The organism is Parasphingomonas puruogangriensis, assembly GCF_036663635.1.
Taxonomy (GTDB): domain Bacteria; phylum Pseudomonadota; class Alphaproteobacteria; order Sphingomonadales; family Sphingomonadaceae; genus Sphingomonas.
The window spans coordinates 227,692-282,653 of record NZ_JAXOJI010000006.1 but is presented as its reverse complement, the minus strand read 5'-3'; the positions used below and the strand labels follow the sequence as shown (position 1 = coordinate 282,653).

Annotated in this window: 44 protein-coding genes and 1 tRNA gene (1 of these 45 running past the window's edge); 19 read left to right on the top strand and 26 right to left on the bottom strand. The window is 65.4% G+C overall.

The window, feature by feature from the left end:
* Nucleotides 1-446: 446 nt before the first annotated feature.
* The 3 genes from U1739_RS15730 to U1739_RS15720 form a co-directional block, all read right to left on the bottom strand.
* Nucleotides 447-878: a GNAT family N-acetyltransferase gene (locus tag U1739_RS15730; RefSeq protein WP_332709515.1), complete on the bottom strand. Its 432-nt coding sequence runs from the start codon at nt 876-878 to the stop codon at nt 447-449.
* Nucleotides 879-1,138: 260 nt separating this feature from the next.
* Nucleotides 1,139-2,362: a tyrosine-type recombinase/integrase gene (locus U1739_RS15725; RefSeq protein WP_332709514.1), complete on the bottom strand. Its 1,224-nt coding sequence runs from the start codon at nt 2,360-2,362 to the stop codon at nt 1,139-1,141.
* 195 nt (nt 2,363-2,557) lie between these two features.
* Nucleotides 2,558-2,631, bottom strand: a tRNA-Gly gene (locus U1739_RS15720).
* Nucleotides 2,632-3,247: 616 nt separating this feature from the next.
* On the opposite strand from U1739_RS15720, the gene U1739_RS15715 reads away from it, so the two are divergent.
* Nucleotides 3,248-5,551 (top strand): TonB-dependent receptor domain-containing protein, encoded by a 2,304-nt coding sequence (locus U1739_RS15715; protein ID WP_332709513.1) that lies wholly within the window; start codon nt 3,248-3,250, stop codon nt 5,549-5,551.
* Between the two features lie 271 nt (nt 5,552-5,822).
* Here the strand turns inward: U1739_RS15715 and U1739_RS15710 are convergent, their stop codons facing one another.
* The 5 genes from U1739_RS15710 to U1739_RS15690 form a co-directional block, all read right to left on the bottom strand.
* Nucleotides 5,823-7,391 (bottom strand): ArnT family glycosyltransferase, encoded by a 1,569-nt coding sequence (locus U1739_RS15710; protein ID WP_332709512.1) that lies wholly within the window; start codon nt 7,389-7,391, stop codon nt 5,823-5,825.
* A complete protein-coding gene (locus U1739_RS15705) occupies nt 7,388-8,608 on the bottom strand; it encodes a glycosyltransferase (RefSeq protein ID WP_332709511.1) in 1,221 nt (406 codons plus the stop codon). The genes U1739_RS15710 and U1739_RS15705 overlap by 4 nt, the downstream gene beginning before the upstream one ends.
* A gap of 142 nt (nt 8,609-8,750) precedes the next feature.
* On the bottom strand, nt 8,751-11,153 hold the full coding sequence (locus U1739_RS15700) for a TonB-dependent receptor (RefSeq protein WP_332709510.1): 2,403 nt from the start codon (nt 11,151-11,153) through the stop codon (nt 8,751-8,753).
* Complete coding sequence (locus tag U1739_RS15695) at nt 11,150-12,097, bottom strand: FecR family protein (protein WP_332709509.1); 948 nt, start codon at nt 12,095-12,097, stop codon at nt 11,150-11,152. Before U1739_RS15695 ends, U1739_RS15700 begins: the two co-directional genes overlap by 4 nt.
* Nucleotides 12,078-12,647, bottom strand: a complete 570-nt coding sequence (locus tag U1739_RS15690) for an RNA polymerase sigma factor (protein ID WP_332709508.1) — start codon at nt 12,645-12,647, stop codon at nt 12,078-12,080. Before U1739_RS15690 ends, U1739_RS15695 begins: the two co-directional genes overlap by 20 nt.
* 263 nt (nt 12,648-12,910) lie before the next feature.
* Between U1739_RS15690 and U1739_RS15685 the strand changes: the two genes are divergently transcribed.
* Genes U1739_RS15685 through U1739_RS15675 form a run of 3 tightly spaced genes read left to right on the top strand, consistent with a single transcriptional unit; the run spans nt 12,911 to nt 15,322 of the window.
* Nucleotides 12,911-14,008 carry an acyl-CoA dehydrogenase family protein gene (locus U1739_RS15685; protein ID WP_332709529.1) on the top strand — a complete coding sequence of 366 codons (1,098 nt, stop codon included), beginning with the start codon at nt 12,911-12,913 and terminating at the stop codon, nt 14,006-14,008.
* Nucleotides 13,999-14,751 carry a PIG-L deacetylase family protein gene (locus U1739_RS15680; RefSeq protein WP_332709507.1) on the top strand — a complete coding sequence of 251 codons (753 nt, stop codon included), beginning with the start codon at nt 13,999-14,001 and terminating at the stop codon, nt 14,749-14,751. The genes U1739_RS15685 and U1739_RS15680 overlap by 10 nt, the downstream gene beginning before the upstream one ends.
* The gene (locus U1739_RS15675) at nt 14,741-15,322 is read left to right on the top strand and encodes an SAM-dependent methyltransferase (RefSeq protein WP_332709506.1); all 582 of its coding nucleotides are present in this window, start codon (nt 14,741-14,743) and stop codon (nt 15,320-15,322) included. The genes U1739_RS15680 and U1739_RS15675 overlap by 11 nt, the downstream gene beginning before the upstream one ends.
* Here the strand turns inward: U1739_RS15675 and U1739_RS15670 are convergent.
* Nucleotides 15,212-16,234 (bottom strand): glycosyltransferase family 2 protein, encoded by a 1,023-nt coding sequence (locus tag U1739_RS15670; RefSeq protein WP_332709505.1) that lies wholly within the window; start codon nt 16,232-16,234, stop codon nt 15,212-15,214. The genes U1739_RS15675 and U1739_RS15670 overlap by 111 nt on opposite strands.
* 141 nt (nt 16,235-16,375) lie before the next feature.
* Here U1739_RS15670 and U1739_RS15665 point away from each other — a divergent pair, with 141 nt between their 5' ends.
* A complete protein-coding gene (locus tag U1739_RS15665; RefSeq protein WP_332709504.1) occupies nt 16,376-17,497 on the top strand; it encodes a glycosyltransferase in 1,122 nt (373 codons plus the stop codon).
* Here the strand turns inward: U1739_RS15665 and U1739_RS15660 are convergent.
* Genes U1739_RS15660 through U1739_RS15650 form a run of 3 tightly spaced genes read right to left on the bottom strand, consistent with a single transcriptional unit; the run spans nt 17,434 to nt 21,463 of the window.
* Nucleotides 17,434-18,342 (bottom strand): galactosyltransferase-related protein, encoded by a 909-nt coding sequence (locus tag U1739_RS15660; protein WP_332709503.1) that lies wholly within the window; start codon nt 18,340-18,342, stop codon nt 17,434-17,436. The two genes, U1739_RS15665 and U1739_RS15660, sit on opposite strands and share 64 nt — an antisense overlap.
* Nucleotides 18,339-19,487, bottom strand: coding sequence for a glycosyltransferase (locus U1739_RS15655; protein WP_332709502.1), 1,149 nt, complete (start codon nt 19,485-19,487; stop codon nt 18,339-18,341). Before U1739_RS15655 ends, U1739_RS15660 begins: the two co-directional genes overlap by 4 nt.
* Nucleotides 19,484-21,463, bottom strand: coding sequence for an HAD-IIB family hydrolase (locus U1739_RS15650; protein WP_332709501.1), 1,980 nt, complete (start codon nt 21,461-21,463; stop codon nt 19,484-19,486). Before U1739_RS15650 ends, U1739_RS15655 begins: the two co-directional genes overlap by 4 nt.
* A 414-nt stretch (nt 21,464-21,877) precedes the next feature.
* Between U1739_RS15650 and U1739_RS15645 the strand changes: the two genes are divergently transcribed.
* Nucleotides 21,878-23,119, top strand: a complete 1,242-nt coding sequence (locus U1739_RS15645) for an esterase-like activity of phytase family protein (protein WP_332709500.1) — start codon at nt 21,878-21,880, stop codon at nt 23,117-23,119.
* A 70-nt stretch (nt 23,120-23,189) separates the two neighbouring features.
* Here U1739_RS15645 and U1739_RS15640 read toward each other — a convergent pair whose 3' ends face one another.
* A complete protein-coding gene (locus U1739_RS15640; protein WP_332709499.1) occupies nt 23,190-25,319 on the bottom strand; it encodes an alpha-galactosidase in 2,130 nt (709 codons plus the stop codon).
* A gap of 164 nt (nt 25,320-25,483) precedes the next feature.
* Here U1739_RS15640 and U1739_RS15635 point away from each other — a divergent pair, with 164 nt between their 5' ends.
* From U1739_RS15635 to U1739_RS15625, 3 genes are read left to right on the top strand one after another with little or no spacing between them, the layout of a single operon-like run.
* Nucleotides 25,484-27,448: a beta-galactosidase gene (locus U1739_RS15635; RefSeq protein ID WP_332709498.1), complete on the top strand. Its 1,965-nt coding sequence runs from the start codon at nt 25,484-25,486 to the stop codon at nt 27,446-27,448.
* Nucleotides 27,445-28,779 carry an alpha/beta hydrolase family protein gene (locus tag U1739_RS15630; RefSeq protein WP_332709497.1) on the top strand — a complete coding sequence of 445 codons (1,335 nt, stop codon included), beginning with the start codon at nt 27,445-27,447 and terminating at the stop codon, nt 28,777-28,779. The genes U1739_RS15635 and U1739_RS15630 overlap by 4 nt, the downstream gene beginning before the upstream one ends.
* Complete coding sequence (locus tag U1739_RS15625) at nt 28,776-30,230, top strand: SLC5 family protein (protein WP_332709496.1); 1,455 nt, start codon at nt 28,776-28,778, stop codon at nt 30,228-30,230. The genes U1739_RS15630 and U1739_RS15625 overlap by 4 nt, the downstream gene beginning before the upstream one ends.
* Nucleotides 30,231-30,321: 91 nt before the next feature.
* Here U1739_RS15625 and U1739_RS15620 read toward each other — a convergent pair whose 3' ends face one another.
* On the bottom strand, nt 30,322-33,135 hold the full coding sequence (locus U1739_RS15620) for a TonB-dependent receptor (RefSeq protein WP_332709495.1): 2,814 nt from the start codon (nt 33,133-33,135) through the stop codon (nt 30,322-30,324).
* A gap of 185 nt (nt 33,136-33,320) precedes the next feature.
* Here U1739_RS15620 and U1739_RS15615 point away from each other — a divergent pair, with 185 nt between their 5' ends.
* Complete coding sequence (locus tag U1739_RS15615) at nt 33,321-34,895, top strand: tryptophan halogenase family protein (protein ID WP_332709494.1); 1,575 nt, start codon at nt 33,321-33,323, stop codon at nt 34,893-34,895.
* The gene (locus U1739_RS15610; RefSeq protein ID WP_332709493.1) at nt 34,892-35,614 is read left to right on the top strand and encodes a SapC family protein; all 723 of its coding nucleotides are present in this window, start codon (nt 34,892-34,894) and stop codon (nt 35,612-35,614) included. The genes U1739_RS15615 and U1739_RS15610 overlap by 4 nt, the downstream gene beginning before the upstream one ends.
* A gap of 159 nt (nt 35,615-35,773) precedes the next feature.
* Here U1739_RS15610 and U1739_RS15605 read toward each other — a convergent pair whose 3' ends face one another.
* On the bottom strand, nt 35,774-38,995 hold the full coding sequence (locus tag U1739_RS15605; RefSeq protein ID WP_443025576.1) for a glycoside hydrolase family 2 TIM barrel-domain containing protein: 3,222 nt from the start codon (nt 38,993-38,995) through the stop codon (nt 35,774-35,776).
* A 141-nt stretch (nt 38,996-39,136) separates the two neighbouring features.
* On the opposite strand from U1739_RS15605, the gene U1739_RS15600 reads away from it, so the two are divergent.
* A complete protein-coding gene (locus U1739_RS15600) occupies nt 39,137-39,847 on the top strand; it encodes a FadR/GntR family transcriptional regulator (RefSeq protein ID WP_332709492.1) in 711 nt (236 codons plus the stop codon).
* Between the two features lie 129 nt (nt 39,848-39,976).
* On the opposite strand, the gene U1739_RS15595 is transcribed toward U1739_RS15600, so the two are convergent.
* The 3 genes from U1739_RS15595 to U1739_RS15585 all read right to left on the bottom strand — a co-directional run bounded on the left by U1739_RS15595 (nt 39,977) and on the right by U1739_RS15585 (nt 42,346).
* A complete protein-coding gene (locus U1739_RS15595; RefSeq protein WP_332709491.1) occupies nt 39,977-40,924 on the bottom strand; it encodes a manganese catalase family protein in 948 nt (315 codons plus the stop codon).
* Between the two features lie 316 nt (nt 40,925-41,240).
* The gene (locus U1739_RS15590; RefSeq protein ID WP_332709490.1) at nt 41,241-41,579 is read right to left on the bottom strand and encodes a hypothetical protein; all 339 of its coding nucleotides are present in this window, start codon (nt 41,577-41,579) and stop codon (nt 41,241-41,243) included.
* 11 nt (nt 41,580-41,590) lie between these two features.
* Complete coding sequence (locus U1739_RS15585) at nt 41,591-42,346, bottom strand: competence/damage-inducible protein A (protein WP_332709489.1); 756 nt, start codon at nt 42,344-42,346, stop codon at nt 41,591-41,593.
* Between the two features lie 64 nt (nt 42,347-42,410).
* On the opposite strand from U1739_RS15585, the gene map reads away from it, so the two are divergent.
* Entirely contained in the window at nt 42,411-43,235 is an 825-nt protein-coding gene (gene map, locus U1739_RS15580; RefSeq protein WP_332709527.1) for a type I methionyl aminopeptidase, read from the top strand.
* Nucleotides 43,236-43,240: 5 nt separating this feature from the next.
* Here map and U1739_RS15575 read toward each other — a convergent pair whose 3' ends face one another.
* Entirely contained in the window at nt 43,241-43,624 is a 384-nt protein-coding gene (locus U1739_RS15575) for a type II toxin-antitoxin system VapC family toxin (RefSeq protein WP_332709488.1), read from the bottom strand.
* Nucleotides 43,621-43,920, bottom strand: a complete 300-nt coding sequence (locus U1739_RS15570) for a type II toxin-antitoxin system Phd/YefM family antitoxin (RefSeq protein ID WP_332709487.1) — start codon at nt 43,918-43,920, stop codon at nt 43,621-43,623. The genes U1739_RS15575 and U1739_RS15570 overlap by 4 nt, the downstream gene beginning before the upstream one ends.
* Nucleotides 43,921-44,136: 216 nt before the next feature.
* Here U1739_RS15570 and U1739_RS15565 point away from each other — a divergent pair, with 216 nt between their 5' ends.
* Together U1739_RS15565 and glnA are read left to right on the top strand one after the other, a co-directional pair.
* Complete coding sequence (locus U1739_RS15565) at nt 44,137-44,475, top strand: P-II family nitrogen regulator (RefSeq protein WP_332709486.1); 339 nt, start codon at nt 44,137-44,139, stop codon at nt 44,473-44,475.
* A 112-nt stretch (nt 44,476-44,587) separates the two neighbouring features.
* Nucleotides 44,588-46,000 carry a type I glutamate--ammonia ligase gene (glnA, locus tag U1739_RS15560; RefSeq protein ID WP_332709485.1) on the top strand — a complete coding sequence of 471 codons (1,413 nt, stop codon included), beginning with the start codon at nt 44,588-44,590 and terminating at the stop codon, nt 45,998-46,000.
* A 174-nt stretch (nt 46,001-46,174) separates the two neighbouring features.
* Here the strand turns inward: glnA and U1739_RS15555 are convergent, their stop codons facing one another.
* From U1739_RS15555 to U1739_RS15540, 4 genes are all read right to left on the bottom strand, one after another.
* Nucleotides 46,175-46,963: a hypothetical protein gene (locus U1739_RS15555; RefSeq protein WP_332709484.1), complete on the bottom strand. Its 789-nt coding sequence runs from the start codon at nt 46,961-46,963 to the stop codon at nt 46,175-46,177.
* Nucleotides 46,964-47,121: 158 nt separating this feature from the next.
* On the bottom strand, nt 47,122-47,490 hold the full coding sequence (locus tag U1739_RS15550) for a VOC family protein (RefSeq protein WP_332709483.1): 369 nt from the start codon (nt 47,488-47,490) through the stop codon (nt 47,122-47,124).
* Nucleotides 47,491-47,574: 84 nt separating this feature from the next.
* Nucleotides 47,575-47,961: a helix-turn-helix transcriptional regulator gene (locus tag U1739_RS15545; protein WP_332709482.1), complete on the bottom strand. Its 387-nt coding sequence runs from the start codon at nt 47,959-47,961 to the stop codon at nt 47,575-47,577.
* Entirely contained in the window at nt 47,922-48,263 is a 342-nt protein-coding gene (locus U1739_RS15540; RefSeq protein ID WP_332709481.1) for a helix-turn-helix transcriptional regulator, read from the bottom strand. Before U1739_RS15540 ends, U1739_RS15545 begins: the two co-directional genes overlap by 40 nt.
* 292 nt (nt 48,264-48,555) lie before the next feature.
* On the opposite strand from U1739_RS15540, the gene U1739_RS15535 reads away from it, so the two are divergent.
* A complete protein-coding gene (locus tag U1739_RS15535) occupies nt 48,556-49,230 on the top strand; it encodes a carbonic anhydrase (protein WP_332709480.1) in 675 nt (224 codons plus the stop codon).
* Nucleotides 49,231-49,259: 29 nt separating this feature from the next.
* Here the strand turns inward: U1739_RS15535 and U1739_RS15530 are convergent, their stop codons facing one another.
* Complete coding sequence (locus U1739_RS15530) at nt 49,260-50,234, bottom strand: quinone oxidoreductase family protein (protein ID WP_332709479.1); 975 nt, start codon at nt 50,232-50,234, stop codon at nt 49,260-49,262.
* A gap of 123 nt (nt 50,235-50,357) precedes the next feature.
* Here U1739_RS15530 and U1739_RS15525 point away from each other — a divergent pair, with 123 nt between their 5' ends.
* Genes U1739_RS15525 through U1739_RS15515 form a run of 3 tightly spaced genes read left to right on the top strand, consistent with a single transcriptional unit; the run spans nt 50,358 to nt 53,304 of the window.
* Nucleotides 50,358-51,782 (top strand): aldehyde dehydrogenase family protein, encoded by a 1,425-nt coding sequence (locus U1739_RS15525; protein WP_332709478.1) that lies wholly within the window; start codon nt 50,358-50,360, stop codon nt 51,780-51,782.
* Between the two features lie 2 nt (nt 51,783-51,784).
* A complete protein-coding gene (locus U1739_RS15520) occupies nt 51,785-52,621 on the top strand; it encodes an ATP-grasp domain-containing protein (protein ID WP_332709477.1) in 837 nt (278 codons plus the stop codon).
* Between the two features lie 41 nt (nt 52,622-52,662).
* Nucleotides 52,663-53,304: a DedA family protein gene (locus U1739_RS15515; RefSeq protein ID WP_332709476.1), complete on the top strand. Its 642-nt coding sequence runs from the start codon at nt 52,663-52,665 to the stop codon at nt 53,302-53,304.
* Nucleotides 53,305-53,338: 34 nt separating this feature from the next.
* Here U1739_RS15515 and U1739_RS15510 read toward each other — a convergent pair whose 3' ends face one another.
* Nucleotides 53,339-54,962, bottom strand: the final stretch of a protein-coding gene (locus tag U1739_RS15510) for a translocation/assembly module TamB domain-containing protein (protein WP_332709475.1). It continues 2,513 nt past the right edge of the window; only the last 1,624 of its 4,137 coding nucleotides appear in the window; its start codon lies beyond the right edge, outside the window; its stop codon occupies nt 53,339-53,341.

Genomic DNA, 54,962 nt, shown 5'->3' with positions numbered 1-54,962 from the left:
TCAGGCAGGAAAAGCTGCTGCCGCCGATCGCAACCTTCGATGAAACGCCCCATCACCGGCCTCCCAAATCAGACCATGATCATAGCATATCAGCGCGTTTCCACACAGCCTCCACCATCTATCGCCGGTCCGTACGGCGCTACCTGGGTGGTTAGCTGCCGTTCCCGATCTGGAACCTGCAAGCGTCTAAATCGCCGTCCCAAGCCCCGCCGCGATCCAAGCAACGGTCACTCGAGACAAAGCCGCGAGTTGCCCAACCGGCAGAAAGGCCAACCAGCACAGCGACGACAACAGCGAAGAGGATGCGGCGCTTCATACCGTCACGCTGTCGATCTTTTGAAGGCCCGTCAATGTCCGCAACTGAGCGCCTTGGCCCATCGTGAACGGCGATAGATGGTGGATAGCTGCCAGGCGGCTCTCGGGAAATCGGGGGGCGTTCGCGGACGTCAAAGTAGCGCCTTCTGCATGAAGAAGCGGGGATAGTAGGGTGGAGGCCCGTTGAGCTGCCCAAAAACGTTGAATCCGTGCCGCTCGTAAAATGGCTTTGCTTGGAAAGCCTGCGTGTCGAGCAGCATATGGGAACACTCACGACGGCGAGCCTCCTCTTCGGCCAGCACCAGAAGTTTCGAACCGAGACCTCGCCCGCGCAAAATGGCAGGCAAGGCGATCATTTCTATGTGGAAGCCGCCCCAACGTGAGGACCCAACCAACCCGCCAACGATCCGGTTATCGGGATCAGCTACCAGCGCACCGAAATCCTGATTGTCGAGGGTGGGCACGCTTTCACGCGTAAACTGCCGAAGAACCTCTAGAACAGCCGCGCGATCTTCCGCGCTTGGCAGGTGCGTTAGACGGATCGCTATATTTTCCATGTCCATGGCCGATTATGATTGTCTGCTGCATGCGAGGCAACATCGTGAGTTGGACGGCAGCTTATGGGGGGCGGATCTACCGCCCTGCTATGACAAGATTTGGGCGCTTCCCGCCCGGCGGCTTTAAGCAAGGTCATGCGGATCGGTGATCACGCGATGGCAGCTATTGCCCGGTCAGCGCCCAAAACCCGTCGGTCGGCTGCCGGCCAGCACCAGCCGATCGCGGGCAAGCCCGTTGGTCGAGGTGCATAAAGGCGGTCAGCCCGTCATCGCTCGGGTAAAGGAAGAAGTGTGGCCCCACCGCGTAGGCTGTCGAGCAGGTTTGACCACCACTGCGCCATGGCTACGCGCTCCTTCCAATGGGTGCCGCGATGATAGGCCGCGCGTACCTTGTCGGTGTCCCCATGCGCCAGCGCGCGTTCAATCGCGTCGTAGGACCACTTGCCGGATTCATTGAGCAGGGTGCTCGCCATGGCCCGAAAGCCGTGGGCCGTCATTTCGTTGCTGGCATAGCCCAAACGGCGGAGCGCGGCGTTGAGAGTATTGTCCGACATCGGCCGCACGCGCGACCTCATCGACGGGAAGACATAGCCGTTGGCCCCGGTGATCGAACGGATCTCCAGCAGGATGTCGATAGACTGCGTCGTGAGCGGGACGTGATGCGGCTTGCGCATCTTCATCTTCTCGGCGGGGATCGTCCACACGGCGGCATCCATGTCGATCTCGTCCCATCGCGCGTGGCGTAATTCGCCCGGGCGCACGAACACGTGCGGGGCCAGTTGCAGCGCCCATTTGGTCATGCCCTGGCCCTCATAGTCGTCGATGGCCCTCAGCAGCTTGCCAACTTCCTCGGCCTCGGTGACTGCGCCATAGTGGGTGACAGTCGGCGTCATTAGCGCGCCGCGCAGGTCCCTGGTGGGATCGGACTTCAATCGGGCGGTGGCAACGGCATAGCGGAACACGGCGCCAGCAAGTTGCAAGGTTCGCCGCGCACTTTCCAGCTTGCCTCGCTTCTCGATCTTCCGGATCGCGGCAAGAGCATCTATCGGCTCGATCTCATGGATTGGCATTTTCCCGATGGAATTGTCGAGCAGGCTCAGGAGATGTTCGCAGCGCGCGGCGGTGGAGGGGGCCCAGGCACGGTCGCCATCGCGTCGCCGCTTCCGGCAATATTCGTTGGCGATGCTGGTGAAGGTGTTCTCCGCCAGCGCCCCGGCCCGGAGCTTCTCGCGCAGCTTCTCCAGGCCTGGGTCCTTGCCTTCGGCCAAGAGATCGCGAGCCTCGTCTCGCTTCTTGCGGGCATCGCGCAAGCTGACCTGTGGGTATGTGCCCAGGCCGAGCTTCTTCTCAACACCGCCCACGCGGTACTTCATCCGCCAGAGCTTACCGCCTGATGGTTGGACGAGGACAAACAGGCCTTGCATGTCGCAAAGCTTGTAGGCCTTCTCGCGCATCTTGGCCTTGCGAATAGCTATATCTGTCAAAGGCATAGTGGAGCCCTTCCCGAGGCGTGGCCCCCACGTTGGGGGCCACGGGCGTTTTTCGGCACGCTTTTCTCGCGAAGTGGCCCCCACTGTCGGGAGCTTTCCTGAAATCTTACGCGATCCAGTGAGCCGGACAACGCCGAAAATACCGCAGATTTCTGCGATTTACAAAGCCGTAGGGGATGTCCTGAGATCGAAAAATGGAGCGGGTGAAGGGAATCGAACCCTCGTCGTAAGCTTGGGAAGCTTCTGCTCTACCATTGAGCTACACCCGCATTTCAAACACTTAGCGGCAAATCCGCCCATGTTCATAGCCCGCTTTACAGTGTCCTGCGAAACCGACCCCGCCAAGTCGCACAACAGCGCAGCGCAGGTCAATGGATTCCAGTCGGCAAAACGCGCCAAGAACGATTGTTTGGATGGCCATCGCCCCCAACAGGTCGCAACTTTTCAAGGCCGTCAGCGCTGATCGAATTTCAATCCAGCGCATCGCCGTCATCCGAGAGGCGTCCGAGGCGGTCGTCGCGCGCGGCCTTTAGCAAATCCACGACGGTGTGTTGGCTACTCAATTACAGCTAGCACCGCATGATGCACACCCCCGCAACCTGATTGGATAATAAGACAAAAGCGGTCGGCCAGCAGTTCGCCAATTTTGAAGTATCTACGCAGATCAGTCATACCCAGTTGAACCGGCTAATGCAGGCGCGTGGGCCACTAGATTTCATCCAATCGCTGCGGACGTTTAATTGCAATTGAAACGACATTACCCGTAATTATTCGTTTGGTAACGCCACCGACTTTTGGTTGCCCTCGCTTCGTCATCACGTTGCAACGTCAATGGATCAGGCGACGGTCGAGGCCGGATAGCGGCCCGCCCAGGGAGTATCATCAATGTCCGTTCGTCTGCACATGCTTGTGGGTTCCACGCTGCTTGCCTGCACGTCAACCGCCGCGCTGGCGCAAAGCCAAGGCGCCGCGGACGCGCAGGTCGCCGCTGACACGACCGTAGCCGCGCCGGACGCTGACCAGACCGAAGTAGGCGCCGATATCGTCGTGCTCGGCTTTGGGCAGGCGCGCCAGGTGCAGACGATCGGCAATATCGAAATCAATCGGCTGACCCCCGGCACCACGCCGATCAAGGCAATCGGCAAACTGCCCGGTGTCAACTATCAGGCCGCAGACGCGTTCGGCGCGTACGAATGGTCGTCGCGCATCACCTTGCGCGGGTTCAACCAGAATCAGTTGGGCTTCACACTCGACGGCATCCCGCTCGGCGACATGAGCTACGGGAACGCCAACGGGCTGCACGTCAGCCGCGCGATCATCTCGGAGAATCTCGGTGCCGCCTCGGTCGCACAGGGCGCCGGCGCGCTCGGCACCGCATCGAGCAGCAACCTCGGCGGCACGATCGAGTTCACCTCGCTTAAGCCGTCCGATAAATTCGATATCGTCGCCTCGGGCACCTATGGCAGCGACGAGACCTATCGCGGCTTCGTCCGGCTGGAGAGCGGCGACATCACCGGTCAAGGGCTCAAGGGCTATCTCAGCTACGGCTATCTCAAGACCGACAAGTGGAAGGGCTTTGGCGAGCAGCGCCAGCACCAGGTCAACGCCAAGATCGTGCAGGATCTGGGTGCCAAGGGCTCGATCACCGGCTTCTTCAATTTCTCCGATCGCCGCGAGCAGGATTACCAGGATCTTAGCCTCGGGCTGATCAAAAAATACGGCTACAACCTAGACAATATCTCCAACAATTTCGCGCTCGCTCAAGCGATCGCCACGGCCTATCAGGCCGGTCTGCCGCTGCCGGGCCCCTATGCCACGGTCGACGATGCCTATTACGACGCCGCCGGCCTGCGCCGCGATTATCTCGCTGGGCTCACGGTCGACAGCCGCCTGACCGACAGCGTCTCACTCGTTTTAACCGGTTATTATCACGAAAATCACGGCCAGGGTCTGTGGTACCTGCCGTACACCCCGACTCCGGGCGGCTCGTCCTTGTCGGTACGCACCACCGAGTATGACATCCACCGCGGCGGCGTGCTCGGCCATGTCGCGGTCGATACCGGCCCCAACCATCTCGAGATCGGCGGCTGGTACGAATCGAATGATTTCCAGAACGCCCGCCGCTTCTACGGCCTCGCCAACCAGGCAACCGCCTCGCTCCCCACGCTGGAATTCAAGAAGAATCCGTTCGCTACGCAGTTCGACGTAAAGTTCAACACCGAGACGATGATGTACTACGTTTCCGATAAGCTCACGCTCCGCGACCTGACGCTGTCCGGCGGCTGGAAGGGCCTGCAGGTCAAGAACAAGGCGACGCGCATCGTCGGCCTGCTTGCCGCGGGTGAGATTCAGGCCAAGGACTGGTTCCTGCCGCAGGCCGGCGCGCTGTTCCACCTTGGTCAGGGGGCTGAATTGTTCGCCACGTACACGCAGAACATGCGCGCCTTCACTTCCGCAGCAGTCGGTGGCTCGCCGTTCGCCACGACGCAGGAAGGGCTCGACCTGATCCGCAACACGCTGAAACCGGAACGCTCGACCAGCTACGAGCTCGGCGGCCGGGTTCGCTCAAACGGCTTCCAAGCCTCGCTGGCCGGCTACTATGTCGATTTCTCCAACCGCCTGTTATCGCTTGCCAACGGCACCGGCGGCGCCGGCAACCCGACCACGTTGCAGAACGTGGGCTCGGTGCGCAATTACGGCGTCGAAGCAACCGCGATCTACAAGCCGATGCCCGCCGTCTCGCTGTTCGCTTCCTATTCCTACGGCAAGGCAGAATATCGCGACAACGTCATCAGCACTGCGGTCGGCAGCATCGGCAAGATCGACACCGCGACCAAGGGCAAGACCGTGCCCGACAATCCCGAGCATATGGTCAAGGGCGAGGCCGTCTATGATGACGGCCAATTCCTTGCCCGTGTCGGCGCCAATTACATGTCGAAGCGCTACTTCACCTACCTTAACGACGAGTCGGTCAAGGGCCGCGTGCTGGTCGACGCGACGATCGGCTACACCTTCCGCGGCGAAGGCTTCATGAGCGGCTTCGGCATTGAAGGCAGCGTCACCAACCTGACCGATCTCGACTATGTGTCGACGATCGGCTCGAACGGCTTCGGCAAAAGTGGCGACAACCAGACCCTGCTCGCCGGTGCCCCGCGCCAGTTCTTCGTCACGTTGCGCAAGGGCTTCTGACGAACCGTCCGGTGCCTGGGGGGATTGCAACGCGGCCGTCCCCCCAAATTCCCGCGCTGTTCATCTCGCACTCGGTCCGGATCCAACACACGGCAGGCGACGCGCATGGCCCGTCGATCGGCCTGCCAGGCCAGCCCTAAAACGTCATACACGCCATTCGCGTTCGAACCGGCCTCGTCCCGGACAGCCGCACGGCAAGCGCACCGATGTGCTGCGAACAGTGTCGGCGATCATAAGCCGAGATGGCCCGCCGCCGGGCACGCCCCGCCGGCTAACGCGCGGCGGCCAACCGTTTGTAGATGAGCCGCTCACGGTAACCGATCCTGCGGTGGTAGACCTGTCGGTAATCGCGCCCGATGGCGATCCGTAACTGGCGCAACGTCGCCTTATTGTAATGCGAATCGGGGCGGTCCGAAGCGACGATGATGTCGGGCCGCTCGACCGTCAGGATACGGTGCAGTTCGGCCTGAATGTCGATGCCGGTCGCCCCGGCCTCGGTCGCATCGTTAAGGTGATTGGGGAAAATGCGTGACGTCACCATGCAGGCGTCGGTCAGGTGATACAGGATCGGTTCGCCGTCGAACACCAGCATGCATCCGGTGCGAACCCGGTCGATCGCCTCGGCCAGCGCTGTAATATCGGCGCGCGTGCCTCGGCTCTTCAATTGCTTGGGCACTGCCAGGGCAAAGCAGACGCCCGCCGTCACCGCCACGAATGCGGCGAAGGGCATCAGCCGCACGCGGCCACCGACCGACACGGCGATCCCCGCCGTGCGATCGCCGAGCATGGCCGCGCAGACCAACGACAGCGGCACCAGCACGGGCAGGAAGTAATGCTCGAAATAGGTGCCGAACACGAGCACGCCGCCGACCGCCGCGCCAAGCCAGGCAAGCGCGAAGCGGCGGGTGCGCCGTGCCTGGTCGCCGTCGTCCGCGCGCACCGTCACCGCTTCCAGCCAGGCGCACAAGATCAGCGGGAAGGCCAGTCCGGCGATCTTGGCCAGTCGCTCGACCAGCGTGCCGATCGACCAGCCGGCACGATCGAAGATCGACAGGAAATTGGCATAGACGAATGCCTCGTTATACCCGTGCGCGGCATACCAGCTCCACGTCGCCAGCGTCGGCAATAGCGCGCAGCCGATCCACACGGCCGCCGCGAGCGGCACTGTTCGCACGCCGGCAGCATCGCGCGGCCAGCGCCACAGCAAGGCACAACCGAAGAACAGGCCTTCGAACACCACCGAATATTTGATCTGCAACGCGATGCCGACGAGCAGCATCGCCGCCCCGCCCAGCGCAAGCAGTTTGGGGCGCGCCATCTCCGGCGCCGTGGCGTGCAGGACCAGCCATGCGGCGCCCGCCACGAAGGCGTTGTAGAACACCGGCGTCTGTCCGCCAGATCCCTCGAACACCAGCAGCCAGGCAAGATAGGCGCACCCGGCGAGCGCCGCGCCGCGGGCGTTGGCGAAGCGCAGCGCCATCGTGGCGATGAGGAACGCGGTGAGGCCCGCGAACAGCGTGGCGGCGATCTGATATTGCACGATCCCCTCGCCGCCGAACATCCGGATCGCGGCGTATAGCAGGAAGATGCCGACCGGCTTGCGGTCCCAGATGTCGACGAAGGGCACCGCGCCGTGGAGCATGCGCTCGGCGGTGACGAGGTAGAATTGCTCGTCGATCTGGATCGCCGGATTGCCGAACTGCCAGCCGCGCAGGGCAAAGGCGCAGATCATGGCGATCAGGAATTGCCCGACCAGCGGCCGGCTCAGCACGCGGCCCCACACCGATGGCACCGGTGCCACCTGCCCCCATATCTGTGGCGGGGGAAACATCACGCTCATGCTGCGCGCCACGAATAGTGCGCCGCTGCGCCGTAATTCCACACCAGCAGGATCGCCGCACCCAACGCCGCACCGACCGGCCAGGCGAACCCGCTGGCCGACAGCAATACCGCCGCGCCGACACTCGCCACGGCGCCCACGGCCGAGACCGCGGCAAATCCGATCAGCCCGCTTAGCCAGTGCAGGCCGCGCCGCGGGCGGGGCTTGTGCGCCACCAGATTGTCGATCGCGTAGATCGTCAGCAGGGCCAGCGCGGTGGCGATCGCCTGCGCGACGATCACCGCGCCGCCCAACCCGATCAGCACCGCCATGGCGGCGAAGTGTACCAATGTCGCGGCGCCGCCGACCAGCAGGAACGCCAGAAGCCGCACCGGCACGATCTGCCCGATCAGCTTGTCGGCGATCATCATGGCATAGTCCCACGCCACCGCGGCGGAGAGTTTGCTCGCCCCCTCCTGCCGACACGCGAAGCGCAGCGGCACTTCGCGAATGCGCAAACCGGGTCCGGCGGTCATGGCGAGATCGAGCAGAATCTTGAAGCCGATGCCCGACAAGGACGGCGCCCAGCGATCGATCACTTCGCGCCGGATGGCGAAGAAGCCGCTCATCGGGTCACTGAGATCGACCGGGGTCAGCGCCCGAGCCACCCGCGTCGCAACCTGACTGGTCGCTGCCCGCCCCTGCCCCCATTCGCCGATCGACCCGCCGGCCATGTAGCGGCTTGCCGCCACCAAATCGGTCTGCGCGCCGCGTAGGATATCGAGCATGGCCGGCAGCACGCGGGGATCGTGCTGCAAATCGCCGTCCATTACCGCGAGATAGGGCGCACTCGACGCCAGCATGCCCTCGATACAGGCCGAGGCCAAACCGCGCCGCCCGATCCGCTGGATCACGCGCACCCGCGCATTGCGACCGTGCAGGCGCCGCGCATGATCGGCCGTGCCATCGGGAGAATTGTCATCGACGACGATCACTTCCCAGCGAATGCCGGGCAATGCCTGATCGAGCTGCGCGACCAGTTCGTCGAGATTATTGCGCTCGTTATAGGTCGGCACGATCACCGACAATTCGATCGGCCCGAGCGCCGGTTCGTCGAATGCCGTGGCCAGCCGTCTCGCATTGGGCCCGCGCGGCGCGCCGAGCGGCACGACCTTCCCGCTCCACGATCCCATCTCCGAATCCGGCGACGCGCCCGTCAGCGCAAAATCTTCAGCCATCTACAATCATCTCGCGACCAGGGTCTGCGGGAATCGGCCGAAGCATCATCCCGTCCAGCCTGAGGACGGCACGGCGTGCGCCCAGCCTTGGCAACAACGCCCGGAAAAATGCGCCGCGCGACGCGCCGAACGCCAGTCGGCGCTAGAACGCGATGTCGAACCCCAAGCGCAGCGTCCGCGGGCGTTGCGGCGTTATCTGTCCACCGTCGATCAGGAATGGCGTGCCCAACGCGAAGCGATTGCCGACGCTGTCGAACAAATTGGTCACACCCAGGGTGACCCCAAGCTCCCCCCGCCCGATCCGCGCGGTCAGCGCGCTATCCAGATAGTCACCTTGCGCGGCACCCAGGACGGGGCCGATGCCGAGCCGCGAGCGCCCGACATAGCGCGCCCAGCCATCGAGGCGCAGGTCCAGCGTACGCGCGATCGGTGTCCGGTAATCGACACCGATCCGCCCGGCCAAGCGAGCGATATTGGGCACTGCCGTGGAGCGGCTTAAGGCCTGGAGACGCACTTGGTCGGCAGCCCTGAGCGCCTCGGCGAACGCTGCGCTGGGATCGGTTACCCGGCTGTCATTGTAGGTGAAGCCGAGATCGACCGTCAGCCCCGCGGCCGGCCGCCATCCGGCCGTGGCGCTCAGCGTCCAGATCCGCCCGTCGCCGATATTTTCGGTGCTCGGCAGCCCGGTACCGTCGATAAAGTCGGCCTGGATGTCCTGCCAGCGCGTGTGCGAGGCGCTGGCCGAGAGGTATATGCTGTCCACCCCAGCCAGCCCGTAGCGCATGCCAGCCTCGATCGCGCGCACCCGATCGTTGCGAAAACGTCGTACGAAATCCGCCTCGATCGCGAGACCGCCTGGCCGGAAGCCCTGTTGATAGCGGGCATAGACCGACATTTTGGAATTCAACGCGGCGATCAGCGAGGCGGAAGGCAGGATGCTTGTCTCGCGGCGATCGGCGACGATCTGCGCCTTGGCGAGGATCACCGCCGCCGCAACGTCCTCGCCAATGCCGGACAGGTCGGCGCGAGTGGCACGCAGCCCGGCAGTTGCGGTCAGCCCGGGCGTCACCACCAGGCTGGCTTCGCCGTACAACGTCACCTCGTCGATCCGGTTGGTCACGCCGGTCACCGGCACCGGCGCATCGTCCGGCCCCAACGTGCGCGACAGCCGGGTGCGATTATGCGTGAAACTGGCACCGATTACCCAGCCGAGCCGGTCTTGCATTGGCCGCCACAGCCTTGTCTCGCTGGTGATCAGGGCGGTGTCGTTCTGCTGCGCGAACACGCGGGGCGATTCGCCCCTGATGGTGGCGTCATAGCGTTCGCGCAACGCCTGGCGGATGATCCCGGTCGAGGATTTGAAGCGCAGATCGCCGATCGGGCCCGACACGATCAGTTCGCCCAGCCGGTAATCGGCTTGAAAGCCCTGCTGGACCGCGCTGGCGCGCGTCAGCGGCGGCGCATCGCGATCGGCATATTGGCTGTCGTCGCCGCGCGTCCATTGCCCGATCCCGCCCAGATCGACGGTCCAGCCGTTGCCGGCATCGAGCCGCAGCGTCGCCCGCCCGCCGCCGATCCGCGTGCGATTGATATCGTCGCGCCCACTGAGCGGATTGTCGATATAGCCGCCCTCGGACACGCCGTAACCCACCACGCGCAACGCAAGCCGGCCGCCCGCCAGCGGCACATTGAGCATCGCCCCCAGGTCAGCGCCCGGATCGCCATGCTGCGTTGCCGAAGCGCCCAGCGACAGCGTACCCGCGGCGACGCCTAATTGCGGCGCGTTGGGCACCGTGCGGATGATCCCGCCGAGCGAGCCGGCGCCGTATAAAGTGCCTTGCGGCCCCTCGAGCACCTCTACCGAGGCGATGTCATACAGGCGGAGATCGGGATCCGGCGCATTGTAGCTCAGCCGCAAATCGCCGAAATATTGCCCGACCGTCGTCTGCGTGGGCCCGGTAAAGCTTGAATCGGCGATGCCTCGGATGAACAGTTTGTTGCGCCCGGTGCCGAGATGGGTCGAGGGTACGCTGGCCAGCCGCGCCAGGATCGCGTCGGTCCCGCCCGCCTGGCCCAACGCCAGATCGGCGCCACTGAGGATCGCCGCCTGGCCGGCAAAATCGCGCGCGGGCACATCGCGCTTGCTCGCCGTGACGACGATGTCGGGGCCGACCAATGGCTGTTGCGCTTCCTCGGCCGGCACTGGCGGCATCGGCATCGAGCGCACTAGCGCCGGAGGCGGCGATGGCCGCCTGGCCCGCGGCACCAGCCGCCAGCCCGGCCCGGCCCGGCGCACATCGGCATGCGCAACCTCCGCCAGTCGCGCCAGCGCCTGCGCCACCGACAGCCGCCCGCGTACCGCCGGGACCAAGCGCGCCCATAGCCTGGCATCGCTGACCACGATGGTTGTCCCCGCCTGCCGGCCGAGCGCCAGCACGGCATCGCCCAGACGGCCAGCGGGCAGGTCGATCGGCCTTTCCTGCGTCCAGGCCGGGCTGGCCATGCCGAGCATCGCCGCCGCCATGATGGTCGATCGGCCGATCACGGTTTGGCCGTTAGCGCCCAGGCCGTGCCGTTACGGCGCGCGGTCAGATCGAGCACGGCTGCCATCCTGCTCGGGTCGCGCTTGATCTCGGCAATCACGATCGTGCCATAAAATGGCCGCGCGGCGACAGAAAGGTCAGCGGTGACGCTGATCCCCAGGCTGCGCGACAGATCCGCCGCCACCTCGCTCACCGGCACTCCGTCATAGGCTAGCGTACCGCGGCGCCACGCGCCGACCGAGGCAGGATCGACGCGGCCCGATACCGCAGCCGCGCCATCGCGCGCCACCAGCCCCTGCCCCGCCACCAGCCGCACGATCCCGTCATGCGCGCCGAAATCGACCGCACCTTCCGACACCGCAATCCGCGTCTCCGTGAGGCGACGCTTGACCTCAAACACCGTGCCGATATCCACCAGCTTCTGCCCGCCGACCGTTACTTCGAACGGGTCGCTGGCATCGTGGCGCACCTGAAACAGCGCTTGGCCATGATCGAGCGCAGCGATGCGCGCATCGCGCCGATCGAGCACCACCCGCGTCGCGCCGGCCAGCGTAATCCTGCTGCCATCGGCCAGTGCCACGGTCCGCAGTGCGCCCGGCGCGGTCTCGACGACATAAGGCTCGTGCGTCTCGCGCAATGTCACATAGCCAACCGTCAAGGCCAGCGACGCCGCCAACGCGCCGCCGATCCAGAGCGGCCGACGCGGGCGGCGCGCCCGCGCTGGTTGGATCGGCACGGCGATCCGGGGCGCAATAGCCGCCGGCGCCGCAGCGCTCGCCGTCACCATGTCATCGACCTCCGCCGACAATGCGTGATAGCGCAGGGCGTGTCCGGGATCGGCCTCCAGCCAGGCCTGAAATGCTTCCCAGTCATCGAACGCGGGATCGCCGACGCGCACGATCCAGTCGAGCACGGTCGCATCCGCGTCAGTCATCAGCTTCGGCATCATAGCCTCCCACTTTCGATGACGGAGTCGGTGCGCTCAAACCCTCATCAAAATCCTGCTTCAGCGCAATCATCGCCGCGTAAGTCTTGCGCAGATCGGCTTCGACCGTACTCAGGCTGATCCCCAGTTCGGCCGCGATCGCGCGCTGCTCGACGCCATCGATGCGATGCCGGCGGAAAATCAGTGCCGCACGCTCTCCAACCCTAGTCAACGCGGCCTGCGCTATCCGCGCCTGCTGCCGGGCGATCAACAGGCGCTCGGCATCGGGCTCCTCCGAGACCTCGCCGGCGCCGGCATTCACCTCGCTCCAGGCGCGATCACGCAGCCGCGCGCGCGCAACGCTTCGATGCCGGTCGAGCATCAGGTTGTGCGCCGCCCGATAGAGATAGGAAAGCGGCGCGGCGATCGGGCCGGTGTCGGTGCTCGACGCACGCAGCCACAATTCGTGCAGCACGTCTTCGGCATCATTCCCCGCCCCCAGCCCGCCGATGAATCGGAGCAGCTTATCCCGGTTCGCCAGAAATATGGCCTCGAGACCAGAATTCGACATCATCTATCCCAATCGGCGGGGCGGCCAACTGCCTCCCCGGGATGGTCAACACTCAACCATTGATCGGTTACGGTTTGCGCATTGCTCTGGCAACGTGCGGACGTGGATTTCGCGCCGAGGTATCTTTACAGCTCGCCAAAGCGCGCATGACGGCATCCGTCAGAAGCTGACAGCCAGCATTCCCGTGGATTAGGGACGCTGGTGCGGAACAAGCGCGACGCCAGAGCGCTGCTGCACGACATCATGGAGAAACCTCATTGTTGATGCACACTGACAGCCCGGCGGTTCCGACCCTTGTCGATCGGGTCAGGGCGTTGACGCAGGCGTGGGACCGCGAGAACGGCCAGGAGACCTATCCTGCGGATCGCATCGCGATGTTGGCTGCAGCGGGCGCGACGGCCAGCTTCGTCGTCCTCGACAGCATCGCGTCCGTCGACGCTCTCGTTACGGTTTTGCGTCTGATCGGCGGCGCCGATCTGAGCCTCGGCCGGATATACGAGGGCCATGTCAATGCGGCGCAATTGGTGCACGCCTATGGCGATGCCGGGCAACGGCGGACGCTCGTTCAGGATCTCGCCGATCACAAAATCTTCGGCGTATGGAACACCGAACCGGCCCCGATGACCCTGGAGCCGATGAACCTGCCGACCAAGGCGGACACGTGGCGCCTTGGTGGGGGCAAGAGCTTTGCGACCGGCGCCGGGCATATCGATCGCGCGCTGATTACCGCGCGCCGCCCCGATGGCGCCAAGCAACTCGTACTGGTTGATATCGCTGGCATGACCGCCCGGGTGGATAATGCCGGATGGCGGGTGCGCGGCATGCGCGGCACGCAAAGCGGCCGCTTCGACTTCACCGACATGATCGTCGGCCCGGAAGCGGTGATCGGTGGCCCCAATGATTACGAGCAAGAACCGCGCTTCTCCGCCGGCGCATGGCGCTTTGCAGCGGTCCAGCTCGGCGCGGTCGAGGCGCTGGTGCGGCACTGGCGCGACCATCTCGTGACCAGCGGCAAGGATGGCGACCCGGTCCAGCGCGCGCGCATCGGGGCAGCGATGGTCGCGGCGCGCTCGGCGACGCTCTGGGTCAGCCAGGCCGCCAAGCTTGCCGAGGCCGGGCATCCCGATGCGATCGCGCATGTGTTGATGACGCGCGGCGTGGTCGAGGAAGCGGGCCTCGCGGCGATGGAAGGGGCCGCGCGCGGCATCGGCACGGCCGCATTCTTCGACGGCAGTCGCGTCGACCGCATCACCCGCGATCTCGGCCTGTACCTGCGCCAGCCCGTACCCGATCAGGCGCGCGACCGTGCCGTCGGCGCGTGGCTCGAGGCGGATCGCTGGGGCGATGATCGATGGTGGTGACGCCCGGCTGGGCAAGCCGCCGCGATTTGCTGCACCGCGCGCGGCCGCTGGCGCCGGCGGCGGCGGCGCGCGCCGGTGCCTGGCTCATCCTGGCGCCGCATCCGGACGACGAGACGCTGGGCGCCGGCGGACTCATCGCTGCGCTGAGCCACGCAGGCGCGCGGCTCCGAGTCGCGTTCCTGACCGATGGCGCGGCAAGCCATATCGATGCACCAAACTGGCCCGCAACGCGGATCGCCGGGCTTCGCGCACAGGAAGCAGGCGCCGCACTGCGGCTGCTCGGCCTGCGCACCGCCCCGGTCGCGCTTGGCTGGCGCGATGGTGTCCCTTATCCCGCGCAATCGCGCGCCTTCGAGCGAACCGTGCGCCAGTTGGTGGCGCTGTGCCGACGCGAGCGGATCCGCAACGTGGTGGCAAGCTGGGAAGGCGATCCGCATTGCGATCATGCGGCGACCGCTATCGTGGCCAGCGAAGTCGCGCGCCGCCTGCGGGTGGTCCCAAGCTTCTATCTGGTATGGGGCTGGACCTTACCGGCGCTGGATGCGCGTGTTGCCGACATGCGCGTGCGGGCCATGCCGACGGCGCGCTGGCAAGGCCATCAGCGCCGCGCGCTCGCCTGCCATCGCACGCAACTCGGCGGGCGCATCTCCGGAGCGCGCGAGTCCTTCGTCTTGCCCCGGGCGATGCGCCGGCTCGTCGACCTACCTCATCTACTCTTGCTGGAGCCCCGTCATGCGACGTGACCGTTCGATAGAGCCGGACTGGTTCGAGGCCCTGTACCGGGAACAGGGCGATCCCTGGTCGTTCGAAACGAGCGCCTATGAGCGCGCCAAATATGATCACACGCTGGCCAGCCTGCCCGCGCCCCGCTTCGACACTGTCCTGGAGGTCGGCTGCGCGAACGGCGTGCTGACCGAGCGCCTGGCGCCGCGCTGCGGCCGCTTGCTCGGCGTCGATGTCTCGGAAACCGCGCTTGCGGCCGCGCGGCGGCGCTGTGCCGCTCTGCCGCAGGTGACGCTCGAGCGCCGGCATCTCCCCGCCGAGGCGCCGCCGGGGTGCTTCGATCTCGTGCTTCTCTCCGAGGTGATCTACTATTGGGACAGCGCCGATCTGGCGGCGCTGGCGGCCTATCTGCAGGACGTGGTGCCGGCCGGGGGATATGTGCTGCTCGTCCACTGGACCGGCGAGACCGATTATCCCAAATCAGGCGACACGGCGGTCGGCGAGCTCCGCGTCCTGCTCGGGGCTGCCATCACGGTCGCGCTCGAGGATCGCCGGGACGAGTATCGGCTCGACCTGTGGCGCCGCTGCTGAGCGACGTGCGCGGATCATCGCCCCCGCTGTCGCGATCGCGGCGGGCAAGGTCGCGAAGCTGAGCCGATCCCGCCCGGCGGCGCTTGCCGGGTCGAGCGCCATCGGGAAGGCGTATGTCTCATGCAGCGGGGCATCTTCGGCCTGCGCGATCCAGCAGGCAAAGGCATCCGCCATGCCGCCGGGCGCGCGGCCCTCGATGCGGCTCGAGGTGAACACGCGCACGTCGAGCGGGTGCCGCACCAACGCGCCCGCACGCCGCACCGCGGCAAACAGCGCACGGTCCTCAGCCACTGGCGGCGTCGGCGCGCCACCGATCCGGTGGTACAGGCCGCGGGTCAGCGCGATGCTCGCCCCGCCTTCGTAGAAATGACGCGGCCAAGGCTCATCGCGTATCGGCGCGAGATCCGCGCGCAGCCAATCGAGCGCGGTGTAATAGCGGCCCAGCAGGTTCAGCCGCCGCGCTGCCGCGACGCCGAGCGCGGCACGGTCGATCCGGCGGGTCAGCGCCCGGCCTGCCACGGCATCGCAGCCGGCATCGAAATGCGCGACCGTGCGGACGATCCAGTCCGGCGCGACGCACGTGTCCGCATCGGTCGATGCAAGGATATCGGTATCGTGCGGCAGCGTTGCGACGGCCGCGTCAAAGGCAAGCCGCCGCGCCCATCCCGCATGGCGCGCGCCGGGCAGCATCGACACCGCGTGCCACCGCAACCTCGCGTATCGTAGCCGCGTCTTGCGCAAGACCGAAACGGTGGCGTCGCTACAATCATTGGCCAGCACGACCAGAGTCACCGGCCCATTGTGGTGCATGGCGGCAATGTCGAGCGCAGCAAGACAAGCGGGCAAATCCTGCTCCTCGTTCTTCGCTGGCAATGCCACGGCGATATGGCGAAGATCGGGTGCGATAGGCATGCTTCAGGACAATCCTTGAACCGCACGCGCGTTCCAGAGCTTAAGGGCTTTTGGACGACATTATAGCGATAGGCTGGGGGCGGTGATGCGCGCGGCGCCCCATTCGCTTTGTCCCGATCAGCGAGCACGCTAGGGTGGCGAATGCCTGACGCCCGTTCTTCCAGTTTCACGCCGTTGCGCATCGCCATCGTCGCGCATCTTCGGCATCCCATCGCCGCGCCCTTCATGGGCGGCATGGAAGCGCATTGCCACCAATTGACCCAAGCGTTGGTCCAGCGCGGCCATGACGTGACGCTGTTCGCCAGCGCGGACAGCGATGCGACACTCCCGCTCAGCGCGGTGGCCGAGCGGCATTACGAAGCGGTGCTCCCCTGGGCGCTGTGGCACGGAACGACCAAGCTGACCGCGTTCCAAGACGCCGCGTTTGGCCGCGCCTGGGAGGGGGTCGTAGCGGGCGACTTCGATATCGTGCACAACAACGCTATGCATCCGACATTGCACCATTGGGCATTGCGCGATGCCCAGCCGATGGTGACATCGCTGCACGTGCCGCCCTTTGCCGGGCTGGCCGATGCGGTACGCGACACGGCCGCGCCGTGGTTGCGACAAACCGCAACCTCGCGCAGCCATCTTGCGAGTTGGTGGGAAGCGGCGCCGGCGACAGCGTCGGTCGTGCATAACGGTATCGACGTGGCACGCTGGCGCTACCACGCGACGGGCAATGGCCGCGCGGCCTGGTGCGGGCGAATCACACCGAACAAGGGCACGCATGTCGCCGCGCTCGCGGCCCGCGCCGCTGGCCTTCCGCTCGACATCTATGGGCCGATCGACTGCCAGACCTATTTTGGCGATCATCTCGCGCCGCTTCTCGGGGAGGACTGCATCTATCACGGCCATCTCGGCGGCGACGCACTGGTCGACGCACTCGGGGCGGCGTCGGTGCTGTTGTCCACCCCGATGTGGGACGAGCCGTTCGGGCTGGTCGCGGCCGAGGCGATGGCGTGCGGCGTGCCGGTTGCAGCGATCGACCGTGGCGCGATGCGCGACGTCGTCGGCGATGGCGGCGCACTCGCGACCGCCGACCCCGCCGATCTGGCGGCCGCGATCCGACACGCCCTGCTGGTGCCGCGCGCGCTGTGCCGCAAACGCATCGCCGAGCGTTTCTCGATCGACGCGATGCTCAGCGGCTACGAGGCCGCTTACGCCGCCGCGATTGCCGGCCGCGCTTCGAGCAACGCGAGCACCGTGGCCGTACTGGCATAAGGCTGGTCGGACTGCTGGCGGGTGAGCGCAAGATCGTCCTCGGTGACCGCGCGCAGGCGGACATGCTCGCCGTTCTGCAACCGCACCAGACCCATCAGGGTAAAGGCGCGGAGCCAATGCTCCATGGTGAAATGGCCCCATTTGTCGCGGAAGGCGGCGGCATTGGCGATCACGCTGTCGATGTGATGGACCGGCGGCATATGGTGCGGGTGATGCTGATGATAAACGCGCGCGCCGCGGCACCAATGGATCGGTATGCCGGCATCGACCACCATGCGGCCGAAATCGGTATCCTCTCCGCCATAGCCGATATAGCGTTCGTCGAACCCGCCGATGCCAAGGAACGTCGCGCGCCGCATGGCGAAATTGAGCGACCAAAAACAGCGATAATCAGAGCAATCGCCGATCGGCCCTGCGGGTGGCCCCGCGCGTTCGCTATGCTTGACCCCGATCTGCGCGAAACGCGCAATGTCGATGCCGTCCGCGGTGGCGCCCACCGGCAAATACAGCACCTCGCCCATCAACAGCACGTCCATCGCCGCCAATAACCGGGCATAGTCGGCGACATAGGCCGGATCGGGAATGCAATCGACGTCGATGAAGATCAGCACGTCGCCCGACGCCGCACGGGCGGCCATATTGCGCGCCGCGGCGAGCGGGATACCGGCGGCGTCGACCATTACCTGCCGCACCGGAAAGTCGGTATCGGGCAGAACATAGCGCTCTGGCTGCATCACGGCGATGATCAGTTCGTCGGGCGGGACGTCCTGTGCGTTCAGCCCGAGCACGAGATTATGCAGATGCTCGGCGCGTCCGCCGGCCAAGGTACAAACTGAAATCGTCATGCCGACATGGTTTCCGTAGCTTCTGCGGTGATCAATGTTTCGAGTGCCGGCGACGCCCAAGCGGCTTCGGCTTGTGCCTCCAGCCACGCCGCCGCGGCGATGGCCGCCGCCGGATCGACCAACTCGCGTTGGCGGGCCAGATCGAGCGCTTCCGCCTTGCGCCAGGCATCCGCCCAGGCGGCGCCATGCGCCGGCCAATGGTCGAGCGTCACGGCAGCGCCGGCTTGCGCCAGCATCCGCGCCTTCCACAGCTGCTCGTCAAAATAGCGCCATTCCGGCACGACGATCCATGGCCGCCCCGCCGCTGCGATCATATGCACCGTGGTGTTGCCGGCCGAGGAGACAATGCGATCGGCCGCGGCGATATAGAGGTCGGGGCAATCGACCCAGCCGCGATGGTGGAGATTGCCCGGCTCGGTCGCATGCCAATCGCGCTCGACCGCGCCGATCGTCAGCCAGACCGTGTCGGGTTCCGCGCGCGCGCCAAGCGTCAGCGGCGTTCCCGGCGTTCCGGAGCCGCCCCCGCCGGCCACGACCACGACGATTTGTGCGTCGGGCGCAAGGCCCAGCATTGCCCGTGCTTCCAGCCGGTCGCGCGGCGTGGCATCGATCCCCAGCCCCGGAGCGTAATGCGTCTTGGCCGTCATCCACGCCGGGCGGCCCGGCTGTTCGAGCACCGGCGCATACGGTGCCAGAATCCCGATGGCGGATTCATAGGCCGCCATATGGCCGGGGTCGTCGCGCTGGCCATGCTGCAACACGCTCACGCACGGCACCGACGCAATCCGCGCCAATTGCGCCAGTTCGGCCGAAACGTCGGTAACGAACAAGGCCGGCCGCGCCGTATCGAACCAGGTCACGATCACCGCGACGGCGTGCGTGATGCTCGCCCAGCCAAGCGGCGCGCAATGCAACGTGGACGGGGTGCGGGCATTGGCGAGCGCGGGGGCAGCATCCGCCGGGGCCTCAAACAGCGACGGAATGCGACAAATTTCGACCTGCGGCCCAAGCCGCGGTAAGATATCGTCGCGCGCGCAAAACAACGTCACGGGGCGGGTCGCCGGCAGCGCATTGACGATCGCCGCCGCTCGCTCGGCATGACCGCGCCCCTGATGATGGACGAAATAGCCGATCGGTCGAGTCACGCAGCCTCCTTCAGCGCAAAGGCGCGCATGCCTTCCACCACACCGGCGGCATGGGGCTGGCGGGACAGATAGATGCTCGGGCGCCCAAGCAATTGGGTGAGCTCGGCGCTGTGATTGGCGACCACGATGCCGTTGCGCACGGCACTCAGCATGTCGAGATCGTTACCGCTGTCACCGGCCGCATAGACGTCGTTTGGCGCGATCCCGAGCCGCTCGGCGACCCACGTCATCGCCGCGCCTTTGCCGGCACGCTGTGGCAGGATGTCGAGCAATTGGCCGTGGCTGTGGATCACCCGGACGGGCAAATCCGCCACGGCCTGCCGCACGGCCATGATCGCCGCCGGATCTTCGACGAAATAGCTGCGCTTGTGGCGGCGTTGTTCGACCGGTGGCTGGCGCCGGACCCCCGGAATCGCTGCGACGCGATCGTCGAACGCGTCGGGCTGCCAATCCAGGTCGATCCACGTGGCAAAGTCCACATCGCACGTCAGCCGCGCGCCGGTACGCCAATAGATTTCGCTCCCGACGGACGTGATCAACACGCGTGGCGCCGGCTGCCGCCATTCCCGCAACAAGCGTTCGGCTTCCTGCAGCGAGCGCCCGGTCGCGACGCCAAAGGCAAGGCTCGGCTGGGTGGCAAGGAACGCCGCCATCCCCTCCGCGCCAGAGGTGCAGCCGGTCAAGGTGTTGTCGATATCGCAAAGCAGCAGTTTGTGTGGGCGCATCGCGGGTTCGACCGGGGCTTTTAACGTGCGCACGAGCGCGACGAAGCGCGCGGCATAGCCGTGCCAGTCGAGCGCCTTGCTGCGAATGGCACCCTCGGCGGAGGCGCGCGCCCATTCGACTTTGTCGGTCAGCAGTGCACGGATCGCCGCGACGAAGGCGGTCGGATCGCGGGGATCGGCGACCCGGCCGTGCCGCAACGTGGCGATGATGTCGACCGGCCCGCCATGGCAGGTCGCCACGACCGGTACGCCGTGAATGGCAGCCTCGGTCAAGGTCAGTCCATAGGGTTCGGTCAGCGCCGGATTGACGAACACCCCGCCGCTCGCTTTGGTCAGCGCGTATAACGCCGCTATGTCGGCCTGGCTGTGCCGTTTGGGGATTGCCAGTTGGCCGTACAGATCGTGCCTATCCATTTCCGACAACAGGGCGCCGATCACCGCATTTTGCTCGGCCTCGCCGCTGTCCGGCCCCTCGCGCAGCCCGGCGACGATGACCAGATTGGCCCGCGCGCGCAGATCGGCGTCGGCGCCGTACATCTGGACCAGACCGGCAAGGTTCTTCTTGGCCACCGGCCGCGCGATGGCGAGAATGATCGGCTTGTGGGGATCGCGCAGGAACGGGGCGATCAAGCCGCGGGCGCGATCGAGATCGATCGCGCCGTCATGGGCGAGCGTCGCCCCCGGCGGGATACAATGGATTTTCGAAGGACAGGCCGACGGATATAGCATCAGCTGCCGCTCGGCTTCGTCGCGCGACGAGGCGATGATCAGGTCGGCCGCGCCGATCGCGCAATCTTCATCGTCGATGCGCCGGGTCATCGCGGCCGGCGCCGTCGTGGCCCCGACCTTCTCGATGCCAAGCGAATGCGCGGTATAAACGAAGGGAATGCCGAACCGCTCGCGTACCATCCGCGCCACCTGGGCAGCGTCGGCGAAATGCGCGTGGATGACATCGGGCAACTGCTCTTCTTGCGCGAGATACTCGATCAGCGCGGCGGCGAAAGCCGGGCGGTCGGCGGCGTTTGCTTCCTTCGAAAGATAGGCACAATTGCCGGTATTGATGCGCCGGATCGTCAATTTATCCGAAATACGCTCCAGCGGCACGGCGTAGGCCGCGCCGAGTGAGGGATCATCGATCAGCCGCGTGACGATCTCGACCCGCGTTACGTCGTCTCGTACCGTCAACGCCTGCGCCGCGCCCAAGGCATAGGTGATGTGCCCGCCAGTATCCTCGGTCAGGCCAAAGTCCACCGGTGCCCCCTTCAGGCAGCCCCCGAGCACTATCGATAGAATATACAACCCCGACGCCTCATGAAAAAAAGGCCAAAGTTGGCCGCCCGCCTACTAACGACTCCCTGTTGGTAGAAGTTGCACCGGATCAGGAGATGTCGGGCGGCCGCGTCCCACTAACCGCAATCTCGCCCAGCGACGCCGTCATGAACACCCTGTCGCGCCATAAGGCACCGGCCGCCAGGGGGGGCAGCCCGATACATCGGCGATCTCCACTCGTCGGGAATGCTCGATCCATGCTGGCAACAGTCTGGAATAGCCCGAACCCTGATAAGGGACACAGACGCCCCCCCGGTCGCCATTGGATTGGAGGTTTTAAGGGGCGGCGCACATGCGTGATGTTACGGGCGTTGCCCGCCATGCTATGGCGCCACGATGTCGCACGATCATGTCACCCAACTGGCCTATCATGACGAGGAGCTCGCCTGCCTCGAGCTTCCGGGTGGCCGACTGCGCGTCACGCGTGGCCTGGGATCGGGGCTAACGCGACGGATCGGCGATCCGGACGGCATCGTCTGGGCGGTCGGTGACCGGGGACCGAATTTGAAGCTGCCGCTGGCGATCGACCGCTACGGGCTCGATCATCTTGCGGGCCATGCCGACACAGCCGGCGCCAAGCTGATGCCGTGCCCGGCGGTCGGGCCAGCGATCGTCGAGCTCCATGTCGGCCAGGACCGCATAACCGTCTGCCGGACGCTGGCGCTCCGCGACTCTGCCGGCACGCCGCTGTCCGGCTTGCCGCCCGCCGGCAGCGATGCGCGGGCCGCCGAGCCGGCGCTCGGCCTGGACGGCGCGATCCTGCCACCCGATCCAGGCGGCGCCGATACCGAAGGGATCGCAGCCACGCCGGATGGCGGCTTTTGGGTCGCCGAAGAATATGGCCCGTCCCTGCTACAGCTCGACCCAGACGGCGCCGTCCGCGCGCGGTGGGTGCCCGCCGGCACCGAAGCGCTGTTCGCTGGCGCGACCTATCCCATCATCGGTGCGCTGCCGCCGCTGGCCGCGCGCCGGCGGCTCAATCGCGGCTTTGAAGGCCTGGCGCTTTCCGCCGACGGCCGCCGCCTGCATGTCGCGTTTCAAAGCCCGCTGGCCCATCCGGGCGAGCACGCCGGCCGTCACGCGCGTCACGTTCGGCTGTGGACGCTGGACAGCGCGACCGGCGCCCTGCTGGCCGAACACCTCTACCGGCTCGACAAGCCGAAAAGCTTCAAACGCGACAGCGTGCTTGGCGATGTCGATCGTGCCGACGTCAAGCTGTGCGACGTGACCATGATTGACGGCAACACGCTGGTGACGCTCGAGCGGATCTCGGCGACCAGCAAGCTCTACCTGGTCGCGCTCGATCCGGAGCGCGCGCTCGCACCGATCTGGAGCGATGGCACCACCCGCCCGACGATCGAGGAGCTGAGCGCCGATGATGCGCTCGAGCTCCCCGTGCTTGACAAGCAGCTGCTTTTCTCGACCGACGACCATCCTCAAATCGGCCCCGATCTGGAGGGGGTCACGCTGCTCGACGAGCGCACGCTCCTGCTCGTCAACGACAATGACTTCGGCGTGGAGGGCGCACCGACATGCTTCTGGCGGATCGACCTGACGGTACCGCTCGACCGAGCGTGACCGGGTGCTTTACGATCGGACCGCCGCCTGTCCCCGCCGCCGGTTTAGCGGCTTTTGACCACCTCGGCGTCTAAACGCGCTCCAGATGTAGCACGAACGCCGCCTGCGGGTGTAACCGCGGCGGCTGCAAGCCTATCGCCATCAACGATTGCCCCGAAACGATCGCCCCGTCGCTTAATGCGGTGAATAGCGGCTTGCCGCCCAGCGGTGGGCGCGGCCAGACCAGCTGCACGCGGTAGCTCGATTGGGGATCGAGCCCCGCCAGCCGTAACGGATCGGCGTAATAGCCGCGCGGTTCGGTCAGCTGGGTATAGCTGAACAGCGCCTCGGTGCGGTCCGCGGCAACGATGCCGAACGCGATCTCGCTTTCGCCGCGATCGAGCCGGACGAGATCGCCCGCATGGATCAAGGCGCGGTGGCGTTTATACAGCGCGATTCCTTCGCTGAGCTGGGCGCGGTCCGCGTCGTCGAGCGCGCCGAGATCGGCCTCCACGCCGAAATGGCCGAACAACGCGGTTGCCACGCGCGTCGCCATCGACACGCGCCGCCCGGTGATATGGCAATCCGCCGGGCCGACATGCGCGCCCATCAGCTCGGCCGGCAGGAACGTCGACAGGCCGCGTTGGATCGCCAGCCGATCGAGCGCATCGTTGCTATCCGACGTCCACACTCGGTCGGTGAGATCGAGGATGCCGAGATCGGCTCGCCCGCCGCCGCTCGCACAACTTTCGATCTCGACCGCCGGATGCGCGGCGCGAAGGCGCGCGAGCACGTCGTACAGCCCGAGCACATGGGCATGCGCCCCCGCCCGCCCATCGGCGCCGCCGGGATGGCTGAGGTCGCGGTTCATGTCCCATTTGAGATAGGCGATCGGATGCTCGCGCAGCAGCGCATCGATCGCGGCAAAAAGGTGGTCGCGCACTGCGGGACGGCCGAAATCGAGCACCAATTGGTGGCGGAAATCGAGCTGCGGCGCGGGCGGTGTCGCCAGCACCCATTCGGGGTGCGCGCGGTACAGATCGCTGTCGGGATTGACCATTTCGGGCTCGACCCACAGGCCGAATTCCATGCCCAGCCCCCGCACATGCGCGATCAGCGGCCCCAACCCGTCGGGGTAGACGGTGTGATCGACCGTCCAGTCGCCCAGCCCGGCGCGATCGCTGCGCCGCCCGAGAAACCAGCCATCGTCGAGCACGAAACGCTCGACGCCGATCGCCGCGGCCTGATCGGCGAGCTGCATCAGCCTGGCCGGATCATGATCGAAATAGACCGCCTCCCATGTATTGTAATGCACCGGCCGTGGTTTCGCGCGTAGCCGCGCATGCTGCGGGCGGGCGCGGACATGCGCGTGAAACGCCTGCGACACGCCGCTGCGCCCGCGGTCGGACCAGGCGCAGACGAGCTCGGGGCTGTGATAGGCCGCGCCGGGCGCGAGGCGCATTTCCCCCGGGAACAGCAGCTCGCCGAATTGCACATAGGCACGGCCATCGGACAATGTCTCGGCCCAGAGCCGGTGGTTACCGCTCCAGGCAAGGTGGAAGCCGAACACCTCGCCCACCTGCTCGCCGCAGGGCCCCACTTGGGCGAGGAGCGCGGGATAGGCGTCGTGGCTGGTCCGGCCGCGGCGGTTCTCGCGCGACACCGCGCCCATCGCCCGCGCCACGCGCCGCAGCTGGAACTCGCCCGCCCAGCGCCCCTCGAACAATAGCCAGTCGGATACCGCCGCCGGTACGGGCAGCGTCGGCGCATCGCATGCCTCCAATGCCAGTACGGCATCGCCGTCATTGATCACCGTAGTGCGCGCGCGTAGCACGTCCCCGTCCGGCGCGAGCGTCAGCGCATGGCGCAGCGTGACGCCGTTCGCGGCGTCACGCGAGTCGATCTCGACGCTGCCGTCGCTGCGCCGTACCGCGACGATTTCCGTCCAGGTTGCCCAGCCCTGCCCGTCGCGGTGGCACGCTAGGCCGGGGCGCCCCGGAAACCCCGCGCCGAGCAGCGGGGTGAGCGCAAGCGCTGGTGTCTGCGCAGGCGAGCATGGTGCTTCCTCGCGCTGGCTCAGCACCGCGAGCATGGCCAGATCGGCATCGTCCGCCAACCGCGCGCCCCAATGCAGCACGACCGGCGCTCCGCCGCGACAATCGATCACCAGACTGGTGTGGGCGCCATCAAGCCGGACGAAAGCAGGCGGCGCAGCGGACATCGACATCTCTCTAAATAAGGTGATTTCTGACAACGCTATCCCGAGCGATTGACCCGGTCAAATTACCCGATAAATATGCCTGACAAATACGATGCTGCCGACCGTATCCGGTTCGGGACGGCACAATAGCGAGGCTCCGGACGGGAGCGACTGGGGGGTGGGACGTGCTCGGGGTCTGCTATTATCCGGAACATTGGCCGCGCGATATTTGGGCGGACGACGCGCAGCGGATGGCTGCACTCGGGCTCAGCTACGTGCGCATCGGCGAATTCGCCTGGTCGCGGCTCGAGCCCGATCCCGGCCGCTACGATTTCGAATGGTTCGATGCCGCAATCGATACGCTGGCGGCCGCCGGCCTGAAAGTGGTGATCGGCACGCCGACCGCGACCCCGCCGAAATGGCTGATCGATGCCCATCCGGAGATCCAACCGGTCGACCCCGAAACGGGCCGTACACGCGGTTTCGGATCCAGGCGGCATTACGACTTTTCGAGCGACGTCTATCGCGATGCCTCGGCGCGCATCGTCACGGCGCTGGCGGAGCGCTATGGCCAGCATCCCGGCGTCGCTGGCTGGCAGACCGACAACGAATTATGCTGCCACAAGACCACGCTGAGCGCCTCGCCGGTCGCGCGCGAGGCGTTCCGATCCTGGTGCCGCGATCGCTACGGCGACGTCGCTGCGCTCAACACCGCGTGGGGCACCGTCTTCTGGTCGATGGACTATCGCAGCTTCGACGAGATCGAACTGCCGGTCGGCGCGGTGACCGAAACCAATCCGTCGCATCGGCTGGCCTGGTATCGCTTCTCGTCCGACCAAGTGGTGCGCTTTCACGATGCCCAAGTCGAGCTGCTGCGGCGGCTTTCGCCGGGGCGCTTCGTGACGCACAACTTCATCCCCATGAACGAGACCGGGATCGACAATCACCGGCTCGCCCGCGATCTGGATTTCGCATCGTACGACAATTATCCGCTCGGCCGCACCGACCTGTGGATGGCCGACGCCGCGCCGGCCGACTTCAAGCGCTACATGCGTACCGGCCATCCCGATTTCGGCGCGTTCTTCTTCGATCAGACGCGCGGACTAGCGCCGGGCGCGTTCTGGATCATGGAGCAGCAGCCGGGGCCGGTGAATTGGGCGATGCACAATCCCGCGCCCGCGCCCGGCATGGTGCGGCTTTGGACGCTGGAGGCGTTCGCGCATGGCGCCGGCGTGGTCAGTTACTTCCGCTGGCGTCAGGCGCCGTTCGCGCAGGAACAGATGCATGCCGGGCTATTGCGCCCGGACAGCAGCGAAGCCGCCGCCTGGCCCGAGATCGAGGCGGTGGTGCGCGATCTGGCGGCGCTCGACCTGGATACCATGCCGACGGCGCGCGCGCGGGTGGCGCTGGTGGTCGATGTCGAGGCGCAGTGGCTCGGCGAGATCGAGCGACAGGGCAGCAGCTATGATTATACGCAGATCCTGCTGCAGCATTATGCGGCGCTGCGCGGGCTCGGCATTGATGTCGATTTCATCGCGCCGGATGGCGACCCGGCCGGTTATGCGCTGATCGTCGCACCGTCGCTGGCGATGCCCCGGCCGGGCATGGCCGAGCGACTGGCAAGTGGCGGCGCCATCGTCCTGTTCGGGCCGCGGTCGGGCGCCAAGACGCCCGAGCTGACCTATCCCGAGGGGCTGCCGCCGGGGCCGTTGCGCGACGTGCTGCCGATGCGCGTGCTGTCGGTCGAGACGGTGCGGCCGGGCTGCGACGACAGTTTCGAGTGGAATGGTGGATCCTACCGGACCGGCAATTGGCGCGAGACGATCGCGCCCGGTGACGACGTCGAGACGCTGGCACGCTACGACGATGGTGGGCCCGCCTTGCTCCGCAAGGACCGTGTCCTATACCTTGCGACGCTCAGCGATGCGGCGTTCGTCACCGACCTGCTCGAAGCATTGTGCGCCGAGGCGGGGGTGTCGACGGTGCGCCTGGCTGAGGATATGCGCCTGCGGCGACGCGGTAATCTGGTGTTCGCCTTCAATTACGCGGCGGTGCCGGTCCCGGCCCCCGCCGCCGCCGATGCCGTATTTTTGATCGGCGAGCGGCAGATCGGCCCGCGCGACGTGGCAGTGTGGAGGGAGAAAGCATGAACGACGTGGTCAAGCGGATCGGCATCTGGCTGGCGACGGCGGCGGCGGCACTAGCCGCCCCCGCACAGACGCAGGCGCAAGCGCTGCCCGATGCACCGCAGCTCGCGGTGCCGGGCCCCAACGCGGTCGGCGTGATGCGGCTCGATGTGACAAATCCGGATCAGCCCGATCTGCTGTTGCCGGCGACCGGCGGCATCGCGCGGCACGATCGCGTGCTGCCGTTGACGATCTGGTATCCCGCGGCGCGCCCGGCCCGGGCCACGCCGGCGCACTACGTGCCCTATGTGCCCGGCCCGCAGGCCAAAGGCGGTCGCACCGGTACGGCCTTCACATCAGCCGCGCCGATCCGGGGCCACTTCCCGCTGGTGGTGTTTTCGCACGGCTTCCACAATTGGGCGACCGGCTTTGCCGATCTCGCCGAGCATCTCGCCTCGCGCGGTTATGTCATCGCGTCGATCGATCATAGCGACGCCGATCGCGCCGCCAAGATCCCGCCGCTCGCCGCATTCGGGATGACGGTCGTCAGCCGCAGCGCCGACCAGCGCTTCGTCATCGCTGAGCTGACGCGCCGCGCGGGCAGCGGGCCGTTGGCCGGCGCCTACGATGCCACGAAGATCGCGCTGATGGGCTATTCGATGGGCGGGTTCGGCGCACTCGCCACCGCCGGCGCCGGCTTCGATCCGGCCAGCCCGCTCTATAAATTGGTGCCGGGCGACCTGCTCGCGCCTTATGCCGCTGGCGCGCCGCTGATCGCGCAGGGGGCGCCGGCCGGGGTCAAGGCGATCGTCGCCTTCGCGCCCTGGGGTGGCGGCGCACCGCTGCGCGCCTGGAAGGCAGCGTCGCTCGGCCAGATCCGGACGCCGACGCTCATGGTGGTGGGCGATCATGACGATGTCAGTGGCTATGACGGCGGCGTGGCCTGGCTCTACGCGCAGCTGACCGGCGCCGATCGGCGCATGCTGGTCTATCAGAACGCCCACCACAATGTCGCCGGGGACGGCACGACGGGTTTGACCGGCGTGGATTTCGCCAAGGTCGAACAACTCGAAGAACCGGTGTGGCGGCGTGACCGCATCCTGGCGATCAACCGCCATTTCGTCACTGCCTTCCTTGATGCGACGCTGAAAGGCGACGCCGCGCATGCCGCCTTCCTTGCGGTGCCGACGATCAAATCCGACGCGGGCGTGTGGCCGCTGGCGCAGGGGGCGAGCGTCGGCGCGCAATTCGCCGCGCCCGGCGACGCCGGATCGAAAGGCTATTGGCCCGGCTTCCAGCGCCGCTGGGCGCTCGGGCTCGAACTGCATCACGACCTGCCGAAGGATGCGCGATGAATTTGCAACTCACCCAGGCGTGGATCGCCGCGAGCCTGACCGCCGCGATCGCCTTCTTCACCTATCTCAAATGCCGCGGCGAGGCGCGGCATGCGGGCAATTCCAACAAGGAATTCTTCCTCGCCGGCGGCGGGCTGTCGTGGCTCTATATCGCCGGTTCGATCACCATCACCAATTTGTCGACCGACCAATTGCTCGGCATGAACGGCAACCAGATGGCGCTGCTCGCCTGGTGGGAGCTGTCGGCCGTGGTGGGGCTGAGCATCCTCGCTTGGGTGTTCCTGCCGATCTATTACCGCAACGACTGCACCACGGTCACCGAATTGCTCGAGAAGAAATATGGCGACAAGAATGTGCGCGCGGTGATCGCCGCCATGTTCCTGCTCGGCAATATCGCGGTGTTCCAGCCGATCGTGCTCTATTCCGGCGCGTTGATGATGAAATCGATGTTCGGGCTGCAGATCCCCACCATCCTGCTGGCCGCGATCTTCGGCGTGGCGGGATCGTTCTATGCCATTTTCGGCGGCCTGCGCGCCGCTGCCGTGGTCGATACGTATAGCGGCATCCTGTTGCTCGGCATGGCGATGCTGGTCGTGTTCCTCTCGATGGCGGCGATCAACTACGATTTTTCGGGCATTCCGCCCGAGCGGCTGTCGATGCTCGGCGGGCCGGAATCGCCGATCCCCTGGCCGACCTTGCTGACCGGCATGATCTTCATCCAGACCTTCTATTGGTCGACCAACCAGACGATTACGCAGCGCGCGATGGCCGCACCCAATTTGCGCGAAGCGCAGAAGGGCGTGTTCGCGGCCACCGTCATCCGCCTGCTGGTGGTGCCGGCGATCGTGGTCATTCCCGGCATCGTCTCGTACAAATTGTTCGGGCATCTCGGCGACGCGGCGTATGGCAAGATCGTGTGGCACGTGCTGCCCAATTGGCTGTCGGGGATCTTCGCCGCGGCGATCGCCTCGGCGGTGCTGGCGCATTTCACCAGCCTGCTCAATTCCTCCGCTGCGCTCTACGTCTGCGACATTCACGAGAAGTTCGTGAACCCCAACCCCAATGTCGCGCGGCTCAACCTGTGGAGCATCGTCGCCTTCGTCATCCTGGCGATCGGAATCGTGCCGTTCTATGATGGCGCGCCGAGCATCATCAATCTGGTGCAGCAGCTCAACGGGCTGATCTCCATGCCGATCCTGTCGGTGTTCGTCGTCGCCCTACTGTTCCGCGGGGTGAAGCCGAGCGCGGCGATCGCCGGCATGCTGTTCGGGTTGGCGCTGTACGGCTTTGCCACGTTCGTGTGGTCGCCGGTTCATTACATCCACATGATGGCGATCACCTTGTTCGCCAGCGTCGGCTTTGCACTGGCGGTCAACCGCTTCGCCCTGGGCGGGCGGGCGACCTTCGTGATTGGCGGGGCGCGGGCGGGCGGCCCGGCGGTGGCGCAATAATATCGCGCCGCACGCGGCGCACCCCAGCGTCAGCCACAAAGAAGGGGCCGGCTCATCGAGCCGGCCCCTTTCTCTTGGACGCTGTCGCCGATCAGAAGTTCAGGCGGAACCCCACGTCGTAGCGCGGACCGGTATTCTGGTAATTCAGCACCTGATTGTCGAACCGCCCGGTCGTGATGTACTTGGCGTTGAACAGGTTGGTGCCCTCGATGAACACCTGCGCATTGTCGGTGACGTTGTAAGCCGCGCTGCCATCGAACTGCCCGTAATTGCGCACGAACACCGGCTCGTTGCCCGGGCCGCCGGCCAGCGTCTGCAGAAACTTCTCGCGCCGATTATAGGCAATCCGTGCGGAAATACCGTATTTCTCGTAGAAGACGGTGGCATTCTGCGAATTGCCGATCCCCTCGGCGGCGAAGGATTGGTCCGTCACGGTAACGTCGAACGGCCGGTTGCTTTTGACGAAGGTAGCATTCGCCTGCACGCCGAACCCGCTGAGGAAGCCCGGCGCCCAATCGAGCGAGTGCACCACGTTGAGCTCGAGCCCGCGGATATCGAGCGAACCGCCGTTGCGCGGACGCCTGACGCTGAACGTCGCCGATTTCCCGTCGACGTACTGACCGGAGATATTCTGGGAGTTCGCGATCGTGAACACTTCGGGTGCGAAGACCTGAGTGATGAAATCGTTGACATGCTTGTAGAATACCGCCGCCGACAGTGTCGTCGTCCGGGTCGGATAATATTCGAACGACAGATCGAAATTGGTCGCCCGGTACGGCTTCAGATCGGGATTGCCACCGGCCGCCGTCAGCGTCGCCGGTCGCAGCGTGGTGAAGGTCAGGCTTGGCGCCAGATCGCTGAGTGCAGGACGGGTGAGCGATTTGTATGCCGCGAAGCGCGCCTGAAATTTCGGCGCGATGTTCACCCGGGCGTTCAGATTGGGCAGGAAGATGTCGTATGACGTGCTTTTGTCGATGCTCACCGCCGCACCGTTATTGGCATACACGCCGGTGTAGATGGTCGGATCGTTTTGCACCAAGTCCAGCAGTTGCTGCTGCTGACCGTACGACCGTAGCTCGGTATGTTCGTAACGTGCGCCGATGTTGACGAACCAAGGTACGCCGCCGAGATCGCCAGCAAAATCGACGTCGACATAGCCGGCATAGACGGATTCTTTGACTCGCGTCGACGGTTGCGGGGTCGCGGCATAGCCGTTGGTCTGGGCGTACAGGCTGCCGATCGTGCCGGGCGGTAGCCCGCGGGCGGCATCGATTGCGAGCGTCGCGGCCGGGCTGGTCAGGAATTTGAGATATTCCTGCGCATCGAACTGCAGGAAGCTGGTGGGAACTGCCCCCCCGCCGAACGACTTGACCGTGAACGGCGACAGCAGCGACGGATCGGCCGAGGTGAGATAGCCGCAATAGAAGCAACCGATATTCGGGTCCGACGTGATCGGCACGTTGCGCTTGTCGCGCGAGGTGCGCATCAGGCCGAAACGCAGCGTCTTGAGCGCGCCGGTTTCGGCCTTCCATTCGGTGTTCAGGCGATATTCGGTGACCTTCTCGGTCACGTCATCGCCGCCGATGCCGGCAATGTGGGTTCGCCCGAGCGCCGGCGTGGTCAGCGCGCCCGGCGTATAGCCGAACGTCGACGGAATGCCGCCGCCCTCCGGCGCCTGGAAGCTGTACGTTGTCGGCGTGCCGATCACCACGAAATAGCCCTTGCCGCCGGCCGCGTTCTTGGCCCGCGACCGGCTCGCATCGAGCACCACCTTCACCGAATCGCTCGGGCGCCATTCGATGTTGCCGCCGAATTCGTAGGTCGTCGTCTCGCGAACCGCGCCCGACGACACGAAATCGGCATTGCCGTTGGTGGTGAGCGAGGTGATGGTGCGATTGCTGTCGACCGTGTACGCGGTGTAGCTCGACGGCTCGAACCAGCTGCCCAGGCTGTGGGCCTCCTGATCGCTCTTGAATTTGTTGTACAGGCCGTCGACCGTAATAGTCAGTTCGTCGGTCGGCGCATATTGCGCAACGAGCGTCGCGCCAAGGCGGGTGCGCCGATCGACCGAATTGCCGATCGCCTGGGTCCGCGGTGCATATACCCCGCGGTCTCCATCCGGCGCTTTGTACAGCGATCCACCCGGCCCGAGCTCCCGCTGCAGGAAATACCCGTCATTGGTGATCGAATCGATCGAGGCGACACGGCGCTGATAGGATAGGGACGCGAGCACGCCGATCGTGCCGTCCGCGAACGTATCGCTGAGCAGGCCGAAAACCTGCGGCGTGAATTTATCACTGTTCTTTTCGTACAGCGCCTTGGCCGAGAAGACGCCCTTGAACCCCTTGAGATCGAGCGGGCGGGGGGTCTGCACGTTGATCGTCGCACCGATGCCGCCGCCCTGCAGCGGCGCCTGCGTGCTCTTGTAGACCTGCGCGCCGCTGATCAGCTCGGCGGGAATGAGATCGAACGAAAATGCCCGGCTGTAATTGTCGGAGGCGAAGCTGCGGCCGTTGAACAGCACCGTGTTGAACGCCGGCCCGAGCCCGCGGACCGTTACCGATCGGCCTTCGCCATTGCTGCGGTCGATCGCCACGCCGGGAATGCGCTGCAGCGACTCCGCGACATTGGCGTCGGGGAACTTGCCGAGATCTTCCGACGATATGGCGTCCAATATGCCGGAGGCATCGCGCTTCTGCGCCGCCGACGAGGCAAGACTAGCGCGGATGCCGGTGACAATGATCTCGGTCTCAGTGCCGTCTTCTTCGATCGACGGTGGCGCTGTCTCCTGTGCGGACGACAAGGATGAAGCACCGGCAGCGCTCTGATCGATCGGCTGTTGCACTTGGGCCAGTGCCGGCGTCGCCGCGAGCAGCGCGATGATGGCGGCCCCAGCTCCCCCCATCAGTATCTCGACTCGCCGATTAGCCTTCTTCAGACGCGACAAACCCGACATATCTTCCTCCCCCCAGAGCTTGATTTCCGTGTCATTGCACGGTTTGAACGAATTAAGGATATTGCATTTGTCTGGTTTATCAAGTGTCTTTCTGACACCGCAATCATAACGACATTACAGGCCGGGAGAGCAGCATGCCGACGGGGCAAAAAGACGCGCAGACAGGCGCGATCCGGACCATTGTGGTCGTCGGCGGCGGCTCGGCCGGCTGGATCGCTGCCGCGCGATTGGCGGCGAGAAATGCGCGCGGCACCGACGACATTGTCGTCAAGCTGATCGAATCATCGAATATCCCGACGATCGGCGTCGGCGAAGGCACGTGGCCGACGATGCGCAACACGCTGGCCAAGATCGGCATCAGCGAAACCGCGTTCGTGCGGTCGTGCGATGCGGCGTTCAAGCAAGGGGCCAAGTTCGTCGGCTGGAAGGACGGGTCGCCGGGCGACGGCTATTATCACCCGCTCAATCCCCCGGCCGGCGCGACCGACGTGAACCTGTCGCCGCATTGGCAGCCGCTGGCCGATCGCACGCCCGACCGGGAATTTGCCGATTGGGCCGATTTCCAAGCGGCGCTGTGCGATGCCGGTCTGGCGCCCAAGACGATCACTGCGCCCGAATATGGCGGAGCAGCCAATTATGCCTATCATCTCGATGCGGGCAAGTTCGCGACGCTGCTGCGCGAGCATGCCGTCGGCGAGCTCGGCGTCGAGCATATTATCGGCGATGTCACCGGCGTGACGATGGCCGATAATGGCGACATTCAGTGCCTCGATCTGGCTGATGGCGGCAGCGTCGCCGGGGACCTGTTCATCGATTGCACCGGCTTTGCCGCGCTGCTGATCGGCAAGATCTATGACGTACCGTTCCGCCCCTGCGGCGACATCCTGTTCGCCGACCGGGCCATCGCGATGCAGGTCCCCTATGCCCGCGACGACGCGCCGATCGCCAGCCACACTATCTCCACTGCGCAAGACGCGGGCTGGATCTGGGACATCGGCCTGTGGACGCGCCGCGGCACCGGCTATGTCTATAGTAGCGCGCATATCGACGACGATGCCGCCGAGGCCGCGCTGCGCGCTTATATCGGCCCTGAGGCCGAGCATCTCTCCGCCCGCCGCATCACCATAAAGGCAGGACATCGGGAGCGTTTCTGGCAGAATAATTGCGTCGCCGTCGGCCTGTCGGCGGGCTTCCTCGAGCCGCTCGAAGCCTCCGCGCTGATGCTGATCGAGGCGTCGATGGATGCGATCGCCGATCGCCTGCCGCGCACCCGCGCCGCGATGGACACCGCGGCAAAGCAATTCAACGCGGCCTTCACGCATCATTGGCAGCGGATCATCGAATTCCTCAAGCTGCATTATGCCATCACCAAGCGCGTCGACACCGATTTCTGGCGCGACAATGCCGCGCCCGGTTCGATCCCGGACTCGCTCAAGGAACGGCTCGACTTGTGGCGGCTGCATCCACCAGCCCCACAGGATTTCGCCCATGCGCGCGAAGTATTTTCCTGGCCGAGCTACCAATATATCCTGCACGGCATGGGGTTCGAAACGCACTATCCGCCGATCGCGGCGACCTCGCTGGACGCTGCGATTGCGCGCCGCTCGATCGGACGGATCGACCGGCTCCGCGCCGACGCGGTGGCGCAGATGCCGAGCAACCGCGACCTGTTGCGCGCTATCCGCGAGCATGGGCTTCAGGCGGTATGACCGGGACCGTGCCGCTAAATGCCACGCGCCATCATGCGTTGCGCGTCGATGCGATGGCCGGTGCCGCTGCGCGACAGTTCGTTCAGATCGGCCTTTCGGAAATCGCGCTTGCCGCTGCCGACATGCCGTTATGCCTGGCCAAGGATGCGCAGACGGGCCGCTTCAATCTGATCGCCTTGTTCGGGCTGGTCGAACCGCGCAACCTGTTCTGGCGGAACGATCACCTCCATGCGACCTATCTGCCGCGCGCGGCGTCGCTCACCGGCTTTCGGCTGCATGACGCCGGCCTGGTCGGACTGGCGCTAGACGAAGGCGACGCATCGCTCGGAACGCGCGGCCCGGCGCTGTTTGCAACCGATCATTCGCCCCTTCCGATCCTGACCGACATCCGCGCCGCGCTGGATACCCTCGTCGCCGACATTGCCGCCGCCCAAGCGCTGATCGACGGCTATGCACGGCACCGCCTGATCCGACCGCTATCGCTCCTGCTGCGCCACGACGACGGCCAGGAACATGCCGTGGCCGGGCTTTATGGCCTGGATGAAGAGGCGCTGGCCACGCTCGACGATGCGACCGTGATCGCGATGCACCGCGCCGACCAGCTCGCGCCGGCGGCGGTGATGGCCGCGTCGCTGGCGCAGGTCGAACGGTTGCGGCAGCTTCACAACGGATCCCACCCGCGGACCATCGCCTCGTACAGCCTAACGCTGGGCGACTAGAGCAGGATCACGCCAATAGCGTGCCTTCCCCGGCGTAGGCCGGGGCCCAGTCAAGGGCCATGAATTGGCTGGCCTAGCGCTTCGTTACCTTAACCTGTCCGCCTGGGGCCCGGCATTCGCCGGGAAAGCGCGTCGGGGCAGTGCACCGATTCCAGGGGCTTATTCCTCCCCGGTAGCGGTGGCGATACGCGCCTTTTCCGGCGTGGTACCCTCCCCTGCAAAGGGCGTGAGGCGGAACGCGACGCGAGCGGCGCCGAGCGTCGTGCGATAGGCCGGCAGTGGCTTGCCGAACTCGCTCCATGCCGTGTCACCGCCGACGCCCCATTGGGCACTATCCACGAGCAGCGTGACCTGGCCATGCGGCACCACATCGGTGGATTTCCACGTGCCGGGCAATTTGCGATCAAGATCGGCATAGGGAAAGGCCAGCGCGTTCATCATCAGCGGCGCAGCGCCCTCGACCCTGAGGCCCCTGCCCGCGCCCGACAGCTCCATCCAGCGCACGTCGATCTTGTTGCCGGTCTCCTGCGGGCGGATGTAATCATGGTTCTGCGCGGCGATCGCACCACGCCACAGGCCGATCGCCGCGGACGTCTTGCGGTCGACATAACTTTCGTGCGGGCCGCGACCATACCATTCCACCGTGGTGACATCGATCGGCAGCGCGAATGCCAGGCCGACGCGGAACGGCGGCGGCAGGTCCTGCTTCACCGGGGTCAGCGCGCCGTCGACCGCCACCGACCCGTCGCCCGCCATCGTATAGGTCGTCTCGAACGTCGCCGCGCCTCCGCCAAGGTCAAACCCAACGACGATGCTCGTGCCGGCATCGGTACGCTCGGTGCGGACGCTGCGAACGCTGCGAACGATGCGTGTTTCGCTCATCGTCTTCCAGGGCTGGAATTGCCACGCCGTACCGACACCAACGTCGTTGTCGGTCGGCGCGCGCCAGAAATGCGGCGCACCACCGCTCGCCAACTGCCGACCGTCCTTGGCGTAGCGCCGGATGAGGCCGGTGGTGCGATCGATCTCGAGCGTAGCGCCGTTGGCGCTCAGCACGACCGCGCCCTCCCCCTCCCGCACCGCAATCGAGCCGCCCGACCGCGTGACGATACGAGGCGTGCCGCCGAGCGCAAACTGCTCGAAGCCGAGGATCGTCCCGGCCGCCACTAGCGGCACCGCCCCATCCTTCGCCCGCACGCGCACCGTGACGAAATATTCCGCGTCGGCGCGGCGCGGCACGGTGCCGAGCGGCAACGCGATCGTCTCGCTACCGCGTGCTGCCGTGGTCAGGCCGGGCAGCTTGCCGGACGCTACGGCAACGCCATTCTCCGCGACTTCCCATTCGAGATCGAAGCCCGATAAATCGCGGAAATCTTGCCGGTTGCGCACCGTCACGCGCCCGCTCGCCGGATCGAACCCGTCGAATTGCATCGGCGCATACACTTTCCGCAACTCGAACAGCGCCGGATTGGGCGTGCGGTCGGACTGCAGCAGGCCATCGCCGAACTCGATATCGCCGCCGGGATTGGGACCGTATTCGCCGCCATCGCCCCAATAACGCCGGCCATCCTTGGTGTAGCGATACATCGACTGGTCGACCCAATCCCAGATGAAGCCGCCCTGCAATTTGTTCGGGTGCGCGTAGATCGTGTCCCAATAGTCCTTCAGATTGCCGCCGGAATTGCCCTGCATATGGCTGTATTCGGTCTGGATCACCGGCTGCTTGAAGTTCCAGTTGGTGGCGTAATCCGCCAGCTTGACCGCCGGATCGTACATCGGGGCATAGATGTCGGCATACCAATTGGGGCGGTGATCGCTGATCCCGTCCCACGTCCCCCAGCCGAGATAGCTGACCAGCCGGTGCGGATCGCGCGCCTTGGCGGCGGCGGCGGCGGCCTCGAAATTGGGCCCGATCCCGGCCTCGTTGCCGAGCGACCAGAACAGGATCGAGGGATGGTTCTTGTCGCGCTCGACCATGTTGACGACGCGGCTGACATGCGCCGCCTGCGACGCCGGATCGAAGCCGATCTGATATTTGCCGCGCTCGCGCTCATGGCGGTTCGCATAGTCCATATAGGCGTGGCTCTCGATATTGGCCTCGTCCATCACATACAGGCCGTAGCGATCGGCCAGGTCGTACAGATACGGATCGTTGGGGTAATGCGAGGTGCGGATCGCATTGATGTTGTTGCGCTTCATCAGCTGCACGTCGCGCTCCATCGACGCACGGCTGATGACATGGAACGTCTCGGGGTCGTGCTCGTGGCGATTGACGCCGCGGATCGTGATCGGTCGGCCGTTGACGCTGACCAGCCAGCCCTTGATCTCGACCGTGCGGAAGCCGATCGCCCGCGCGGTGGCGTGGACCACCTGCCCGCGCGCATCTACCAGTTCGGTCACCAGGGTATAAAGGTTCGGCGTCTCCGCGGTCCACGCGCGCACCGCCGGCACCGTCCCGCTCAGCACGACGCTGCGACGGCCTCCCGCGGGCACGGCGCGGCTTACCGTCAGCACCGTCCGCTCGCCGTCGAGCAGCACCATGCGCGCCGTTGCGGCGTCGCCGCCGGTTACCGCCAGATCGACCGCCAGACTGCCGTCGCGATAGGCCGTATCCAGCCCGGCATGGACGAACGTATCGGCGATGCGCGTCTTCGGCACCGCCATCAGATAGACCGAGCGCTCGATTCCCGACACGCGCCAGAAATCCTGATCCTCGAGATAGCTGCCATCCGACCAGCGAAACACCTGGATCGCGATCGTGTTGCGTCCGGGCTTCATGAAGCGCGTGACGTCGAACTCGCTGGGCAGCTTGGAATCCTCGGAATAGCCGACCTTCGCGCCGTTCACCCAGACGTAATAGGCCGACCCCGCCGCGCCGATGTGCAGCACCACGTCCTCCCCTTTCCAGCCCGGCGGGACGTCCACGTCGCGGCGATAGGACCCGACCGGATTGGTGGCGTGGGGGATGAGCGGGCGGTTGGCGGGAAAGGGATAGGTGATATTGTTGTAGCGCGGCTGATCGAAGCCTTGAGCCTGCCAGTCCGCCGGCACGGCGATCGACTTCCAGCTCGACACATCGAAATCCGGCCGCTCGAACCCGACCGGCACTTGATCGGCGTTTGGCGACAAGGCGAACTTCCATTGCCCGTCGAGCGCGACGTAGCGCGCCGACGCCGCTTCCTCGCCTGCCAATGCCTTCGCCCGCGACTCGAACGGAAAGCCGGTGGCGCTGGCGGGCAGCTTGCCGCGCGCGAACACCGCGGGATTTTCCCAATCGGGCCGCGCAGGATCCACCTGCACCGGCTGAACGCGTGGCGCGTCCTGCGCGGCGGCCAAGGTGGGCGCGAGTATCGCAGCGCCAAGCAACAGCATCGAACGCATCGTCGTCCTCCCCCACGGCACTCGTCAGTGTCTCATGTCGGACAATAAGCGTTCGTCACGGCGGCGCAACCGGCTGCGTGTCGGATAGCGCTTTGTCATTACTTGCACCCTCCCCTATGTTCGCCGCAGGACGGAGAGGAAATGGCAGCAAAAGTGGGGCGGCATGCGCCCGCCCATATCTGTATCGCGCGGTCGATCGGCGTGGCGATCGTAACCGGCGTGCATGAACCGCGGTCGCTGCTGCCAGGCGAGATCGAGCTTGCCGCGACGCACGGTGTGTCCCGCAGCGTGATCCGCGAATCACTGCGCATGCTCGGCGCCAAGGGGCTGATCGAAAGTCGACCCAAGACCGGCACCCGCGTCCGCGACCGCGCGGACTGGAACCTGCTCGATCCCGAACTGCTCGGCTGGATGTTCGAGGGAGTCCCGCCGCGCCACTTCGTGCAGAGCCTGTTCCAGCTGCGCATGATCGTCGAACCAGCGGCTGCGGAAATTGCCGCTACGGATCGCACCGCCAATCAATTGTCGCGCATGGGCCATTGCCTGGAGCTGATGGCGCAGCATGGGCTCAATACCGATCTCGGCCAGCAAGCGGATCAGCAATTCCACGCCATCATGCTGGAGGCCACGCACAACGAATTGCTCATCAGCCTATCGGCGACGATTGCCGCGGCGGTGCGCTGGACCACCTTCTTCAAATATCGCGCGTCGCGCCATCCGCGCAACGGGCTGCCCGAGCATCGCATCCTGTTCGAGACGATCGCCAATGCCGATCCCGCCGCGGCACGACGGGCAACCGAAACACTGGTACGGCAAGCCCAGCTCGACACCGAGGCGGCGTTTGGCGCGTGAACACCGCAAGCTGGGCTTCCGCGCGCAAGCAACCCAGCTGAAACGACAGCGCGGCCGGCACCTATCGATGCCGGCTGCGCCAGTTCGTCAGGAATGACCGGCCGCCAAATGGGCGGCCGGTCAAACCAATTACATCGCGTCGGCCATCTTGCTGGCCTCGTTGATGTCCGCCGCGCCACCAAGGTCCTCACCGGTGATCAGGCCAGCGCCGGGGCCGGCACCCAGATCGACACCGGTCTCGGGGTCGCTCGTCGGGTCGGATGCCGTGCGCTTGGCCAGTTTCTCGGCCACTGCCTGGTCGGCCTTGCTCAGCCCGACCGTCGCGGTGCCGTCACCGCCGTCGATCGGCATAGTCTGTTCAAGATCGTCGATCCGCTGCCACTGCTCGCCCGAATTCCACGGCCCCGTCTCGTCGCCATCACCCTGCGAGGTGTTGACGTAGACATTGGCATATTTCTCGATGCCGGGCAGCTTGCCCGCCGGGAAATTGTTCTCGATCGCATACAGTGCTTTCTCGAACGACTTCTGATGCGCCACTTCGCGGGTCATCAGAAAGCCGAGCGCTTCCTTGATGCCGGGATCGTCGGTGATGTTGATCAACCGCTCATAGACGATTTTCGCGCGCGATTCGGCGGCGATGTTGGAGCGCAGATCACACGTTGGATCGCCGCGGCTGTCGATATAGGCCGCCGTCCATGGCACACCGGACGAGTTGGTGAGCGATGGGCCGCCGCCGTACAGCAACGACTGGGTATGGCTGTTGCCGCCCGCGGTCATCGACAGATAGAGCTCGGCCTCTTCCATCGCGCCTTCGGACACCTGCGCCTTGACGCCCTTGTTGAGCATGGCGACGATCGAGCCGATCACTTCGAGATGGCTCAGCTCCTCGGTCGCGATATCGAGCAACAAATCCTTGCGACCTGCGTCCAACTCACCAAGTCCTTGTGTGAAATAGCGCATCGCCGCAGCGAGTTCACCATCGGCGCCGCCGAATTGCTCCAGCATTAGCGATGCCAGGACAGGATTTGGCTCGGATACTCGTACGGTATATTGCAACCGCTTATTATGCATGAACATGTGATCGTCTCCAGATCATGGGATCGGTAACTAATCGCATGGCGCCAGCGAGCGTTCCTTTTGCGAACAGATCGCACACGTCTTTCGCACTGATCCGCATCAGCGTGTTTAATTTGAACTTTATTTTGGCGTCCGATGGGCCGGGACTGCGGTGCGGGTCATCGGACAAGGCGATCGCATGTGCCGCGCCCGTGCGGCCGCCGGGCCGGCTATCTGATTCAACTGTCGCGCGGTATCGCCCGAAGCGCCGCAGCCTCAGCTCGTACGCAGGGGCTGCCAGCTGCCGTGGGGCCAATTCCAGCCCCGGGCAACGTGCCTAGCGCTGCAGCGACTTGGGCACGCCGCTGACCTGGAAAATTCCGCCACGCTGCAATCTGATCAGATATTGCGCGCCGGCATTGCATTCCACCGCCCAGGTTGGCTTGCCGTCGACGCGGCCCCGCGACACGACGTTGACGATATTCTGGCAATTGTAATCCGCGTCGTTGATCGCGCGGAAAAAGGCGGTGCGCTGCTGCACGGGACTCAATTTGGCGATCTGCGCCTCGACCGGATCGGGCCCGGTCTGCGCCGGTGCGGCGACATTGCCGGTCGCGGCGGGCTCGTTGCACGCGACGAGCAGGCTGCAGGCGATCAACACAGCCGATACTTTCATCGTCATTCTCCTCAGATTCCGCCGGGGACCACATCGCGCCCGGCGGCGGTCAACGCGGCCGTCAGGTCAACGACGCAGGCATCCAGAAGTTCGCCATCGGTCGCGCGCACGACGAAATTGGCTCCGGTTCGCCCCTCGCGAAAAAACGGGTAGCTGCCGATCGCCACGCCTTCATGCGCCTTCTCGGCGGCGCGCAAGATATCCGCGACTTCGCTCTCGCCGACCCAGCAGCCGATCGTCTTAGACTGCACCGGCAACCCGCCTTCCAGCGTACCGGTCAGCGCGTCGAGCATGCCTGCGGTAATATGCGGCACGCCGGCCATGATGAACACGTTGTCGATCTGAATGCCCGGAGCGCCGGACATGCGATTCTCGATCAGTTCGGCGCCGTCGGGCACGCGCGCCATGCGCTTGCGCGCCTCGGTCAGCCCGCCGCGGGTCTCGTAATAGCGTTCGAGCACCGCCACCGCCTGGGGGTGAAACACCACGTCGACGCCCAATGCCGCGGCGATCGCATCGACCGTGATGTCGTCATGCGTCGGCCCGATCCCGCCCGTGGTAAACAGATAATCGTTGCGCGCGCGCAAGGCGTTGACCGCCTCGACGATCGCTTCCTCGGTGTCCGGCACGATGCGCACTTCGGCCAGGCGAATGCCCTGCACGTTAAGCCACGCGGCAATCTGCGCGACATTCTTGTCCTGCGTGCGGCCCGAGAGGATCTCGTCGCCGATCACCGCTAGTGCGGCGGTCCAGATGCGTGTGGTCATGCCAGGCGGCATAGACCGTGCAGCGCATCTCGCAAAGCCCGGCTGGTCGCGCTATATCCGCATCATGACCGATTACGTAACCGTCACTGCCGACGCGCCCATGGGCCGCACCGGCGCGATCAAGCTCCATGGCCGCGCGGCCTTCGATGCCATGCACAAGGCCGGCAAGCTTGCCGCCGAAACGCTCGACATGGTCGTGCCGCACGTCGTGCCCGGCGTGACCACGGCCGAACTCGACGATCTCATCCGCAACTTCATCGTCGACCGCGGCGGCGTGCCTGCGACCCTGGGCTATCGCGGCTACACGCATGCCAGTTGCATCTCGATCAACCATGTCGTGTGCCACGGCATCCCCAGCCCCAAGACGCTCAAGAATGGCGACATCGTCAATATCGACGTCACCCCGATCGTCGATGGCTGGCACGGCGATTCGAGCCGCATGTATCTCGCCGGCGACGTGCCCATCAAAGCGCGCCGCCTGGTCGACGTGACGTACGAATGCCTAATGATCGGGATCGATCAGGCCAAGCCCGGCAACACAATGGGCGATGTGGCGCACGCGATCCAGAGCCATGCCGAAAAGCATCGCTACGGCGTGGTGCGCGATTTCTGCGGCCATGGCCTGGGCCAACTGTTCCATGACGCGCCCGAAGTCGTCCATGTCGGCCGCCCCGGCACCGGCCCGGAACTCAAGCCCGGCATGATCTTCACGATCGAACCGATGATCAATATCGGCCGCCCCGACGTCAAACTGCTCGACGACGGCTGGACCGCGGTGACGCGCGATCGCTCGCTTTCGGCGCAGTTCGAACATTCGATCGGCATCACCGAGGATGGCTGCGAGATCTTCACGCTCAGCCCCGCCGGGTTCGACAAGCCGCCTTATTGACCGCTTCAGCGGCACCCGATCGTTTGAACCGGATAGCGCAGCACGGCGCTGTCGGTCGTCATGACGACCAAGCCGCCGCACATCGCCTGCACGACGATCATCCGGTCGAACGGATCGCCGTGCAGCCGTTCAAGTGCTGAAAGCGTGACGAGATGGGCCGTCTCGATGTCGATACGCTTGAACCCGGCACCGTCGAACGACCTGATCGCATCGCCGATATCGACAGCAAGCTTACCCTGGCTGATCTTGATCGCCATTTCCCAAGGCGACGCGACCGAATACAGGATTTCGGTCGACTGGTCCGAAAAATAACCGCGAGCGCGTGCCCCAAGCTTCGGGCTCCCTTCCAACCACCACAGCAACACATGGGTGTCGAGCAGCAGCCTCACCGTTCGGGCGGAAAGATATCGGCTTCCATAGCCGCTTCCAGTTCGGGGTCGGGATCATTGAAATCATCGGATATCCACATCTTCCCCTTCAGTGCTCCAGGGCGGCGGAAATTCGGCGAAGCGGGGTCGGCCGAAGGAACCCAGTCCTCTTCTGCAGCGACCGGCGCACGCAGCACGGCGACGGTCTGCCCGTCCGACACGATATCGAAGCACTCGCCCGCAGCGACACGCGCCAGGTACGCGCCAAAGTCGGCGCTCACCTCGCGCACTCCGACGATCTTCGACTGATCGTTCATCGCAGCCTCCTGTGTTGACATAATGTAGCGCCAATCATGCGCGATCTCAATCGTGCCACAAAACAAGGCACCGCGTCCGTGTTGCCGCCCCGTTAGGCACCGTCGGCACGGACAAACACCCGCTCCCACCCTTGCCCGCCTCTCGCGCGACTGGCACGATTGTTGTACCATGCGGGCGCGGGGCGCTGTGTTTCGCGCACCAGTTGGGGGTTTATCGTGAAGAAGATCGAAGCGATCATCAAACCGTTCAAGCTGGACGAGGTGAAGGAAGCGCTGCACGAAGTCGGCGTCAGTGGCATCACCGTTACCGAGGCCAAGGGCTTCGGGCGGCAGAAGGGCCATACCGAACTCTATCGCGGCGCCGAATATGTCGTCGATTTCCTGCCCAAGGTGAAGCTTGAGGTGGTGGTCGAGGATAGTCTGGCCGACCGCGTGGTCGAGGCGATCGCCGCCGCCGCGCACACTGGTCGCATTGGCGACGGCAAGATCTTCGTCATCCCGGTCGAGACCGCATTGCGCATCCGCACCGGCGAGCGCAACGACGACGCGATTTAACGCTGGGCCATTTGACGCGCCGCAGCAATTGGTGAAAGCGTGCTAGCGTCTTGCGGCAACAATATTCCCGATTCCGTCGGGCGGACTATCGAACACGAAAGGCATGGGGTTTATGGCTAATACGGCAAAAGACGTCCTGAAACTGATCAAGGACGAAGAGATCGAGTGGGTCGATCTGCGCTTCACCGATCCCAAGGGCAAATGGCAGCATCTGACCATGGTCGCCGGCGTCGTCGGCGAAGACGAACTGGACGACGGTTTCATGTTCGACGGCTCCTCGATCGAGGGCTGGAAGGCGATCAACGAATCCGACATGATCCTGAAGCCGGATCTCGATGCCGTATGGACCGATCCGTTCTCGGCCACGCCGATGTTGATTCTGGTGTGCGACATCGTCGAACCCTCGACCGGTGAACTCTATGCCCGCGATCCGCGCTCGACCGCCAAGCGTTCGGAAGCCTATCTCAAGACCACCGGCATCGGCGACACGATCTATATCGGGCCGGAAGCCGAATTCTTCATGTTCGACAACGTGCAGTTCGAGACGAGCTACGCCACGTCCTATTACAAGATCGACGATATCGAGCTGCCGACCAACACCGGCACCAGCTATGAGAGCGGCAACCTCGGTCACCGTCCGCGCGCCAAGGGTGGCTATTTCCCGGTCGCACCGGTCGATTCCGCGGTCGACATCCGCGGCGAGATGGTCTCGACCATGCTCGAAATGGGCCTGCCGTGCGACAAGCATCACCACGAGGTGGCCGCCGGCCAGCACGAACTCGGCCTGACCTATGGCACGCTGACCACCACCGCCGATCGCATGCAGATCTACAAATATGTCTGTCACAATGTCGCGCAGGCTTACGGCAAGACGGTCACGTTCATGCCCAAGCCGATCAAGGAAGATAACGGCTCGGGAATGCACACGCATCTGTCGATCTGGGACGGCGGCACGCCGTTGTTCGCCGGCAACGGCTATGCGGGCTTGAGCGATACCTGCCTGTATTTCATCGGCGGGATCATCAAGCACGCCAAGGCCTTGAACGCCTTCACCAACCCATCGACCAACAGCTACAAGCGCTTGGTCCCGGGTTATGAAGCGCCGGTGCTGCTCGCTTACTCGGCGCGCAACCGCTCGGCCTCGTGCCGCATCCCCTACGGCACCGGCGCCAAGGCGAAGCGCGTCGAAGTGCGTTTCCCCGACGCGATGGCCAATCCGTATCTCTGCTATGCGGCGTTGTTGATGGCGGGCCTCGACGGCATCCAGAACAAGATCCATCCCGGCGAAGCGATGGACAAGAACCTGTACGATCTGCCGCCGGCGGAACTGGCCGAAGTGCCGACCGTCTGCTCGTCGCTGCGCGAGGCGCTCGAGACGTTGGCCTCGGATCACGACTTCCTGCTCAAGGGCGACGTGTTCACTGCGGACCAGATCGAAAGCTATATCGAGCTGAAGATGGAAGAGGTCGCGCGCTGGGAAATGACCCCGAGCCCGGTCGAGTTCGATATGTACTATTCGTACTGAGGCGCGGCCATGTCCGCGCCGGTGCGCCTAGGCGCACAGGACGGATCGGCCGGCGTCGCTCAGGCGACGACCGACGACGCGGCTTTGCCGCGGCGCTGCCAACAAGAAAGGGCGTCCGGATCACTCCGGGCGCCCTTTTTCAGCATAGGCATTGCGCACGCTCGCGCTCGAAACCTACTGCTTCTTCAGCGTGAATTCCTCGGTCGTGCCCGATTTCAAATTGACCGCGGTCATCGTCATCGTCGTCGCATCGACCGGCGTGTACGTGTAGGTCCCGATCGCCTTGCCGCCGACATAATCGGTTTCGACGAAACCAGACCCGGCCTTGGTCAAGGCCACCATCGCGCCTGCCTTATCACCAACAAACGGCACCTGCGGGCCGCCCAGCTTGGCGGTATACCGCTCACCGGTACCCAGCACCATCGTCACCACGTCGTCCGCCATGCTCATCGTCGCCGTCAGGCTCTCTTCCGCGATCTGAGCGCCATCGTTGATGGCGAGCCAGGATCCGCTGGTGGCATGCGCGCCCGCCGGCGCCGGCCCGACGCGTTTGGACTTGCTGGAACTGGTCATCGACTTGCCCAGAGCATTGTCGGCCGAGACGGACGTAAAAGTCAGCATATTGCCATCGGGCGATAGCGCGACCTTGGCGGTGCTGATCGCAGCCCCTTTACGATAGCGCGCCCATTGCAATGTCGTGGCATCGACCACCGCAACGGATGCCGCATCCCAATAATCGCGACCGGAGACGGGATGCACTTTTCCATCGGCCGCGATCCTATAAGGCGGCGTACATGAGGTGCAGTCGTACACGCCATCCTTCGTCACGAATGTATCCGGCTTGGTGGATAGCTTGGCAGTACTGGTGTCGACCTTCCAAGTACCATCGAAGGGGCTGGCGGCGAAAGCCGGCGCCGAGGCCGTGAAGATAAGTCCAATCAACGCGAGTTTAATACGGTGCATCGAAGTTCCCCTGTCAAAAATGGTCAATTTTGTACTAGGGCGACCCAGCTCCAACCTACGCGTTCGGTGCAAATCCGCAATCGCGAACATACGAGACGTTGCGTAGTCAACCAATTGGACCCGGCATTTCCGCTCGTTCCCAGTCCCGGCAGCCGCCCTCACGTCCCCGGTGCGAACACCCGCAGCCGATGCCCATCGGGATCATGCGCGACGAAAGTCATGCCGAAGCTCATCCGCGTGGGCACTTGCAGGATCGGCAGGCCCCGTCCGGCCCAGGCGGCATGGAGCGCCTCGACGGCCGGCGCATCCGCCACGGCGAAGGCGATTTCGCTGGCCCCCGATTGTCCCGAACTTGCCGGTTCCACCGTCTCGCGTGCCCACAAACCGAGCATCACTCCATCGCGCAGTGGCAGCATGGCGAAGCCCGGCTTTTGCTCGACGATCGGTACGCCTAACAGGTCGTTGTAGAAGGTGGCGCTCGCAGCATCGTCTGCGACATGCAGCAACAGAAAGCTGAAATCTGGCATCGGAATTCTCCCTCAAGCGGCGACCGCTAGGTCGGGCGCCGCTGGCAGGTGATACGATGTCGTGCTGTCAGTTTATGGCAGCAGTCATTGCTCGGGCACGCCTTGTAGCGTGTGCCATTCCTTGAGCAACGCGGCGCGTCGCCGCGGATAGCGCGTGGAGGAGACGTTCAGCGCCGTGATGCGATCGGTCCTGAAATGGCGATAGCCCTGGCGGAATTCGCACCACGCGACAACGACCCGCGTACGATCGAAAAAGGCCAGGGCGACCGGCCAGACGGTCCGCTCGGTGGCGCTGCCGCGTTCGTCGGCATAGGCGATGTGCATCGCGCGCTCGGTGCGGATCGCCTGGCGGATCGCCACCAGTTCGGCATCGCCGGCTGCGATCGGTTCGCCCGGCCCGATGAGCAGGCCGGACGCGGCGATATTGTCCTTCAGATCGTCCGGCAACACCGCGCCGATCTTGGCCAGCACGCCCCGCGCGGCCTTGCCCAACGATCCGTCCGCGCGTTCCGACACCCGCGCGATCCGAGCACCAGCGCCTCGATCTCCTCTTCGGAAAACATCAGCGGCGGCAGCATGAAGCCCGGGCGAAGCACGTAACCCACCCCCGCCTCGCCGGCGATATGCGCCCCTTGCGCCTTCAACGTCTCGATATCGCGATAGAGCGTGCGCAAGGATATGCCGAGTTCCTCGGCCAGCACGGCCCCCGTCACCGCGCGCCGATGCTGGCGTAGGATGTGGATCAGATCCAGCAGGCGCTGCGCGCGCGACATGGCGTGGGCCCTCCAATTTCGCTCAGCGCATGCTGTCACGATAGGGCAGGAGCGCCAAGTCGATCTGCCCGCTGGCGGCCAACCGCTGGGAAGGCGTTACCCACTATCAGCCTATTGGCGCGGATACATGATTTGACACAATTCCGACACCAACATTGGCCGCGCAGCCACTATCTGTCGGCGGGTCCAATCTTGTGATGAACACAGCAGCGGCCCGAGCAGGTTGAAACGATGCCCATGGCGACGACTTCGACGTGACCGAAGCTGTGTCGTCTATTCTGAGGAGTAACTGATGACCTATTTTGCCGATCTCGTGGAAGGATATCATCGCTTCCGCACCTCCGATCTACGCCGCCAGCGCGACCGGTGGCTGGAGTTACGCGAGGGGCAGAGCCCCAAGGTGATGGTGATCGCCTGTTCCGACAGCCGCGTCGAACCCTCGCAGATCTTCGATACCCTGCCCGGTGAGATTTTCGTGGTGCGCAACGTCGCGGCGTTGGTACCGCCGTTTGAAACCCGTGCGGGTTTCCACGGGGTCTCGGCCGCGTTGGAATTTGCTGTCACCAAGCTCCAAGTGGAAGAAATCGTCGTTATGGGGCACGGCGCCTGCGGCGGCTGCAATGCGGCACTGAGCGGCGCGTTCCGCGATGCCGAGCCGGGCGAAGGCGGTTTCATCGCCAGTTGGGTGAGCATCCTCGACGATGCGCGGATCAAGGTGAAAGACCGCTGCGGCGATCGCCCCGAAGCCACGCGCGAGATGGAATATGAAGCCGTGCGCACCTCGCTGACCAACCTCCAAAGCTTTCCCTTCGTGCAGAAGGCCATCGCCGAAGGGAAACTGGCGCTGCACGGATCGTATTTCGCGCTCGAAGATGGTCAATTGCGCGTGATGGATGAAGACGGCGAGTTCCGTTTCCAACAGCCCGCGCAGATCGACGCGAGCCCGTTGCAGCCAGTCGCCGGCTAACCCGTCAGGGGGCCGGCCGGCCGGCCCCCTCACACCACCAGCACCGTAGCCCCCCGCGTCTCCCCCGCCTCCAGCGCGCGGTGCGCCGCAGACGCATCTTCGAGCGCAAAGGTCTGCCCGATTTCCGGCACGATCGCACCGTTGCGCAGCATCTCGAACAACCGCGCCACCCCCGCCGCGCGCTCCTCCGCCGTCACGTAATAATGGAACAGCGTGGGCCGCGACACGAACAACGATCCCTTGGCCGCCAGCACGCCTAGCGCGACCCCGTCCACCGCGCCGCCGGCATTGCCATAGCTGACGATCAGCCCGCGCCGCGCCGCGCTGTCTAGCGAGGCCGCCCAGGTCGCTTTGCCGATCCCGTCCAGAATTACCGGCACGCCCGCGCCCGAGGTGATTTCGCGCACACGGCGCGCGATATCCTCGCTCTTGTGCAGGATGACATGATCCGCTCCGGCCGCACGCGCCTGCGCGGCTTTCTCCTCGCTGCCGGCAGTGCCGATCACCGTCGCGCCGATCGCCTTCAGCCATCCGACCAGCAGATGCCCCACCCCGCCTGCCGCGGCATGGACCAATACGGTCTGCCCGGCCTGTACCTTGGCGCAGCGCTCGATCAGGAATTCGGCGGTGCAGCCCTTGAGAAGGATCGCGGCGGCGGTGCGGTCATCCATGTCGTCGGGCAATGGCAGCAGCGTGCTCGCCGGAACGTTGCGCGCGGTGGCATAGGCGCCCAGCCCCGGCCCGAACGTGCCGACTCGGTCGCCGATCGCCAGCCCGGTCACGCCCTCGCCCAGCGACTCGACGATGCCGACCGCTTCCGACCCCAACCCGCTCGGCAGCGTCGTCGGGTACAGGCCGGTGCGATAATAGGTGTCGATATAATTGAGCCCGACGGCGGTATTGCGCATCCTGACCTCGCCGGGCCCGGGATTAGGCAGGTTGAGGTCGATCCACTCGATCACCTCGGGGCCGCCGGTGCGGGTGATCTGGGCGGCGCGCGTCATGTCTCGGTCTCCTGAATCCACCGCCCGATCGTAGCGCTTGCGTTTCAGGTTGCAACGCTTCGCCGGCCGCGCCATCACGGCGGCAACCGCGTACCGGATATTCAAAAAGACGAGGAGGCGATGATGAAAAGCTATCTGAAACAGTATATCGACGGCACATGGGTCGAGAGCGAGGGCGGCACGCGCCACGCGGTGATCGATCCCTCGACCGAACAACCGGTCAGCGAGATCACGCTCGGCAGCCAGGCCGATGTCGATAAGGCCGTGGCGGCCGCGAAAAAGGCCTTTGCCAGCTATTCGCAAACTTCGGTGGAGGAGCGCATCGCGCTGCTTGGCCGGGTGATCGAAGAATATAAGACGCGCATGCCCGATCTTGCGGCGGCGACCAGCGAGGAAATGGGCGCGCCGATCGGCTTTGCCAATGCCGCCCAGGCGCCCGCCGGGCTGGGCTATTTCCTCGGCACGCTGAAGGCGCTGCAGGAATTCGAATTCTCCGAAGCCGTGGGCAAGAACCGAGTCGTGCACGAGCCGCTCGGCGTGGTGGCGATGATCACGCCGTGGAACTGGCCGCTCAACCAGATCTGCGCCAAGGTCGCCCCCGCGCTCGCGGTCGGCGATACGATGATCCTCAAGCCGTCCGAGGAAGCGCCGGGCTGCGCGGTGATTTTGGCCGAAATCATGGACAAGGCCGGGGTGCCCGCCGGCGTGTTCAACCTTGTCAATGGCGACGGACCGGGCGTCGGCGCGGCGCTGTCGACCCATAAGGATGTCGACATGGTCAGTTTCACCGGCTCGACCCGCGCCGGCATCGCGGTGGCCACCGCCGCCGCCGCGACGGTCAAGCGCGTGCACCAGGAACTGGGCGGCAAGGCGCCCAACCTGGTGCTCGAGGGCGCCGATCTCGCTACCGTGCTGCCGCCGACGATCGCCGGCGTGCTGGCCAATTCCGGGCAGAGCTGCATCGCCCCGACCCGCCTGCTGGTGCACGCCAGCCAGGTCGCCGACGCCACGGCCGTCGTCAAAGGGATGATGGAGGCGACCAAGGTCGACGCCGCCAGCGTGATGGGCGCGCATATCGGTCCGGTGGTCAACAAGGCGCAGTTCGAGAAGATCCAGGATCTGATCCAGTCGGCGATCGACGAAGGCGCTACGCTGGTGACCGGCGGCACCGGCCGCCCCGACGGCCGCAATGCGGGCTTCTTCGTCAAGCCCACGCTGCTCGCCGACGTGACACCCGAGATGCGCATCTACCGCGAGGAAACGTTCGGCCCGGTCGCCACGATCAGCAGCTATGACGACGCCGATCAGGCGATCGAGATGGCCAATGACACGGTCTATGGCCTGTCGGCGACGATCTCCGGCGATCCGGCGGCGGCGGCGAAAGTCGCGCCGAAGCTGCGCGCCGGCCTGGTCACGATCAATTCGTGGGCCGGTGGTGGCGGCACACCGTTCGGCGGCTACAAACAATCGGGCAACGGCCGCGAGGGCGGCAAATATGGCCTGACCGACTTCATGGAGCTGAAGACGATCGTCGGCGAACCGGCCTGAGCATGAGCATCGCCGTCGAGGTGCTGATGCCCGCGACGGGCGATGCCTATACTGCGGACGCGGCGCGGGGCCTCGATGCCTACCGCGCCGCGTTCGCCGACCAGGGCATGACGATCGCGGCCCGCCCGTGGGATGTCGGGCCGGGCGACGCGGACGTCACGCTGGCGCTGTTCGCCTGGGGCTATCATTTCCAAGTCGAGCGCTGGCGGGACATGCTGGCGGCGTGGCCGGCGGACCGCTTGTTGCTCAATCCGCCAGCGCTGCTCGGCTGGAACACGCGCAAGACCTATCTCGCCGAGCTGGAAGCGGCCGGCATCCCGATCGTGCCGAGCCTGTTCGGCCGTGCCGATGCGGCCAGCATCGCCGCCGCCTTCGACACGTTCGGCACCGACGAACTGGTGATCAAACCGCAGATTTCCGCCGGCAGCCACAGCACGCTGCGGGTCAAACGCGGCGACTCCATCGTCCCGTTCGACGACGCCATCCTTCAGCCGTTCGTCGCCTCGGTCTGCGCCGAAGGCGAACTCTCCTTCCTGTTCGTCGGCGGCACGCTCAGCCACGCCGTGCGCAAGGTCGCCGCCGCCGGCGACTTTCGCATCCAGCCGCAATTTGGCGGCGTGCTCACGCGCTTCGCGCCCGATGCCGCGCAACTGGCGCAGGCCCAAGCAGTGATCGCCGCACTTCCCGCCACGCCACTCTACGCCCGCGTCGATCTGCTGCGTCTTGCCGACGACAGCCTGGCGCTGATCGAGGTCGAGGCGATCGAGCCCGATCTCTACCCGCATCTCGAGCCCGCGCTGCCGGCGCGACTGGCCATGGCAGTGCGCGCCACGCTCTAACGCCACTGGCGAAACCGCGCGAACAGCGCCACGGTCGCTGGATGTCGATCGAACTGCTCATCGCCCGCTACGGCCTCGCCGCCGTGTTCCTCGGCGCCGGCATCGAGGGGGAGACGATGGTCATCACCGGCGGCGTGCTGGCGCATAACGGCCTGCTGCCCGTCGCCGGCGTGGCGATTGCCGCCGCCGCGGGCTCGTTCGTCGCCGATCAGGCCTTTTTCGCCTTCGGGCGGTACTTTCGCGAACATCCGCGCGTCAAACGTGCCGAGGCCCGCCCCGCCTTCGCCAAGGCGCTCGCCGCGTTCGAGCGCCACCCGACGGTGTTCGTGTTCGGCTTCCGCTTTCTCTACGGCCTGCGCACGGTTGCGCCGATGGCGATCGGCACCACCGCCATCCGCACGCGCAACTTCGCCGCGCTCAACCTGCTCGCGGCGGCGGTATGGGCGTGCCTGTTCACCGGCATCGGTTATGTCCCAACGGGATCGAACGGTTGTTCGGGCGAATCAAATCGGCCGAGCAGGTGGTGTTTGGGGTGCTGGCCGTGGCCGCGGTGGTTGTGGTGGGGCTGCACTTTTGGCGGCGTAGGGCGGCGGCCTGACCCACACTGTCATCCCGGACTTGGTCCGGGATCCAACGCGCGGCAAGCGTTGCGTCAGCCAATCGAACACCGCCCAAGCGGCTGATTGGATCCCGGACCAAGTCCGGGATGACGGCAGGCTAGTAATCCTTCGACACGCGCACGTTGGCGCTCTGCCGGCCCAAGGTCGAAATGCTCGACAATAGCGACAACCAGCGCGTCACCTGGAACTCCACCTGCGTCGCGGAATAGCCCTGGCCGTCGGTCACGATCTCCGCAAACAGGCGCCGGGTGATATATTTCCCCGCCGCGACCGACGTGCCTTGCCCGGTCTGTGGATCGGCCGGCAGGATACGCAGCCGATCGAGCCCTGCGGCGCGGCGCACCGCATTGATCGGGTTCAGCCCGCCATTGCCGTTCTGCAACGCCGCCACTGCCGCTGCCAGCTGCAGCGCCTCGGGCGCCGACAGATTTGTGATCGAGGTGCCGAACAGCAGCCGCGAGAGCAATTCGTCCTCCGGCAAGGCCGGCACGCTGGAAAAGCTGATCTCGGGTTTGAGCGCATAGCCGGTCACCCGGATCGTCGCATTGAGCCCGGTCGCATCGGCATTGGCGGCAATGTCGAGCGACGGGTTCGCCGGCACCGATCCGTCGAACAGGATCACGCCGCGTTCCAGATCGAACTCGCGCCCGGAAAATTCATAGTCGCCACGGATCAGATCGGCGCGCCCGGTGATCACCGGGTTTTCCGGCACGCCGCCGATCTTGAGATCGGTCGACCATTCGCTCGACAGCCCGAGCCCGGTGACGCGCAGATTGGTCGGCGCGCGGGCATGGATGTCGAGCCGCCAGGGTTTGCGTGGGGCGTCATCTTCGTCGCCGCCATCGGGCACGTTGACCTCGCGGATGTTGAGCCGTGGCACCGCGCTCGCGGCGCTCGCTTTGCCCAGGCGATAGCTGCTGTAATCCAGCGTCACGTCGCCCGAGATAAGACCGCCCTCCCCGTCCGAGGTGAAGCTCAATGGCCCGGTCACCGAGGCGGCGATATCGTCTCGGTTGATCAACGCCGCGTTGCGCGCCTGCACCTTGAGATCGATGCCGAAGCCGTTCGCCGCGGACAGATCGAAGGCGCCGCTGCCGGTGACTTTGCCCTTGCCTGCATCGGCGGTGAAATTGGCGATGCGCAGCCGCGATCCGCTGAACTGCCCGCTCGCCTGCACATTGGTCAGCACGGTGCCGGTCACCGCACTCTCGATGCGCGCGCCGCTTGCCCGCACCACGCCGCGGATCTGCGGATTGTCCGCGCGGCCGCCGACATCGGCGGCGATCGCCACCGGCCCGGTCAGGTCGAACAGTTCGATCCCGGTCAACCGCCACAACGTATCGGCCGGGCCGTTATAGCGCAGCTGACCGAACACGGCGGCGCTGCTCAACCGGCTGGCAAGATCGCCGCCGCCGAGCGGCATCAGCCGCGCTTGAGCCCGCCCCACCGTCTTGCCGCCGCTCGCCATCACCGCGCGCGCCACCGCTTTGTCGGTCTGCAACACCGCGGCGATGCCGACGTCGATCGGTTGCGACGACAGCACCAGCCCGGAGCGCGACAGGCCGCGCACGGTCATGTCGATCCGCCCGGTCGGCGCCTGACCCTCGCCTTGCGCGAAGGACAGCTTGCCCGAAGCATTCCCGCCCAATCCCAGCCCGGGATAGCCGATATCGAGGATCGCCAGCGGCATGCGCGACACGCTGGCCTCGATCGCGCTCGAC

What these genes read in the sequence shown, in the direction of transcription:
- U1739_RS15675 (WP_332709506.1), top strand. Translation starts at nt 14,741, where the DNA reads ATGCGACGTGACCGTTCGATAGAGCCGGACTGGTTCGAGGCCCTGTAC.
- U1739_RS15715 (WP_332709513.1), top strand. Translation starts at nt 3,248, where the DNA reads ATGTCCGTTCGTCTGCACATGCTTGTGGGTTCCACGCTGCTTGCCTGC.
- U1739_RS15725 (WP_332709514.1), bottom strand. Translation starts at nt 2,362, where the DNA reads ATGCCTTTGACAGATATAGCTATTCGCAAGGCCAAGATGCGCGAGAAG.
- U1739_RS15570 (WP_332709487.1), bottom strand. Translation starts at nt 43,920, where the DNA reads ATGAACGATCAGTCGAAGATCGTCGGAGTGCGCGAGGTGAGCGCCGAC.
- U1739_RS15690 (WP_332709508.1), bottom strand. Translation starts at nt 12,647, where the DNA reads ATGTCGAATTCTGGTCTCGAGGCCATATTTCTGGCGAACCGGGATAAG.
- U1739_RS15620 (WP_332709495.1), bottom strand. Translation starts at nt 33,135, where the DNA reads ATGGGGGGAGCTGGGGCCGCCATCATCGCGCTGCTCGCGGCGACGCCG.
- U1739_RS15590 (WP_332709490.1), bottom strand. Translation starts at nt 41,579, where the DNA reads ATGAAAGTATCGGCTGTGTTGATCGCCTGCAGCCTGCTCGTCGCGTGC.
- U1739_RS15665 (WP_332709504.1), top strand. Translation starts at nt 16,376, where the DNA reads ATGCCTGACGCCCGTTCTTCCAGTTTCACGCCGTTGCGCATCGCCATC.
- U1739_RS15605 (WP_443025576.1), bottom strand. Translation starts at nt 38,995, where the DNA reads ATGCGTTCGATGCTGTTGCTTGGCGCTGCGATACTCGCGCCCACCTTG.
- glnA (WP_332709485.1), top strand. Translation starts at nt 44,588, where the DNA reads ATGGCTAATACGGCAAAAGACGTCCTGAAACTGATCAAGGACGAAGAG.
- map (WP_332709527.1), top strand. Translation starts at nt 42,411, where the DNA reads ATGACCGATTACGTAACCGTCACTGCCGACGCGCCCATGGGCCGCACC.
- U1739_RS15615 (WP_332709494.1), top strand. Translation starts at nt 33,321, where the DNA reads ATGCCGACGGGGCAAAAAGACGCGCAGACAGGCGCGATCCGGACCATT.
- U1739_RS15670 (WP_332709505.1), bottom strand. Translation starts at nt 16,234, where the DNA reads ATGCCTATCGCACCCGATCTTCGCCATATCGCCGTGGCATTGCCAGCG.
- U1739_RS15645 (WP_332709500.1), top strand. Translation starts at nt 21,878, where the DNA reads ATGTCGCACGATCATGTCACCCAACTGGCCTATCATGACGAGGAGCTC.
- U1739_RS15525 (WP_332709478.1), top strand. Translation starts at nt 50,358, where the DNA reads ATGAAAAGCTATCTGAAACAGTATATCGACGGCACATGGGTCGAGAGC.
- U1739_RS15730 (WP_332709515.1), bottom strand. Translation starts at nt 878, where the DNA reads ATGGACATGGAAAATATAGCGATCCGTCTAACGCACCTGCCAAGCGCG.
- U1739_RS15695 (WP_332709509.1), bottom strand. Translation starts at nt 12,097, where the DNA reads ATGCCGAAGCTGATGACTGACGCGGATGCGACCGTGCTCGACTGGATC.
- U1739_RS15640 (WP_332709499.1), bottom strand. Translation starts at nt 25,319, where the DNA reads ATGTCCGCTGCGCCGCCTGCTTTCGTCCGGCTTGATGGCGCCCACACC.
- U1739_RS15520 (WP_332709477.1), top strand. Translation starts at nt 51,785, where the DNA reads ATGAGCATCGCCGTCGAGGTGCTGATGCCCGCGACGGGCGATGCCTAT.
- U1739_RS15630 (WP_332709497.1), top strand. Translation starts at nt 27,445, where the DNA reads ATGAACGACGTGGTCAAGCGGATCGGCATCTGGCTGGCGACGGCGGCG.
- U1739_RS15625 (WP_332709496.1), top strand. Translation starts at nt 28,776, where the DNA reads ATGAATTTGCAACTCACCCAGGCGTGGATCGCCGCGAGCCTGACCGCC.
- U1739_RS15555 (WP_332709484.1), bottom strand. Translation starts at nt 46,963, where the DNA reads ATGCACCGTATTAAACTCGCGTTGATTGGACTTATCTTCACGGCCTCG.
- U1739_RS15550 (WP_332709483.1), bottom strand. Translation starts at nt 47,490, where the DNA reads ATGCCAGATTTCAGCTTTCTGTTGCTGCATGTCGCAGACGATGCTGCG.
- U1739_RS15585 (WP_332709489.1), bottom strand. Translation starts at nt 42,346, where the DNA reads ATGACCACACGCATCTGGACCGCCGCACTAGCGGTGATCGGCGACGAG.
- U1739_RS15610 (WP_332709493.1), top strand. Translation starts at nt 34,892, where the DNA reads ATGACCGGGACCGTGCCGCTAAATGCCACGCGCCATCATGCGTTGCGC.
- U1739_RS15600 (WP_332709492.1), top strand. Translation starts at nt 39,137, where the DNA reads ATGGCAGCAAAAGTGGGGCGGCATGCGCCCGCCCATATCTGTATCGCG.
- U1739_RS15705 (WP_332709511.1), bottom strand. Translation starts at nt 8,608, where the DNA reads ATGGCTGAAGATTTTGCGCTGACGGGCGCGTCGCCGGATTCGGAGATG.
- U1739_RS15540 (WP_332709481.1), bottom strand. Translation starts at nt 48,263, where the DNA reads ATGTCGCGCGCGCAGCGCCTGCTGGATCTGATCCACATCCTACGCCAG.
- U1739_RS15710 (WP_332709512.1), bottom strand. Translation starts at nt 7,391, where the DNA reads ATGAGCGTGATGTTTCCCCCGCCACAGATATGGGGGCAGGTGGCACCG.
- U1739_RS15530 (WP_332709479.1), bottom strand. Translation starts at nt 50,234, where the DNA reads ATGACGCGCGCCGCCCAGATCACCCGCACCGGCGGCCCCGAGGTGATC.
- U1739_RS15680 (WP_332709507.1), top strand. Translation starts at nt 13,999, where the DNA reads ATGGTGGTGACGCCCGGCTGGGCAAGCCGCCGCGATTTGCTGCACCGC.
- U1739_RS15595 (WP_332709491.1), bottom strand. Translation starts at nt 40,924, where the DNA reads ATGTTCATGCATAATAAGCGGTTGCAATATACCGTACGAGTATCCGAG.
- U1739_RS15660 (WP_332709503.1), bottom strand. Translation starts at nt 18,342, where the DNA reads ATGACGATTTCAGTTTGTACCTTGGCCGGCGGACGCGCCGAGCATCTG.
- U1739_RS15685 (WP_332709529.1), top strand. Translation starts at nt 12,911, where the DNA reads ATGCACACTGACAGCCCGGCGGTTCCGACCCTTGTCGATCGGGTCAGG.
- U1739_RS15515 (WP_332709476.1), top strand. Translation starts at nt 52,663, where the DNA reads ATGTCGATCGAACTGCTCATCGCCCGCTACGGCCTCGCCGCCGTGTTC.
- U1739_RS15535 (WP_332709480.1), top strand. Translation starts at nt 48,556, where the DNA reads ATGACCTATTTTGCCGATCTCGTGGAAGGATATCATCGCTTCCGCACC.